Here is a 57,671-nt window from a genome sequence, read left to right on the forward strand (position 1 = left end):
GCTTATTTTATTTTTTTAGTCATAAAAGTTAAAAGTCTGTCAAGTATTAAAGTCTACAGTGCGTAAACTTTTAACTTTATTACTTTTTAAAACTTTGTAAACTAGTATTTACTTTTTTACTTTCGGAGCAAGAAACATAATCATACGTTTACCTTCTAATTTAGGCATTTGTTCTACTTTACCATATTCTTCTAACTCTTGAGCTAATTTTAATAATAAAATTTGCCCTTGGTCTTTAAATATAATAGAACGTCCTTTAAAGAATACGTACGCTTTTAATTTTGCACCATCTTGTAAAAACTTGATAGCGTGTTTCTTTTTAAACTCGTAATCGTGTTCATCTGTTTGAGGTCCAAAACGAATTTCTTTTACAGTTACTTTAGAAGCTTTCGCTTTGATAACTTTATCACGTTTCTTTTGCTCATACAAGAACTTCTTATAATCTATAATTTTACAAACAGGAGGAACTGCTTTTGGAGAAATTTCTACCAAATCTAATTCTTGTTCCTTTGCTATTTGCTTTGCTTTGGCAAGAGGGTAAACACCTACTTCAATGTTTTCTCCAACCAAACGTACCTCATCCACGTAACGAATGTGTTCGTTAATTCTGTGTGGATTTTCTTTAATAACTCTTGCAGGTCCTTTAGACCTTCTTCTCTTAATTGCTATGGCTTTATCTTTTTACTCTCATATTGCTATGAGAAATTAAACTCTTATTTATTAAATGCTACTAAGGTTTTGGCTACTTCATCAGACACATGTTTAATGAAATCTTGTATTGAAAAAGTTCCCAAATCTCCTTCTCCGTGTTTTCTTACGGATACGCTTTCTTCTCCTTCTTCTTTTTCCCCTACAATAATCATGTATGGAACCTTACTAACCTCTGCATCTCTAATCTTTCGACCTGTCTTCTCACTTCGGTCGTCAATTAGCGTGCGAATTTCGGAATTTTCTAGCAATCCTGAAACTTTTTCGGCATATTTCTGATATTTCTCACTGATTGGTAGGATGATAACTTGCTCAGGCATTAACCAAAGAGGGAAATTACCTCCTGTATGCTCTAATAACACTGCAATAAAACGTTCCATTGATCCAAAAGGAGCACGGTGAATCATTACTGGTCTGTGCTCTGCATTGTCAGAACCTTTGTAAGTTAAGTCAAATCTTTCAGGTAAATTGTAATCTACTTGAATAGTTCCCAATTGCCAACTTCTTCCTAAGGCATCTTTTACCATAAAGTCTAACTTAGGTCCGTAGAAAGCAGCTTCACCGGTTTCTATCACGTAGTTTAATCCTTTTTCTTTAGCTGCATTGATGATTGCATTTTCAGCTTTGTTCCAATTTTCATCAGAACCAATATATTTAGATGGATTTTCAGGATCTCTTAACGATACTTGTGCAGTAAAGTCTTCAAAACCTAAAGAACCAAATACATATAATACCAAATCAATTACATCTTTAAATTCTTGGTCTAATTGATCTGGAGTACAGAAAATATGTGCATCATCTTGTGTAAAACAACGTACACGAGTCATACCGTGTAATTCTCCACTTTGTTCGTATCTGTAAACTGTACCAAATTCTGCATAACGCTTTGGTAGTTCTTTATATGACCAAGGTTTATAATTATAAACTTCACAGTGATGTGGACAGTTCATTGGTTTTAACAAGAACTCTTCATCCATTTTTGGAGTTTTGATAGGCTGAAAACTATCTTCACCATATTTTTCATAGTGTCCAGAAGTTACATATAACTCTTTTTGACCAATATGAGGAGTCATCACCATTTCATAACCTGCTTTTTTCTGAGCTTTCTTTAAAAAGTCTTCTAATCTACTTCTTAAAGCAGCTCCTTTAGGTAACCACAAAGGCAATCCTTGTCCTACTTTTTGAGAAAAAGTAAACAATTCTAATTCTTTTCCTAATTTACGGTGGTCACGTTGTTTGGCTAATTCTAACAACTCTAAATATTCAGTTAACATTTTGGCTTTAGGGAATGAAATTCCATAAATACGAGTTAACTGAGGATTTTTCTCATCACCTCTCCAATAAGCACCTGCAGCACTCATTACTTTTACAGCTTTTAGAATTCCAGTGTTTGGAATATGACCTCCACGACATAAGTCAGTAAAATCATCATGATCACAGAAAGTAATTTCTCCATCATTTAAGTTTTCTATCAACTCAACTTTAAAAGGATTTCCTTCTTCTTTGTATTTAGCCAAAGCATCTGCTTTAGAAACTTCACGTAAAGTAAATTCGTGTTTTCCTCTAGCCAATTCTAAAAAACGTTGTTCAATTTTAGGAAAGTCGGTTTCAGAAACTTTGTGTTCCCCAAAATCAATGTCGTAGTAAAAACCATTTTCAATAGCAGGACCAATGGTTAGTTTTACTCCAGGATATAATTGTTGAATAGCTTGAGCTAAAACGTGAGCAGAAGAGTGCCAAAAAGCTTTTTTACCTTCTGGTTGCTCAAATGTATATAAGGTTAAGTTACCGTCTGTGGTTAATGGGGTTTTGGTTTCAACGGTGGTTCCGTTAAAGCTTGCAGAAATTACATTTCTTGCTAAACCATGGCTAATGCTCATAGCCACATCCATTGGAGTACTGTTTTTTTCGTACTCTCTTACACTTCCATCGGGTAAAGTAATATTAATCATTATAAATATTTTTTGCTGAGCAAAGATACATTTAAAGTATAAAGTACAAAAGTATATAGAACAAAGTATTGGGGCTAAGAAACTTGTTTTTTGGTAAAGAATTTATCTTAAAATTTTAACCTTATTTTTACAAGATCAGATTCTTTGAGATGTAAATTATACAATTTTTGAATAAAAAAAACTATTTTTGAAAAGCTACGAGAAGAGACTGGGCATATTAATTAAATATTTTTGATGAATGTAGTGACTAAAATTAACAAATGGTTTATAAAATATAAACCCTATTTTTTTTCTTATTCTAACGGTTTTTTTAAACTATTTTACCTAGCAAACTCTCCAGAATTAATAGTTGAAAGTAATATTAAATATCCTTTTGTTAAACACGATGCTGAAAGACAATTGACTTATTGTGATAACTCCTTTGTTAAATCTAGAATTGGTTATGTAGAACTTGAAAAGGGATTGTGGTGTATTAATTCTCATATTTATTTTAAGAACAATCTTTCATTTACTCCTATATATGATGAATCGGAAACATCAACCTATTATTGTTTAATTATTAATGAGGTTAAAAATGAATATCCTTCTAAGTATTATAAGATCAATAATATTGTAGTAAAAAATTATTCATTGAGTTTTCTAAGACCCAAAATAAAATTTGAAAATTTTCATTTCAAAGGAGCTACAGAGAATTTATATCAAATATATTTTGATAAGGCTTGGTATGAAAATAATATTAAAACATTACCAAATTTACCTGCATCAGTTATTGAGTTGTTTGAAAATAAAAATGTAGACTTTATTAACTATGCTATCAATATTGAAGAGTTTAGAACAGTTTATAATGAGTTTTACAATGCTTTTAATTCAGATACAAAACCAAATTATATCTCGCTAAAAAAAACGACTTATGCTTTTTTTGAATTGTTTTTAGAGAATTATGAACATGCTGTAGTTTCCAAAACATCAAAATTAAAAAGTAAGGATAGAATTCTTTTGAAAAATGTAGAAGACTATTTGTTGGATCACTTACTTGAAAAATTTATGGGAATTGAAGAAATTGCTGAGATGTTTAAAGTTTCTCCAACTAAATTAAAAAAAGATTTTAAAGCTTTATATGGCACTACCATTTATGGGTATTTTAAGGAAAAACAAATGAAACTAGCCTTACAAATACTTAACAAACAAGATTGTAAAATTAAAGAACTAGCTACTATGTTTCATTATGAAAATTATAGTAAATTCTCAAAAGCATTTTTAAATACCAATGGTTTTTTACCCTCAGAAACCCCTAAAAAACTTAAAAATGTCTTTTAGGGATACAAAAGTCTTTTTGGGGTATAGTTGATAAGTCTTAGTATAGCATCTTTGCATAGATAACTTAAGTGTTAAGATGAGTATAAAATTTTAAAACATTTTATACTTATATATAATATCCTCAATTTTCAAAACTTGCTATGAGATTGATTAAGAAGTAAAAGTCAAATTTATTTCGTTTAAAAAGCTGTTAAAATTCGTTTTAACAGCTTTTTTGTTAGAATAAACAAATTGAATTTAGATGTCAAGAATAACTAAAACAAGGTTTGAAATCAAATCAAAAAAAGTTACTTTTGTGTATGCAACAAAAAGTACTTATTTTAGATTTCGGATCTCAAGTTACGCAGCTGATAGCTCGTCGAGTGAGAGAATTGAACATTTATTGTGAAATTCACCCATACAACAGCGAAAAATACAATTTTGCTGATTATAAAGCAGTTATTTTATCGGGTTCTCCACACTCTGTTAGAGGTGAGAATGCTCCTAAAATTGACTTATCAGAAGTAAAAGGTAAAAAACCATTACTAGGGATTTGTTATGGAGCTCAATACTTAGCGCACTTTTTTGGTGGTGAAGTAGGAGCATCAAGCACAAGAGAATATGGTAGAGCCAACTTATCTTTCTTAGATCATACCAATCCTTTATTTGATGAAATTAAAGAAGGAAGTCAAGTTTGGATGAGTCACTCTGATACTATTTTAAGTTTACCTGATAACTATGAATGTATTGCAAGCACACCAGATGTAAGGAATGCAGCATATCATATAAAAGGAGAAGACACTTATGCAATCCAATTCCATCCAGAAGTATATCACTCTACAGATGGAACTAAATTACTAGAAAACTTTTTAGTGAAAATTGCAGGAGTTGCTCAAGAATGGACACCAGATAATTTTGTTGATACTACGGTTCAAGAAATTAAGGACAAAGTAGGAAACGATAAAGTAGTTTTAGGATTGTCTGGAGGAGTAGATTCTACGGTTGCAGCTGTTTTATTAAACAAAGCGATTGGTGATAACTTATACTGCATTTTTGTAAATAACGGTTTGTTACGTAAAAATGAGTTCGAGGGCGTATTAAAGCAATATGAAGGAATGGGCTTAAACGTAAAAGGAGTAGATGCTTCTGAAAGATTCTTAAAAGAATTGGCAGGTTTGTCTGATCCCGAATTAAAACGTAAAGCGATTGGAAAAGCATTTATTGATGTTTTTGATCAAGAAGCTCATTTAATAGAAGATGTAAAATGGTTGGCACAAGGAACGATTTATCCTGATGTGATTGAATCTGTTTCTGCAGATGGAGGGCCGTCAGCAACCATAAAATCTCATCACAATGTAGGAGGTTTACCAGACTTTATGAAATTAAAGATTGTAGAGCCTTTACGTATGATTTTTAAAGATGAAGTTCGTAGAGCAGGAAAATCTATGGGAATTGATCCTGAATTGTTAGGACGTCATCCTTTTCCAGGACCAGGATTAGCGATTAGAATTTTAGGAGATATTACAGCAGAAAAAGTAACGATGTTACAAGAGGTTGATGCGATTTTTATCAACGGATTAAAAGAACATGGATTGTATGACTCAGTTTGGCAGGCCGGAGCTATTTTGCTTCCTGTACAATCTGTAGGAGTTATGGGAGATGAACGTACATATGAAAAAGCAGTTGCTTTGCGTGCAGTAGAATCTACAGATGGTATGACAGCTGACTGGGTAGATTTACCATATAAATTTTTACAAGAAATCTCTAATAAAATTATCAATAATGTTAAAGGAGTAAACAGAGTTGTTTATGATATTAGCTCTAAACCACCAGCAACAATTGAGTGGGAATAATTTTAATAAATGATGATACAAAACGCCAAATAACTTATGTTGTTTGGCGTTTCTTTTTTAAGTAAACTGATTTGAGCAAATCATTACCTTATATGAATTACACATAATTGGTATAATATATGTAATATTGCCATTAGAAAAAGAACCTTATAAATTATGCGAATATTTAAAATTTTCAGCTTTTTTTTAATCATGATGAGTGCTTCTGTGTTTGCACAAACCATAAAAGAATACAAAACAGAAAAAGGGGAGTCTTTAAGAGATGTAGCTAAAAAATTTGATATCAGTTACAAAGATTTGATGAAAGCAAATCCTGAAATCTCTAGGTGGCCAAAATCTAACACTTTAATAAAAATTCCTACCCAAGCTCCAAAGCTTGATAAAAAAATAAAAAGACCTAAAGATCGTAGGCCAGATGATAAGAAAGACTTAGTAAATGCATCTTCTAAAGATTCTATGGTAATACACATTGTAGAGCCAAAAGAAACATTATATAGTCTTTCTAAGTTGTATGATGTAGAAATGATTACCCTAATTAAAGACAATCCGGTTTTGACTTTTGATGGTTTAAAAATTGGACAAGAATTAAAGGTTCCATACAAAGCACCAAAAATTTTAGAAGCATCAAAAAATCACATTGTAAAAGGACAGGAAACGTGGTATGGAATTTCTAAGTTATACCATGTAACTATTGAAGATTTAAAAGTTGCCAATCCAAAAATTGCTATTGATGGTTTAAAAGTAGGTTCTGTTTTGGAGATTCCTGAGTCTAACGATCCAGCTGCTCAAAAGCAGATAAGTGAAAATCTAGATAAAAACTCGCATGTAATTGCAAAAGGAGAGACTTTGTACAGTGTTTCTAAATCATATGGAATTAGCGTAAAAGAGCTTTTAGCGGTGAACGATACTGTTGTAGTAGATAGTTTGGTGATTGGAACCGTATTGAAATTACCAAAAAAAGTAATAGAAAGTGTGGCGGTAAGTACGGCTTCTCCATTCTATAAGCAAACACCTGTTTTTTATAAATACTACAACCAAAAAGATACTTTGTCAGTAGTTTTAGAGAAATATAAAATGTCTTTAGATTCTTTAAAATCTTTAAATCCAACATATAAAAATATAGTAGACAATGGAGGGAAATTGTTAATGGGGTTTAAAAAAACACATCAGCTGTTTGGGAATAAAGAATGGTTTAAAGATTCTATTGTAACAAACAAGCGAGTAAAAGCGATGGTAATGCTTCCTTTTGATTTTAAGAAAAATGATTCTTTATCGAAAGAAGAATTGTTTTCAAATCCAAATGGATTGCCAACTTATGTTTCTGATTTTTATTTAGGAGTAGAAATCGCCATTGATTCTTTAAAAAAACAAGGAGTTCAGGTTGAATTAAATGTTGTTGATACAGAAAAATCTGTGGATTCTATTTATAAAAATATAGCAAAGTTTAAAGCAATGGAACCAGATGTAATTATAGGGCCATTGTATAGTTCTAACGCAATGTATGTAGCAACTCAATTTACAAGCACTCCAGTATATTATCCTATTTATTCTAAAAAGCAATCTACTTTTATGAATAATAATTTGATTAAAACTTCTTCTGAAAAAAGTTTGTTTGAAAAAGAAATTTTAGCTTTTATCAAAGAAAATAGAAAAGGAGAACATTTGTTAATTGTAGGATTGAATGCAAAAAGAAACGATTTATTAAGATTGAAAAATCAATTATCAAAAAAAGATAGTGTAGGAAATGTTTTAACAGATGATGTTTCTATTTTAACCTTAGCTAATGGTTATATTTCTAAAGCAGAATTTTTAAGTAAAATTAAATTAGACAAACCTAACTGGATTTTAATTGCAGACACAGACAACGTAGTAACTTCAGATGTTTTTAACAATGTGATGAGTTTACCAAAGGAAAATAAAAGTAAAACTCCTGTGAGGATTTTGTCTTTTGAAAAATCAGATTACATCAACAAGTTAGCTTATGAATCTTTGTATAAGTATCATTATACATATGCTACAGACGAAGTTGAGTACAGAGAAATTGAAAATAAATCTTTTGAACAATCGTATGTAAGAAAAAACAATCAGTATCCAAGTTACCATGCAACTCGTGGTTTTGATGTAACGTATGATGCTATTCTACGTGTTTTAAAAACTAAAACAGGAGGGAAAAATTTATTTGCACCTTCTTATAGAACCAAAACGGCTTTTGTTTATAAAAAGGGAGGCGTTCCAACCAAAACAAATCAGGCTGTGTTTGTAAATGCCATAGAAAACACAAAGAAGGATGGATTAAAAATAGTAAGATTAAGATAGTTTAGAAGCTATTTTTTCAATCGTAATATCAAAAGGAGTGTAGGTAAAATCTACACTCTTTTTTATTTTACTACCCTCGTAAAATCTTTTTTTCTGTGAAGCTTTTACACTATACTTATTTAGCCCTATTTGTAAGTTTCCAAAACTAATTATTGAAAAGAAACTATTAATTCTCCAGATAATTTCGGATACGCTTTTTCCTATTTTGTATTTTGGAGGCTTTACACCAAGCTTGTTGGCAATTAAAGTAAAAAGATCTTTAAAGCTATAGTTGTCATTTACCAACACAAAACGTTCGTTTTTAATATTGCTATCCATCAAAGCAATCATAGCATTTGTAACATCATTTACATCAACCACTCCTGTAACTCCTGTAGTATAAAACGGGAATCCTTTTTTGATTTTATGAAATAGTTTTCCAGTGTTTACATTCCAAGCTCCAAAACCAAAAATCACTCCTGGATTTACAATCACCACTTCTAAATCTTCCTGAGAACCTCTCCATACTTCCATTTCACCTCCAAATTTAGATAAACTATAATCACTATGATCTCCTTCTGGGTTCCATTCAGAATCTTCATCCATTATAGTAAATCCAGGTTTTTTAGAAAGTGTCGCAATAGAACTAACGTAACATAATTTTTTAATGTTGTTAGCAATGCAAAAATTCACAATATTTGCTGTTCCTTCTATGTTTACTTTTCTTAGTTTTTCACTGTCTTTAGGAGAAAAAGAAACCATGGCTGCAGCATGATAAACATGTGTAATGTCTTTAAAAGCAATTGTTAAAGCAGGAATATCGGTAATATCGGCTTGTCTCCAAATAATTTTATTAAAATTGTTTGAATCTCCATACAAATCAAAAATTTCTTTGGTGGTTTCTTGTGTTTTTGCATTTCTATACAATGCAACTACTTGCGAGTTTACTTTACACAATTTATAAAGTAAGTGAGCACCTACCAAGCCTGTTCCTCCTGTTACTAAAATCATAGTTCGAAATTAATCAATTTTAGGAAATATTAATTGTTAATTTTGTTTTTCAAAGTTTAGAAGATGAATAAAAATGAATTAAGGAAAAAGTATAAATCCTTAAGGAGCGAATTGAGTAAAGAAGAGGTTGAGTTAAAAAGTATTGGAGTTGCCAATCAATTATTAAAAATTGACGTTTGGAATAAAACGTATTATCATCTTTTTTTATCTATTGAAGAACAAAAAGAAATTGATACAGAACAAATTTTACATATTCTGTTTGCTAGAAATAAAGAGGTTGTGGTATCAAAATCAAACTTTAAAAATAATACTTTATCTCATTTTTTATTGACAGAAAATACGAAGTTAGAAGTAAATAAATATGGAATTCCTGAACCGATGAATGGACTACCTGTTCCAGAAAACATGATTGAGGTCGTTTTTATTCCTTTGTTGGCTTTTGATAAGAAAGGGAATAGAGTAGGGTATGGAAAAGGGTTTTATGATGATTTCTTATCAAAATGTACCCCTGAAACCCTTAAAATAGGATTGTCTTTTTTTGAGGCTGAACAAGAAATAGAAGATGTTTACGAAGGAGATTTTCCATTAGATTATTGTGTCACTCCAAATAAAATTTATCATTTTAATGAATAGTTTAATAGATAATACTATTGCTTTTGTAAAAGAACAATTACATAATGCAGAAGGTGGACATGATTGGTTCCATATAGAAAGAGTCTATAAAAATTCATTGTTGATTGCCAAAACCGAGGATTGCAATTTGCAGATTGTTTCTTTAGGAGCTTTGTTGCATGATATTGCAGATGCTAAATTTAATGATGGAGATGAAACCATAGGGCCTAAAGTAGCAAGAGATTTTTTAAAATCACAACAAGTAGAGGAATTTGTTATTGAACATGTTATTAAAATTATTGAGAATATTTCTTTTAAAGGTGGTAAAGAAAGGCAAAATTTTTCATCTAAAGAGTTAGAGGTTGTTCAAGATGCTGATAGGTTAGATGCTATTGGAGCGATTGGAATTGCCAGAGCTTTTAATTATGGTGGTTTTAAAAATAGAGGAATGTATGATCCTGAAATAAAACCCAATTTAAATATGACGAAAGAGGAATATAAAAATAGTAAGGCTCCCACCATCAATCATTTCTATGAAAAATTACTATTGTTAAAAGATAGAATGAATACCGAAACCGGAAAATCTATTGCCAAAGAAAGGCATCAGTTTATGGAAATTTTTTTAAAACAATTTTATGATGAATTTAATGGAGTTTTGTAATTCGTTAATCATAAATACGACAGATATTAAGAGTTAAGTAAAATTAACTCTTTCTTTTTCATAGCAATTTCCTCGTTATATAATTTATTTATATAACGGGGTTTTTATTTTTCCGCTAACAATAGCTGAATGTCTTTGGTTAATTGTTCAATTTCTTTAAGATCGGTGCCATCGTAAAAACCTCTAATTCTTTTTTTTGTATCAATTAATACAAATTGTTCTGTATGTATAAAATCTTGAGTTCCACCATCTCCTTCATCTAACACAGCAAAATAACTTTTTCTAGCCAAGTTGTAAATCATTTTTTTACTTCCAGTGGTAATATGCCATTTTCCTGAAATCGCTCCATGCTCAGTTGCATAGGTTTTTAATACAGGAACGCTATCCATCACAGGGGTTACAGAATGTGATAAAAATTTAATTTTAGGATTGTTTTTAAAAGTTTCTTGTAATGTTGACATGTTGTCAGTCATGATAGGGCAAATGGTTCCGCAACGAGTAAAGAAAAAATCAGCCACATAAATTTTATCTTTAAAGTCTGCTTCCGTTATGGTTTTTCCGTCCTGATCTATCAATGTAAACGAAGCAATGGTATGATTTTTAGAAATGTTTAACATACTGTCATCAACCAATTTGGGATTTACATCTGTAGGGTTGTATATTGGCAAAGATTTTGACTTGTTGTTGAGGTGATAAAGAGATGCTATAATAATAATCGACAATACACTCATAGCAATGATGGTGTATTTAGATTTGGCAAAAAAATGTTGATTCATGATGAAATTTTTATCAAAGTTACAAAGCATTTAAGAAACTTTACACAAAAAATATGAACACATAATTAAAGTTGTACATTTGTTCGACTTAAAAAAGAATTACATTAATACATGGAGAATTTAATTATTGCAGGACAGTTTATTTTAAGCCTATCACTTTTAATAGTGTTACACGAATTGGGGCATTTTATTCCTGCAAAACTGTTTAAAACCAAAGTAGAAAAGTTTTATTTATTTTTTGATTACAAGTTTTCTCTGTTTAAGAAAAAGATAGGAGATACAGTTTATGGAATTGGTTGGATTCCTTTAGGAGGTTACGTAAAAATCTCAGGTATGATTGACGAAAGTATGGATACCGAGCAAATGAAACAACCAGCACAACCATGGGAATTTCGTTCTAAACCAGCATGGCAACGTTTAATTATTATGTTAGGTGGGGTGATTGTAAACTTTGTGTTAGGATTGCTTATTTACATTATGATTTTCTCTGTTTGGGGACAAGAAGTGGTAGGGCCAAAAGATATTAAAAATGGTTTTTCGGTAAGTCAAACCATGAAAAAATACGGATTTAAAGATGGAGATACTTTCTTGAAAGTAGATGGAAAACCTGTTGAAAACGTATTAGATGTAAACAAACAATTGTTTTTAAGAGATGTTAGAACCATTGAGGTTTTACATGCCGATGGAACTACAGAGAATTTAAGTATTCCAGAAAACATAGGAAAAGAAATGTGGCAGTTGAATGATTTAAAACCATTTACGCCTCGTTTTGCAGCAGTTATAGATTCAGTAATTGCTGGTCAACCGGCATCACAATCTGGATTTATGAAACATGATAGAATTGTATCTGTAAATGGAAAGAAATCTGTTTATTGGGGAGATTTTACTTCTAAAATTCAAGAATCAAAAGGAGAGCCTATTGTTGTTGAAGTAGATAGAAATGGAGCTTTGATTACTTTAACGGTAACTCCAGATGAGAATAAAAAAATAGGAGTGGCCCCAGCATTTAATCCAGGAGAAAACTTTACAGTACAGCATCAAACTTATGGTTTAAGTGAAAGTATCAATAAAGGAGCTTCAGCTGCTTATTGGACATTGAAAGATTATATGGCTCAGTTTAAATATGTGTTTACTAAAAAAGGAGCAACTAGCATGGGTGGGTTTATTTCTATCGCTAAAATATTTAAGCCTGTTTGGGATTGGCAAGTATTTTGGGCAAACACAGCATTTTTATCAATCATGTTGGGATTCATGAACTTGTTACCAATTCCCGCTTTAGATGGTGGACACGTGGTGTTTACTTTATATGAAATGATTACAGGAAGAAAGCCAGGTGATAAATTTTTAGAGTATGCTCAAATCACAGGTTTTGTATTATTACTTTCTTTATTGGCTTTTGCCAATGGAAATGATATCTATAAATTAGTATTAGGATTTCTATCTTAAAAAAATAATATTATTTAAAGTAAAGGTGTTCTTATTCTCTAAGAACACCTTTACTTTTATGTAAAAAAGTGTATTTTACAAGGGATTAAAATAAATTAAATATGATTGAATTAGCAGGGATTATTATTTTAGGAATTTTAGCACAATGGTTGGCATGGAAGCTTAAATTACCCGCTATTTTACCCTTAATATTGGTGGGATTGGTTGTAGGGCCTGTTTCTACATTAATAACCCCAGATGGTTCTAAATGGATTGAACCTGTTTGGAATGGTACCAAAGGACTTTTTGCAGGAGAGAGTTTGTTTTATTTCGTATCCTTAGCCATTAGTATTATTCTTTTTGAAGGTGGTTTAACGCTTAAAAAGAAAGAAGTCTTTAATGTTGGACCTGCCATTGTTAAGTTAATTACCATTGGTACAACCATCACTTTTTTTGGAGCAGGGGTAGCGGTGCATTATTTATTTGATTTAAGTTGGGCAATTTCTTTTTTGTTTTCATCATTAATCATTGTAACAGGACCTACCGTAATTACACCTATTCTTAGAAATATTAGATTAAAAAGAGATGTGGCTGCTATTTTAAAATGGGAAGGGATTTTAATAGATCCAGTCGGAGCTTTGGTAGCTGTTTTGGTGTTTGAGTTTATCAGTATTGAACAAACACATGAATTTACCAAAACTGCTATTATGGAGTTCGGAAAAATCATACTATTTGGAACCACTTTTGGATTTACTTTTGCTCATGGATTTAATTTCACTTTGAAAAGAAATTGGGTGCCTAAATATTTGTTAAATGTATTTACACTTGCTTATGTATTAGGTGTTTTTGTATTGTCAGATTCTTTTGCTCATGAATCAGGATTGTTATCAGTAGTGGTGATGGGAATGGTGTTGGGAAATATTGATTTGCCAAATTTGAAAGAAATTCTTCACTTTAAAGAATCATTAAGTGTTTTGTTAATTTCAATTCTTTTTATTTTGTTGTCAGCAAATATGAATATCAGTGATATTTATTTGGTGAATAATTGGCAAACATTGGCTCTTTTCGGAATTATTATTTTTATAGTTCGTCCTTTAGGAGTGTTTTTAAGCACCCGTAATTCTGGATTAAAATTCAGAGAAAAAGTATTTGTTAGTTGGGTGGGACCTAGAGGGATTGTAGCAGCTGGTATTGCCTCTTTATTTGGTTTAAAACTGGTTGCCCAAGGAGAACCAGGAGCAGAATATATTACACCATTGGTTTTTGTAATTGTGTTAGGTACAGTCTTGTTAAATGCCACTACAGCTAGAATGGTAGCCAGACTTTTAGGAGTTTTCTTACGTTCTTCAAAGGGAATTTTAATTGTAGGAGCTTCAGAAGTTTCTAGAGTGATTGCTAAATATTTAGAAGAAAAAAACAGGTATGTTGTGTTGATTGATAATAACGCTGAAAATATTGGTATTGCTCAAAAAATGGGATTAAATGCCGAAGTCTTTGATGTTTTTACAGATGAGGTAACTGATAATATTGAATTTTCTGACATAGGATATTTACTAGCTTTAACCGCTAGTAAAAAAGTAAATAAACATGCTATTAGTAGTTTTAAGAAAACCATTGATAAAGCTTCTTCATTCAGGTTTGTGTCTGAGATGGAACTAAATTCTGGTAAAATTGATTCAGGAAGTAATTTTTTATCTACCAAAGATGACTTTTTAAAGTTTAGTGAATTGATCAGAGAATACCCTCAAGTTAATGAGATTGATATTAAATCTCAAGAAGATTTTATAGAGAAAAATCAGCAGTTAACAGAAAAAAACAATACCATTCCGTTGTTTGTAGCAGATGAAAATGGAGAATTATATGTCATTGCATCAGCTAATAAATCTTTTAAAATAGGTAAAGATTTTAAATTAGTGTATGTTGGGGAGCCATTGTCTGATGCAGAGGAAGTTATAAAAGAATAGATTTTTAAAATAAGTTTATTTAGAGAAGATAATAATTGTATATTTGCACTCTCAAAAATTAATAACGTAGGTCGTGAACCTGCACAATTTTAAATTATGTCAGTAAAAATTAGATTACAAAGACACGGTAAAAAAGGAAAACCTTTTTACTACGTAGTAGCAGCAGATGCTCGTGCAAAAAGAGATGGTAAATTCTTAGAAAAATTAGGAACTTACAATCCAAATGCCAATCCAGCAATCATTGAATTAGATGTTGATGCATCTGTAAAATGGTTAAACAATGGAGCGCAACCAACTGATACTGCAAGAACAATTTTATCTACCAAAGGAGTTCTATTAAAAAAACATTTACAAGGTGGAGTTACTAAAGGAGCTTTAACTGAAGCGCAAGCTGAAGCTAAATTTCAAGCATGGGTAGAGGCTAAAGAAGCGGCTATTCAAGCTAAAAAAGATGGTTTAACTCAGGCACAAGCTGAGGAAAGAGCTAAAGCTTTAGAGGCAGAAAAAGCTGTAAATGCTGCTCGTATTGCTGCTGTAAAAGAAGCTGAAGCTGCATTAATCGCTGAAGCACAAGCTGCTGAAGCTACTGCAACTGAAGGTGAGGCTGCAACAGAAGAAGCTACAGAAGAAACTGCTGAGTAATTTCTATTAAACGATTGATATGCGTAAAGAAGATTGTTTTTATTTAGGCAAAATCGTTAGAAAACATAGCTTTAAAGGGGAGGTGGTTATTAAGTTAGACACTGATGAACCTGAACTGTATGAAAATTTGGAATCTGTCTTTGTCGAACACGGCAAAGACTTGATTCCTTTTTTTATTGAAGAAAGATTGCTTCAAAAAGGAAATCAATTACGTGTGCGTTTTGAAACAGTAGATACTGAACAAGATGCAGATGCTATTATGAATTCGGGGATTTATTTACCTCTTTCATTTTTACCTAAATTAACAGGTAATAAATTTTATTTTCATGAAATTATCAACTTTACAGCTGTGGATGTAGAGTATGGTGAGTTTGGAGTTATTAATGGTGTCAATGATACGACTGCTCAACCACTATTTGAAATCATGAATAATGGAATAGAGATTTTGATCCCAATGATTGATGAATTCATCAAAGAAATTGATCGTAAAGGTAAGCGTGTTGTTTTACAAACACCTCCTGGATTGATAGACATGTATTTGTCATAATTCTACTTATTTATTAGAAACATTTGTACTTTTAGGCTTTCTAAAGTTTACAATGTTTCAATTCAAACAATTTTCTATTTCTCAAGACAAATCAGCCATGAAAGTGGGGACTGATGGTGTTTTGTTAGGAGCTTGGGCACCAATTACAAAAGCAAATCATATTTTGGATATTGGAACCGGAACAGGTTTAATTGCTTTAATGTTGGCACAAAGAAATGAAATAGCAAAGATTGATGCAGTAGAAATTGCAGAAAATGCTTTTACAGAGGCTCAATTAAATTTTAGCAATGCTCCTTGGTCAAATAGATTAAAGGTGTTTAACAGTAGTCTACAAAGCTTTAAAAGCGATGTTCAGTACGACTTAATTGTCTCGAATCCACCTTATTTTACGGATACTTATCAAAATGAAGATGCTGAAAGAACTTTGGCAAGACATGTTGATAATTTGTCTTTTCAGGATTTGTTGTTTTATACCGCATCATTGTTAACAGAAAAAGGTACTTGTGCGTTTATTATTCCTTTTAGTGAAGAAAGTAATTTTATCAATTTAGCTAAAGATCAAAATTTGTATATACACAAAATAACAAGAGTAAAAGGTAGGGCAGACGTACCCGTAAAAAGGAGTTTGCTTTATTTTGCCAAAGAGCATAAAGATTGTACAAAAAATGAACTTGTGATAGAATTAGACAGACATGTTTATACCTCAGACTATATTAATTTAACCCAGTCTTTTTATTTAAAAATGTAATTTATGAAAAAATACATAGCCATCGCTAGTTTTAGTGGTGCATTAGCGGTCATGTTAGGTGCTTTTGGAGCACATGCTTTAAAAAAGATATTATCAGTAAGTGAATTGAATAGTTTTGAAACTGGTGTTAGGTATCAAATGATTCATAGTTTATTATTGTTGATAGTGATGTTGATTCCGATGATTACAGAGCATCAAAAGAAAAGAATAGCCAAATTTTTGATATTTGGAGTTGTATGTTTTTCAGGTTCTATTTATTTACTAACCTTGGGAGTAGTGCCTTCAAAATACATATGGTTTGTAACTCCTTTGGGAGGTTTACTCTTGCTAGCTTCTTGGATAATGATTGGAATAGATGTCTTAAAACAAAAAACTACTTTATAATTAAATAAAGTAGTTTTTTGTTTTTACAGATATTTCTGTTGTTCGTATTCTCTGGTTTTTTTAATTGTAAAATCTTCTTGCTTCTTTTTAATGTCTTCTATCTTTTTCTCGAGAATTTCTTGTTGTAGCTTTTTTATTTTTTCGATGCTTTTGTCAATAGAATCGTTTTTGACTTTTGTGGTTAAATCAATTTTTTGATTGATTTCTTTTATGAATTTCTCTTTATCAACTAATGATTTTATACCAATACTATCTTTTAATTTTTTCTCTAATTTTATTAAAGCATAACTAAATAAAAAATTGTTAGTTTTTTTGATAGAATCTATTTTAGTGTTTAATTCTTTTTTCTGAGTTTCTTTAAAAAGGGCAATATTCTTCTCGATTACTTTTTCTTGAGCCTTTTTTAAAGAATCTACTTTTTTCTCATAAATATCATCTCTTACTTTTTTTAACGCTTCTAGTTTTTCATCTATAGATTTTTTAACCAATTTTAAAATTTCTTCATTTTGACTGATATCAGCTGTGTAATATCTTAAACTTTCGTTAAAAGTAACAGAGTCTGTTCCTTGGTCTTTGTAAACAAAACTAAGGTAGTTTATATTCCTTTCATTGTTAATGTTTTTAACACTTTGAGCGTTTCTAGCAATATAACTTTCTGTAAGTATTTTAACCATTTTATCTTTAGGGATAAGATTTTCTGGTTTTTTAAGAATGGTATTACTATTGCAAGCTGTTAAAATGCAAACAGTCAATGTGTAAAAAAATAATTTCATCATTATCTATTAAATGTAATTCTTTTTCCTTTGATGTCGTCGTTAAAAACTCCGTTGTCATAAATAAGGTTTCCGTTTACAAAAGTGTGGGTAATGGTGTTGTTAAATGTTTTTCCTTCAAAAGGACTCCATCCGCATTTGTAAAGAATATTGTCTTTGTTTACCGTCCATCTTTTTTCAGGATCAACCAAAACCAAATCTGCGTAATAACCCTCTTTTACAAAACCTCTTTTTTCAATTTCGAAAAGAATAGCTGGATTATGACACATTTTTTCTACCACTTTTTCTAAAGTAATTTTACCTTCATCAACATAGTTTAACATGGCTGGTAATGCGTGTTGTACTAATGGTCCACCACTTGGTGCCTTGGTGTAAACTTGTTGTTTTTCTTCTAAAGTATGTGGAGCATGGTCTGTAGCAATCACATCAATTCTATCATCTAACAAAGCTCTCCATAAAGCTCCTTGGTCGTTTTTGGTTTTTACAGCAGGATTCCATTTAATAAAAGTTCCTTTTTTAGCGTAATCATCACTATTAAAGCTTAGGTGATGTACACAAACTTCAGCAGTAATTTTCTTTTCTTTTAAAGGAATATCATTTCTAAATAATTCTGTTTCTATCGCAGTTGATAAGTGAAAGATATGTAATCTAGCTCCTGTTTTTTCGGCTAATTTTATGGCTTTTGAAGAAGATAAGTAACAAGCCTCTGCACTTCTGATAATAGGATGTTGAGCCATAGGAATATCTTCTCCAAACTCCTCTAAAGCTTTTTGAAAATTATCTTTAATGGTTTGTTCATCTTCACAATGAACAGAAATCAACATTTTGGTTGATGAAAATATTTTCTCTAAAACCTCAGGATTATCTACCAACATATTTCCTGTAGAAGAACCTAAGAATAATTTAATTCCTGCAACTTTTTTAGGATCTGTTTTTAACAATTCCTCTAAATTATCGTTGGTTCCACCAAACATAAAAGAATAGTTAGCATAAGATGTTTTTGAAGCAGTTTCAAATTTATCTTCTAATAATTCTTGAGTAGTTGCTTGTGGAACAGTATTTGGCATTTCTATAAAAGTGGTAATTCCACCTGCTACTGCAGCTCTACTTTCGGTAGCAATATTTGCTTTATGAGTAAGTCCTGGTTCTCTAAAATGAACTTGATCATCTATAGCTCCTGGCAGTAAATATTTTCCTTTGGCTTTAATTACCAAAGCACTTTTAGGCACTTTAATTTCTTTAGCGATGGTTTTAATGATGTCGTTTTCAATCAACACATCACGTTTAAATATTTTCCCTTCGTTAATAATTTTTGCCCCCTTAATTACTGTACAACCCATAATTTATTTTTTTGTCAATCCTTTAAATTTCATTCTAATCACTCCAAAAATAGCTTCACTAATAATAGAGCCGTCTAATTTTGAAGTTCCTTTTGTCCTATCTGTAAAAATAATAGGAACTTCTTTTATTTTAAATTTATGCAGCCATGCTTTAAATTTCATTTCTATTTGAAAAGCATATCCTGTAAACCTTATTTTACTAAAATCAATGGTTTCTAGCACTTTTCTTCTATAACAAATAAAACCAGCAGTGGTGTCAAATACTGGAATTCCTGTTACAAACTTTACATATTTAGAGGCAAAGTAAGATAACATCAATCTTTTAAAATCCCAATTGATGACATTAATTTTATTATTTATATATCTAGAACCAATGGCAATATCGTTTTCTCCTTCTTCACAAGCATTAATTAGTCTTTGTAAATCTTTAGGATTGTGAGAAAAATCAGCATCCATTTCTAAAACATATTCATAATCTCTTTGAATGGCCCATTTAAATCCGTGAATGTAAGCTTTCCCTAATCCACGGTTGTTTGTTCTAATTTCTAGGTGTAAATTAGCATGTGTTTTTTGTAGATTTTTAATGATGTTAATGGTTCCATCGGTAGAATTATCATCTACTACTAAAATATGGTAATTAGGATCAATATCAAATACTGCTTTTATAATGGCGTTGATGTTTTCAACTTCATTAAGAGTAGGAATGATAATTAATGCCTGATTCATGCTTAAAATTTGTTTTGCCAAATTTACGTTTTTTTATTCCTAATTTTGTAGCAACATTCATTCCATATTTTAAGTAAATTACATGCTGTTAGAACTCGTAGATAATTCATATTATAACAAGCTAAGTTTGGTGTTGTTTACACCTTTATTTATGGTGTTTTTAATGTGCATGGTAGATTTAACCAGAACAAAACTTCTTTTTAAGAGTCTGTTTTCTAATCCATATTTTTATAAATATCCACATGATTCTGTAAGTACACTTTCGTTATATCAGGTATTGGTGTTTTTGTACCTATCTGTTGTTTTTGCCCTTTTTTTGATGGTCTTGTTGTATGATAATGAATTTATTTATCAACATTTTTTTGAGGCCTTTATACATTGTATGTATTTAAGTACAGGTTATTTTTTTGTAAAGTATTTAGTGTCAGAGTTTTTATACAATTTATCTAACAAAAAAACATACTTTAAACAAACTTTTATGCTGGAAACCAGCTACTTAGTGGTTTGGTTATTGATGGTTTTTTTGCTTTTATGTTACGTTTTTTTACATTTAAACAGCTTTGATATTTCTCGAAATTACCTCTTAATAATCGCTCTAATAGCTTACTTTATTAGGTTTATAATCATTATTTCAAATAATAAAAACTTGCTCTCAGGCAAGATTTTGTATATTATTTTGTATCTTTGCACGCTAGAAATAGTGCCGTTTATTTATTTATTCAAAAGCTATACAGAGTAAGAAAAAGATGAAAGTAAAAACAATATTAGTATCTCAGCCAGAGCCTAAAACAGACCAACAATCACCCTTTTCGATTTTATCAGAAAAGCAAAAAGTGAAAATAGATTTTAGATCTTTTATTCACGTTGAAGGATTAACCGTAAGAGAGGTTCGTAACCAAAAAATTGATTTAGGAAAATATTCTGCCATTATACTAACCAGTAGAAATGCAGTAGATCATTTTTTCAGAATTGCTGAGGAGATGAGATTCAAAGTGCCAAATGAATTAAAGTATTTTTGTCAATCAGAAGCAGTCGCATATTATTTACAAAAATATGTGGTTTACAGAAAACGTAAAATTTATGTTGGAAAAAGAACGTTTCCTGAATTGTGTGAGTTAATTAAAAAGCATAAAACAGAAAAATTCTTATTACCTTCATCAGATAAATTAAAAGATTTAATTCCTGAATCTTTAAACGCCATGGGAATTGATTGGACCAGAGCTGATTTATATAGAACTGTAACTAGTGACTTGTCAGATTTAGAAAAAGTAACCTACGATGTTTTGGTGTTTTTCAGCCCATCTGGAATTCAATCATTATTTAAAAATTTTCCAGAGTTTAAACAAAACGATACAAGAATCGCTGTTTATGGAAATTCAACAGTTAAAGCAGCAACAGAAGCTGGTTTAAAAGTTGACATTGCTGCACCATCACCAGAAACTCCTTCTATGACGATGGCTTTAGAAAAATATATTAAAGAAGTAAATAAAAAATAATTTTTTACTTTTGAAAAAAAATACAAAAGAGCCTATTTTAATAGGCTCTTTTTTTATATCAAATCACGTATGTTTCAAATAGGGAAAACACTAGTATCAGAAGAAGTCATAGAAAATGATTTTGTGTGTAATATTTCGGCCTGTAAAGGAGAGTGTTGTGTAGCGGGAGAAGCAGGAGCTCCTGTGTTAGATGAGGAAATTAAAAAATTAAACGAGGTATATCCAAAAATCAAGCATTTATTACGTTCAGAGGGAATAAAAGCTATTGAAGAACAAGGGACTTACACAACTTCTAAGTTTGGAGAGCATGAAACAACGCTAGTAAACAACAAAGAATGTGCTTTTGTTACTTTTGATGAAAAAGGAGTTACTTCTTGTGGAATTGAACAAGCTTATAATCTTGGATTGGTAGATTGGAAAAAACCAATTTCATGTCATTTATATCCAGTTCGTGTACAAGAGTACGAAGAATTTTCGGCTGTAAATTATCATCATTGGGAAATTTGTGATGATGCCTGTTCTTTGGGAAAAGAACTACAGGTTCCTGTATATAAATTTTTAAAAAATGCATTGATTCTAAAGTTTGGAGAAAATTGGTATATGGAGTTAGAGAAAGTTGCTGAAGAATGGAAAAAACAGAAGAAGAGTTAACAAGTTTTTTCTTAAAAAAGTTAAAAAAAGCCTTTACAAATTCTTTGTTTGTTGGGCTTTTTTTTATTATCTGAAATTACTTATTTAAAACTATTTTAAATATAAACACTTGTTTTTTAGTGTTTTGTACAAAGTCAGTGTTTATGCTGCATTTTGACAGATTGTTAAGAACTTTCAAGATTTGTGGATAAGTAGTTCTTTCATTCAAGACTATTTTTTGCAATCTTTGTTAGCACGATAAAATAATAATCACACTAGAAATTAAATAATAGATATGTCTCAAATTGAACCAATTTTACAAGACGACCCAAATAGATTCGTAATTTTTCCTATCCAACACCAAGATATTTGGGAATGGTACAAAAAACAAGAAGCAAGTATTTGGACAGCTGAAGAAATTGACTTACATCAAGATGTTGTTGATTGGGAAAATAAATTAAATGATGATGAGCGTTATTTCATCAAACATATTTTAGCTTTTTTTGCTGCTTCCGATGGAATTGTAAACGAAAATTTAGCTGAAAACTTTGTAAGTGAAGTTCAATATGCAGAGGCAAAATTCTTCTATGGTTTCCAAATCATGATGGAAAACATTCACTCAGAAGTATATTCTTTGTTAATTGATACTTATGTGAAAAATGAAGAAGAAAAAAACAAACTTTTTAAAGCTATTGAATATTTCCCAGCGATTAAGTTAAAAGCAGATTGGGCTTTAAAATGGATAGAGTCAGAATCTTTTGCCGAACGCTTGATTGCTTTTGCAGCAGTTGAAGGGATTTTCTTTTCAGGTAGTTTCTGTGCAATCTTCTGGATGAAAAAACGTGGATTGTTACCAGGATTAACCTTTTCTAACGAGTTGATTTCTCGTGATGAAGGATTACACTGTGATTTTGCAGTACACTTACACAACAACCATATTGTAAATAAAGTACCTAAAGATCGTATCAAAGAAATTATTATTGATGCTTTAGATATTGAGAAAGTATTTATTACAGAATCCTTACCAGTAAGTTTAATTGGAATGAATGCTAAATTGATGAGTCAATACTTAGAATTTGTAACAGACAGACTTTTAGTTGAATTTGGATGTGAAAGAGTGTATAATTCTAGCAATCCTTTCGACTTTATGGATATGATATCATTAGAAGGGAAAACAAACTTTTTTGAAAAAAGAGTTTCAGAATACCAAAAAGCAGGAGTAAAATCTGGTGGAACAGGAGAAATTAGCTTTGATGCTGATTTTTAAGAATAAATAAATTAATCACTTTTTTTAATATGCTACAATGCTATGAAAATAGTGTTGATAGGATGTTATTCTCTAAAAACTAACTAATTTAAAAGATAAAGGCATATGTACGTAATTAAAAGAGATGGACACAAAGAGTCTGTGATGTTTGATAAAATCACGGCTAGAATTAGAAAAATTTGTTACGGATTAAACCCATTGGTAGATCCAGTAAAAGTAGCAATGCGTGTGATTGAAGGGTTGTATGATGGAGTCACCACTTCTGAATTAGATAACTTAGCAGCAGAAATTGCCGCAACCTTAACTACAGCACATCCTGACTATGCAAAGTTAGCGGCAAGAATTTCAGTATCTAACTTACACAAGAATACAGAAAAATCTTTTTCTGCAACCATGAAAGAATTGTATGAGTATGTAAACCCGCGTACAGGTTTGGCATCTCCATTGCTTTCAGATGAAGTGTATAAAGTAATTGAGGAAAATTCAGCTTTATTAGATTCCTCAATTGTATATGATAGAGATTTTAACTACGATTATTTCGGTTTTAAAACTTTAGAGCGCTCTTATCTTTTAAAAATTAACGGACAAATTACAGAACGTCCACAACACATGTTAATGCGTGTAGCAATAGGTATTCACTTAAATGATATTGAAGAAGCTATTGAGACTTATAACTTAATGAGTAAAAAGTTTTTTACACATGCAACCCCAACTTTGTTCAATTCTGGTACCCCAAAACCACAAATGTCTTCTTGTTTTTTATTACAAATGCAAGATGATAGTATTGATGGTATTTACGATACTTTAAAACAAACGGCAAAAATTTCTCAGTCAGCTGGGGGTATCGGTTTGTCTATTCATAATATTAGAGCTACAGGTTCTTACATTCGCGGAACCAACGGAACTTCTAACGGAATTATTCCAATGTTAAAAGTTTATAATGATACGGCTCGTTATGTAGATCAAGGAGGAGGTAAACGTAAAGGTTCTTTTGCTATTTATATAGAACCTTGGCATGCTGATATTTTTGAATTTTTAGATTTAAGAAAAAATACTGGAGCAGAGGAAAAACGTGCAAGAGACCTATTCTTGGCATTGTGGATTTCTGACTTATTTATGAAGCGTGTTGAAGAAAACGGGGAATGGACGTTGATGTGTCCTAATGAATGTCCAGGTTTATATGATACTTATGGAGAAGAGTTTGAAGCATTATACACCAAATACGAAGCGGAAGGAAAAGGACGTAAAACCATTAAAGCTCGTGAATTATGGGAAAAAGTTTTAGAATCTCAAATAGAAACTGGTAATCCATACATGTTGTACAAAGATGCAGCGAACCGCAAGTCTAATCAAAAGAATTTAGGGGTTATTCGTTCTTCTAACTTGTGCACAGAAATTATGGAATACACAGCAAAAGACGAAGTTGCGGTTTGTAACTTGGCATCTATTGCAATTCCAATGTTTGTAGAAACAAATGACAAAGGCGAAAAGTTCTTTAACCACGATAAATTATACAAAGTAGTTAAAAAAGTAACTCGTAATTTAGATACGGTTATTGACAGAAACTACTATCCTGTAAAAGAAGCAGAAAATTCTAACATGAGACACCGTCCTGTAGGATTGGGAATTCAAGGATTGGCTGATGCTTTTATTATGTTAAGAATGCCATTTACTTCTGATGAAGCAAAGCAATTAAACAAAGATATTTTTGAAACCTTATATTTTGCAGCAGTAGAATCGTCTATGGAAATTGCTACAAAAAAAGGAGCTTATTCTACATTTGAAGGCTCTCCAATGTCACAAGGAGAATTTCAATATAATATGTGGGGAGTTAAGGATGAAGAATTAAGTGGTCGTTGGAATTGGGCTGAATTAAGAGAAAAAGTAATGAAGAATGGTGTTCGTAACTCTTTATTAGTGGCTCCAATGCCAACAGCATCTACTTCTCAAATTTTAGGAAACAACGAAGCTTTTGAACCTTATACCTCAAATATTTATACTCGTAGAGTATTGTCAGGAGAGTTTATTGTTGTTAATAAACACTTATTAGAAGATTTAGTTGAGTTAGGTTTATGGGATAATGCTTTAAAAGAAGAGTTGATGAGAGCCAATGGTTCTATTCAGCATATTGAAGGAATTCCACAAGACTTAAAAGATTTGTATAAAACAGTTTGGGAATTAAGTATGAAAGATATTATTGATATGTCTCGTCAAAGAGGATATTTTATCGATCAATCTCAATCATTAAACTTGTTTATGGAAGATGCTAATTATTCTAAATTAACCTCAATGCACTTCTATGCTTGGAAATCAGGATTAAAAACAGGAATGTATTATCTAAGAACAAAATCTGCAGTAAATGCAATTAAGTTTACCTTAAATAATGATAAAAAAGTAGAAGATAAGCCTTTAACTCCAGAAGAATTTAAAGCCATGGTTTTACAATCTAGAGAAAATCCAGATGATTGTGAAATGTGTGGATCTTAAAGAATAAAGTAAATATATACTCCTAAGAGATTTTTTAGTGTGGTAATATTAACACATACTAAATACTCTTAGGAGTTTTTATATAATTTGTTTAACCTTTTTTAATCTAAAATAGAGGGAGAAAAATAATGCACAAAAAAAGGGATACTGGAAATACCCCTTAATTTTTAATTTGAAAGTTTTTAGCTTTGGACGGCAAAAAAAATATTTTCAAAAAATAGAAGAAACAGACAGAGATTACCTCATCTTTCCTTATTTACTTCAAAAGTAACTAATTCTAGTTTCTCCTACAAAATAATTATTTCCGCTTTTATTAATAAATATTCAAACAGGTCTATATTTCAAAGGGAATAATAGCTGTTTAGAGTGTTAATAACTTATTAAGTTATGATTAGATTTAACAAAAAAATAGTAAAAAAAGGAAATGTTTTAAAAGAGGACACAGGAATAAAGGTTTCTGATTTAGTCAAATTATTAGGAGAAGACTCTATGTCAATAGAGTTTTTGGAATTATTAAATTTTAAATCCATAGAAGATGAATTTATCAATATTAAAGGAGCTACCACAATAGTTGAAACTCAGAAGTTAATAAACTCAAAGTTTAATAAAATAGATTTATTAAGTTCGCTAAATAATATATCACTGTATGATGATATGGAGTTTACTATTAATTTTCATAATATATGTAGTAGTGATTATTTTGAGAAATTAGGAGTGAAAAATATTTCCGTAAGTCCTATTTATTCTGCAAAGAGAGATTTCTTCACTTGCTTATACCAAATGGATAAATATGCAAACAAAATAATTCAATGCGGATATAGTGATCTTGTAAAATTAAATTTTGATTATCTTAAAAAAGTATGTGCGATAGATAAGAAGTATAGAATTTTACATGAAATAGATGAAGATAAGTACTACTTAAGAGCTATTATTTCTCAAAAAAAATATCACAATTATGATAATAATTTGACAATAGTTATAGGTTTATTAACACTTCACGAAGAAATGAAAAGAAATAATGTTTTTTATAGCTTAAATATGTTTGAGTATAATGAATCATTTGTTAAAATGTATTTTGAAAGTTCAGATCGAAGAGAGTTAAAAGATATTGGTTATGTGAAAAATATTATTATTGTATCAAATGATGAGATTAAAAGAGAAGCTTTAAGATTTTCAGCTGTCTGTTCTATTGTTTTTGATGAAACAAAATTTGAAGAATTAATTATGCTGCCAAGAAATATAAAGTCAGATATCTTATCTATAAAACATAATCAAGTTCCTAAAACAGCAATATCCGAATTAAGGAGTATCTCAGATGCTAAAAAGATTCATGATGAGTTGTTTGAAGATATTTCTAAAATTCATACTATAAGAAATCCTGAGCAAATAAAATTTTTGGTTAGAGAAAAAATAGAAAAAGCAAAGAGAGACGAAGTTAAAAAAATCAAAGGCTCATTAATTAATGAGTTAGATAAAAAAAGAATAAGGAATGTAGTTGATCTATTATCAGTATTTAAGAAAATAGAATTATTAGCTGAAGAGGATATTGATGCTCTTTCTTATTTAAGATTTATTATATATCAAGCATTAATTCTTCGAAAGTAATTTTTAATGTTCAAGTATCATTAAAGCCGCTTTGAAATTTCAAAGTGGCTTTTTTGTTTTATGAAATAGCTTCTGATTTCATGACAGATTAGCTTTTAGTTTATTTATATTTGTGCTTTCAAAAAAACAAGGCATTTGTATGGCACAAAAACCAAGTATTCCTAAAGGAACTAGAGATTTTTCTCCTGTTGAAGTAGCAAAAAGAGATTATATTTTTACTACCATTAAGTCTGTTTTCCAAACTTTTGGATTTCAATCTATAGAAACACCTTCTTTTGAAAACTCAGAAACCTTAATGGGGAAGTATGGAGAGGAAGGAGATCGATTGATTTTTAAAATCTTAAATTCTGGAGATTACTTAAGTAAAGCTGATGAAAATTTATTGGCAAGTAAGGATAGTCAAAAATTAACAAGTGTCATTAGTGAAAAAGCCTTGCGTTACGATTTAACTGTGCCTTTTGCACGTTACGTGGTACAACATCAAAATGAAATTGAATTTCCGTTTAAGAGATATCAAATTCAGCCAGTTTGGAGAGCCGATCGTCCTCAAAAAGGTCGTTTTAGAGAATTCTATCAATGTGATGCCGATGTAGTAGGAAGTGATTCTCTTTGGCAAGAAGTAGATTTTGTTCAGTTATATGATACCGTTTTTACCAAGTTGGGACTAAATGGTGTAACTGTTAAAATGAACAACCGAAAAATATTATCAGGTATTGCAGAAATTATTGATGCTAGTGATAAGTTAATCGATTTTACGGTGGCTTTAGATAAGTTAGATAAAATTGGGAAAGAAGGAGTAACCAAAGAAATGCTAGAAAAAGGTATTTCTGAAGAAGCCATAGAAAAAGTAGCTCCCTTATTTGATTTTACAGGAACCAATCAAGAGAAATTAAATCAGTTAGCTAATATGCTGGCTAGTTCAGTAGAAGGAACCAAAGGAGTAGAAGAATTAAGATTCATTATAGATACCATAGAAACGATTGGATTACAATCGGCAAATTTAACTTTAGATGTAACTTTAGCTCGTGGATTAAATTATTACACAGGTGCTATTTTTGAAGTAGCGGCTCCAGAAGGTGTAAAAATGGGATCTATTGGAGGTGGAGGTCGTTACGACGATTTAACAGGAATCTTTGGTTTAAAGGATATGAGTGGTGTTGGAATTTCTTTTGGGTTGGATAGGATTTATTTGGTTTTAGAGGAGTTAGGGTTGTTTGAAGAAGTAGCTCAGCCAAGACCAGATATTTTATTTATCAACTTTGGTAATGAAGAAGCACTTTATGCGACCAAAGCCATTGCCAAGCTAAGGGCAGAAGGAATTAAATCAGAATTGTATCCTAGTGATGCAAAAATGAAAAAGCAAATGATGTATGCCAACAAAAGAAACATTCCGTTTGTGGTGTTGGTAGGATCAAAAGAAATAGAAGAGGGTACTTATACGTTAAAAAATATGAGTACAGGTGAACAATTGGTGTATAAGTTAAATGAATTGCTACAAGTCGTAATTAATTCGTAAATTTGCACCCTATAATTTTATAAATATGTCCCAAGAAATTGACATAATGAACTACGAAGAGATTGATGATATAGGAGATAACCACATTGGTGATGTGACTAAAACTCCAATGCGAGCAGATGCTTTTGAATTATCTGATGCTGAAAAGATAGAGAAAATTCAAAAAAATGTTAAAGAAATCATGGAAACGTTAGGGTTAGACTTAACGGATGATAGCTTGCAAGGAACTCCAAGACGTGTGGCAAAAGCCTATGTTAAAGAATTGTTTGGAGGTTTAAATCCAGAAACCAAGCCTAAGTTATCTACCTTTAACAATAGCTACCAATATGGTGAAATGTTGGTAGAAAAAAATATAGTGGTTTATTCTACTTGTGAACATCACTTATTACCTATTATTGGTAGAGCACATGTTGCTTATATTTCTAAAGGTACTGTGGTAGGTTTGTCTAAAATGAATCGTATTGTAGATCATTTTGCAAAAAGACCTCAAGTACAAGAGCGATTAACTCGTCAGGTTGTAAAAGCTTTACAAGAGGCTTTAGGAACAGAGGATGTAGCTTGTATAATAGATGCTAAACACTTGTGTGTAAATTCTAGAGGAGTAAAAGACATTGAAAGTTCAACAGTAACGGCTGAGTTTGGAGGTGCTTTTAAAAATGTTGATAAACAAAAAGAATTTAGAGATTATATCAAATTAGAAACTAAGTTTTAATAGAGTTTGATGTTATATAAAAATAAAAAAGCCGAGCAATTTTAAATTGCTCGGCTTTTTTATAACTAATCTTCGTCGTCATCTGAATCTTCATCTTTTAGTAAATCTTCATCTACATCAAGATCATCAGCAGGTTCGTTATCGCTGTCTTCATCATTTTCTTCAACAAAGTTATCAATGGCTTTGTCTAATTTAGTTCCAACTTTTACCAAATAAATATCATCGCCTAATTTAATTTCAAGAGCTTCAATAAGTTCTCCTTTGTGGTTTTTAAATTTTAAAACATCTCTATCAGTGTATCCATCAGGATAATCTTCCATAATGATGTTTAAGATTTCGTCTGTTACTTTTGAGTGGTCAATTATGATTCTTTTCATAAGAACTAAGGTTTGTCGTTAGTTGTCTATTTCAAAGACTATATAAGGTTGTTTGTTTTGTTGTTTTAATTGTTCTTATTCTTCATCATCTGAGAACTTTCCAATTTTATTTTTCTTGGTGCTAAAATCATTTTCATCAATTCCTAGGCTATCATCTTTTTCTAATTCAAATTTATAGCTTAACATTTTGTAGTATAATTTTGCAGCTAAAGCATCAGAAGTTTTATCATGTTCGTTAGGACATAATTCAACCAAGTCGAACCCTACTACATTTTTTTCTTCAAACACTTTTCTTAAAAAGTCTAAAGTTTCATACCAAAATAAACCTCCTGGTTCTGGATTTCCTACAGACGGCATAATAGAAGGATCAAATCCATCTAAGTCAAAAGAAATATATACATTATCTGTCATGGCTTCAATAGCATTTTCCATCCAATAGTCATCAGTAGCCAAATCATGAGCAAAGAAAACTTTGTCATAATCAATTACAGTTTTTTCAATATGCCCCATGCTACGAACTCCAACTTGTACTAAATTGGTTACTTGGCTTGCGTGGTACATAGAACAGTTATGGTTAATTTTAGATCCTAAATGTTCTTTTCTAATTCCCGCATGTGCATCAATTTGTAATACTGTTAAATTATCAAAATGCTCGTTAAAAGCTTTTATAGTTCCTATTGAAACAGAGTGCTCTCCACCAACAATAGTTACAAATTTATTTGTGTTTAAATACGTTTTTACGTTTTCGTAAACAGCAGCAGACATAGCTTCTGGCGTTTTGTTTTCAGAAACAGCATCTGCCAAAAAGATTCCTTGTTTGTATACTTCAGAATCTGTTTCAATATCATAAAGTTCAAGGCTTTCAGATGCTTTTAAAAAAGCTTGAGGAGCTTTGTCACTTCCTTTTTGCCAAGAATCGGTTCCATTATAAGGAACAGGGATTAATACGACTTTAGCAGTTTCTTTTTTAGCGTATTCGCTAGCGATGTTTGCGTAGTTATTTTTCATAACCCAAAATGTTTAAAAATTCTTGATAAGATTGTTTTTCTCTAAAAACGGTGGTTGTTAATTTTCCGTCTTTACTTTTTTGTATAATTAATTGTTTTGGTTGTGGAATTAAGCAGTGTTGTAAACCTCCAAATCCACCTATTGATTCCTGATATGCACCTGTATTAAAAAAGCCTATGTATAAAGGTTTGTCTGGGTGATATGTTGGTAAATAAATAGCGTTACTATGTTGTTCTGAGTTGTAATAATCATCACTATCACATGTTAATCCTCCTAATAATACTCTTTCATAACTTTCGTTCCATCTGTTAATAGGCAACATAATAAAACGTTTGTTTATGGCCCAAGAATCTGGTAAAGTGGTAATAAAAGAAGAGTCAATCATGTTCCATAACTCTCTATCGTTTTGTTGTTTTTGATATAAAACTTTATAAAAATTTGCTCCACTTTCCCCTACGGTAAAACTTCCAAATTCTGTAAAAATATTGGGTACTTCTACCTTAGCATCTTCACATACAGTATTGATTTGATATACAATTTCATCAACCATGTATTCATAATCATATTCAAATCCTAAAGAAGATTTGATTGGAAACCCACCACCGATGTTTAAAGAATCTAGGGTTGGACAGATCTTTTTTAAGGCTACATATACTTTTAAACATTTGTGTAATTCGTTCCAATAATAGGCGTTGTCTTTAATACCTGTATTGATAAAAAAGTGCAACATTTTTAAGTTTACCTTAGGATTTTCCTCAATTTGTTTTTTGTAAAAAGGCACTATATTTTTGTATCCAATACCTAGTCTAGAAGTATAGAACTCAAACTTTGGTTCTTCTTCTGATGCAATACGGATTCCTACATTAAAACTGCTATTTATTTCTTCTTCTAATAAAGATAATTCTTCATAATTATCAATAATAGGAATGCAGTTTTTATGTTTGTTGTTAATTAAATCTGCAATATTACTTACATATTGCTCCCTTTTAAAACCATTACAAATCACAAAAGTGTCTTTGTTAATTTTACCGGTTTCTAATAGGGCATTTACAATGTTAATATCAAACGCTGATGAGGTTTCTATGTGAATATTATTCTCTAAAGCCTCATCTAACACGTGTTTAAAGTGTGAACTTTTAGTACAGTAAGAATAAAAATATTTACCTTGATAATTGTGTTTTTCAAAAGCACTAGCAAACCAATTTTTAGCTTTCTGAATGTTTTCTGAAATTTTGGGTAAATAAGTTATTTTTAATGGAGTTCCATGCTCTTCTATTAGTGCCGAAACGTCAATGTCGTGAAACATTAGCTCGTCGTCGTCTGTAAGTTTAAATTCTTCTTGTGGAAAATAAAAAGTTTGGTTGATTAAATCTTTGTATTTGTTACGCATTTTTTGTTTTTGAAATTTGATAAATAACTCCTAAATGTTAATATCTTATTAGATACTAATTTGGACATTTTTTTATGAAATACAAAATACTACACTCTAATTACTAAATACACGTGTCTTAACCTTAAAACTTTAAAAGGGTTGTTTACAAAAAGAAAAAATTTTGAAGAATACTTTTTTATTCCGTTATGACTACTTGCCATATTATGTGTGCTTAATATCTTCATGCAGACATAACCGAAAAATAAAAACAATAACATTTTTACAATTGTATATATGAGCAAAAGTAATTTTTTTTTTGAACTGAAAAAGCAATTTTAAAAAAAAGTAAAAAAAAAAACAATCACAGCCCGTAATTGTTTAATTATATTGATATTCAATAGGTTATATTGTTTGTTTCCTTTTGGTAAAATTGCAATATCTTAATAAATATTTAAAGAAAATAATTTTATTTGTATTTTTTGTTTCTATAAAAGGTAGGTTTTTTAGAAACCAAAATTTATTCCTTTTTTTGCAGCGATGGCCATTTCTTGTTCCTGAATTTTGTCTGCTTTTGTAATGGCATCATTTAATGCTAAAATTAAATAATCCTCTAAGGCTTCTTTATCACTTAGTAAATTTTCGTTTATGTCTATTTTTTTAACCTGTTTGCTTGCAGAAATGGTGACGTTTACCAAACCATTCCCACTGTTACTTTCTATTAAAATATCATTTAATTTTAATTTAGCTTCCTCTACATTTTTTTTAGCGTCTTGTAATTGACTCATCATTTTAGACATATCTCCAAACATAAACTTCTAATTTTAATTTTTAAACAATATAAAAAGATAATTAATATCTTCAGTAAAATATTCATCAAGACTATGAAAAACATTCTGCAAAGAAATGTCTTTATCCTATTGGGAATTGCTATTTTTGCTCTCTTAATAAAATGCCACAAAATGAAGGTGATAACAGCTCCAATAGCCGATAAAATTCCAACAAAATTAGTAAAACATGAAGATGTTCGCATCGATAATTATTATTGGATGCGTTTGTCTGATGCTGAAAAAGAAGCGGAAAATCCATCGGATAAAACACAAAAAGTATTAACGTATTTAAGTGAGGAAAATTCTTTTTATGAAGAAGAAACCAAGCATACACTTAAGTTTCAGGAAGATTTATTTCAGGAAATGAAGAGCAGAATTAAAGAAGATGATAGTTCTGTTCCTTATTTTAAGAATGGTTATTTCTATATTACTCGTTATGATTTTGGTAGTCAATATCCAATTTATACACGTAAAAAAGGTTCCTTAGATGCTGAGGAAGAAATTTTATTAGACGTGAATGTGCTGGCAGAAGGGTATGAATATTTTGATGTTGGCGGACTATCCGTAAGTACCAATAATAATTTATTGGTATATAGTGTAGATAATACTGGTAGAAGACAATATACCCTGTTTTTTATGGATTTAACTACAGGGAAAATGTTAAAAGATACTATTGAATTTACCACAGGTTCTGCTACTTGGGCAAATGACAATCAAACGTTGTTTTACACCAAAAAAGATCACATTACATTAAGAAGTGATAAAATTTATAGACATACCTTAGGAACTACTTCTGGAGAAGATGTGTTGGTGTTTCACGAAAAGGATGATACCTATGGAGTTTATGTGGGAAAAACAAAATCTAAAAAATATCTTTTAATAGGTTCATACAGTACCTTACAAACGGAATATCAATATTTAGAAACCGATAATCCTACGGGAGATTTTAAAGTTTTTCAAGCCAGAGAAGATGGTTTAGAGTATAGCATTACGCATTTTAATGACTCTTTTTATATTCAAACCAACAAAGATGGAGCGACCAACTTTAAGTTGATGAAAACATCTGAAACTGCTACAAGCAAAGAAAATTGGATAGATGTCATTCCACATCGTGAAGATGTTTTGTTAGAAGACATGACTATTTTTAAAGATTTCTTAGTATTAGAAGAGCGTAAAGACGGATTGGGTAAAATAAGAATTATTAAATGGGATGGAAGTAATGATTACTATTTACCATTTGCAGAAGAAACTTATTCAGCCTACGTATATGGAAATCCTGAGTTTGATACCCCATGGTTAAGGTTTGGTTATAATTCTATGACTACTCCAAGTTCTGTAATAGATTTTAATATGAATACTCAAGAAGAAATCATTAAAAAAGAACAAGAAGTACTAGGAGGGAAGTTTGATAAAAAGAACTACATAAGTAAACGTATTTGGGTAACTGCCAGAGATGGAAAAAAAGTAGCGCTTTCTATTGTGCATAGAAAAGATACCAAGATTAACGAAAATACACCTGTATTTATGTATGCTTATGGTTCATACGGACATACTGTAGATGATAGCTTTAGTACTACCCGTTTAAGTTTGTTAGACAGAGGTTTTGTGTTTGCTTTGGCTCATATTCGTGGATCGGAATATTTAGGAAGACCTTGGTACGAAGATGGAAAACTATTAAACAAGAAAAATACTTTTAATGATTTTGTAGATTGTGCAAAGTATTTAATTGATAACAAAATGACTTCTCCAGCGCATTTGTATGCTATGGGAGGATCTGCAGGAGGTTTACTGATGGGAGCAGTATGTAACATGAATCCTGAATTATTCAATGGAATAATTTCAGCAGTTCCTTTTGTAGATGTTGTAACAACAATGTTAGATGAAAGTATTCCTTTAACTACAGGAGAATATGATGAGTGGGGAAATCCTAATGATAAAGTTTATTATGATTACATCAAATCTTATTCTCCATATGATAATATAGAAGCAAAAGCGTATCCAAATATTTTTGTTACTACAGGTTTACACGATTCTCAAGTGCAATATTGGGAGCCTGCAAAATATGTTGCCAAATTAAGAGAGTTAAAAACAGACAATAATAAGTTGTACTTGTACACCAATATGGAAGCGGGACACGGAGGTGCCTCTGGTCGTTTTGATTCTTTAAAAGAAACTGCCATGGAATATGCTTTCATTTTAGACTTAGAAGGTTTAGTAGAATAATTCAAAAGAATATATAAACAAAAAACCGAGCAATTTGCTCGGTTTTTTTGTTTAAGTATCTTAATGGGATTTAATTAAACAAGATTTTTTAATCTTAGGCAACTATTTTCAGACACATGTAGTCTATATATTTGTAAGGCATCAAAACTATAAAAACGATTGAAAACAATACCATTGCATCATCAAACAAATCAGTTAATAGCTGATGCTGTTCTTCAAAAAAGAGAGGCACAACAACGTTTGTTTGAGCAATATTCTCCTAAAATGTTAGGGGTTTGTAGGCAATATGTAAAAGATTTACATCATGCAGAAGATTTAATGCTTCAAGGGTTTTTAAAAGTTTTTACTAGTATTTCTCAATTTAAAAATGAAGGAAATTTTGAAGGTTGGATACGAAGAATTATGGTAAATACTTGTATTACGTATTTACGTAAAAAACATCCGATACAATTTTCAGATGATGAATTCGTCTTTGATGTACAGGCAGTGGTTAGTATGGAAGGTACGGAATTAGAAGATATTCAGAAATTAATTGATGAATTGCCTACAGGGTATAAAATGGTTTTTAATTTATATGCTATAGAAGGTTATAAACACTCAGAAATAGCAAAAGAATTAAATATTACAGAAAACACCTCTAAATCACAATTATTTAAAGCAAGAAAATGGTTGCAAGAGAATTATATAATCATGAATAGAACAGTAAATGGAGACAAATAATATTGATGAGATTGTTAGAGGTTTACTAAAATCTAGAACAATACAACCTTCAAATTCTGCATGGGAACGTTTGAGTAATCAGTTAGATACCGTTCCTCAAAAGAAGAAACGTAACTGGTTTTTATATATAGGTTATGCTGCTGGTATATTGCTATTAATTTCAGTAGCCTTTGTGCTGAGTTTTAATGAAGATTATTTTAGTTCATCAAATAAACTAGCCAATAATGTGATAACCGATAGTACAAAGTTGATAAAACCAATAGTAGAAAAATCAACCAAAAAACCGAGTGAATCAGAAAATGTTCTTGTTGCTTCAAATCAAGATTCTTTTAAGGAGGTTCCTATTATAAAAATGAATTATATAAAAATTAAAACAAGTGCCAAAATACCATTAGATGTTGCTGACTTAGGTTTAAAGATTGAAAAAAAAGAAGTTCCTGTTGTGAAGAAAGAATCAAATTCTAGGATAAAAATCAATAGCGAAGATTTGTTGGCTTCTGTGACAGATGATCAAGAAATATATCAAAAGTACTATGCTCAATATCATGTTAATAGAGATGAACTTTTAAGAACAATTCAACAAGAATTGGATGAACAAAGTCTTGATGTAGATGCCAATACGTTATTGGCCGAAGTGGAAAAAAGTGTTGATGAAGAAACTTTTAAGAAGAGTTTTATAAAATTAATAAAGGGAGAGTTTAGAACCTTAGCGACCAGCTTAGCAAATAGAAATGACTAAAAAGAAAATAAAAATGGAAAGAAATTTATTAATGTTACTGTTGTTCTGTACAACTTTTGTTTTTTCTCAAGAAAAATATTTTGAGAACGAAGTAAAAAAAATATCAAAAAATATTGAATCAATTACAAAAACACAAAAAGATTCTTTAAGAGTAAAAGTCGGAGAAATTAATAAAAAATTAGCATCTAGAATAATTACACTAGAGGAGTCAAACCAATTAAAAAAATCTGCAGCAGCATATCATGCCAAAAGAATAGAAGACTTGGTAGGAGTACAAGAACATAAATTACAACAGTTGGTACAAGATAAAACCAATGATAAGATTAAGAGTAGAGATGAAATTGATACAGAGGAAGATGTTGATGTTTCTTTTAGTATAGATAATAAAAGGTTTAGCATTGCAGTTGAGGATGATAAAGACAAAAAGAAAAAAAAGGAATTAAAAAAAGAGCCAAAAAATAAAAAAACAACTTCTCAGCTTGTTTTAGCAATGGGGATAAATAATGTTTTAGTTGATAATCAATTATCTTCCTTGGAGAATTCAAATTATAAATTTTGGCAATCACATTTTTATGAAATAGGATGGACGTGGAAAACACTTATGGCTAAAGAGTCAGGAAAAATGTATTTTAAATATGGTGTTTCATTTTTATGGAATAATTTAAGAGCAACAAACAATCAATATCATAAGGTTAATGTAGATAAAACTGATTTAGTGGTTAGCACAGTAAACTTGTCTGAAAGTAGACTTAGAAACGTGCAAATGATATTTCCTTTATATTTAGAATTAGATTTATCTAAAAACGGAAAATATTCTAATGGAAGAAAACGAGATAAAACCAATGAATCTATTAGGTTAGGAGTCGGAGGTTTTGCGGGTTTTAAATTAGGAACAAGGCAATATTTAGAATATAAAGATGCTGATGGATTAAAAATTGAAGAATTACAAAAAGGAGATTTTAATACCAGTATTCTTAATTATGGAGTCAGTGGATATATAGCTTACAAAAGTTTTGGAATTTATGCAAAGTATGACTTAAATCCTTTATTTAAAAATACGGAAATTAGGAATGTTTCTTTAGGGATTAGATGTGATATTCTTTAGTTATGATATAAAAAAAACCGAGCAAATTGCTCGGTTTTTTTGTTCAATAAAATAAAATTTATTCATTATCGTTTAGGTTGATGTCCTCATAAGCATTCATTCCATGCTCATGAATATCTAACCCTTGTTTTTCTTCTTTTTCAGAAACTCTTAATCCTATTGTTTTTTTAAGAGTAAATAAAATAATAAAAGAGGTAACCAAACAAGTAATTCCTACGACCATTACTCCATATGCCTGAGTCCCTAATTGAGAAAAAGATCCAGTATTAAAAAGTCCTTTATCTCCCCAGATTCCCACAGCTAAAGTACCAAAGGTTCCACAAATTAAGTGTACACCAATAGCTCCAACAGGATCATCCATTTTAAATCTATCAATAATACCAACAGCAAAAACAATAATGACTCCTGAAATGAATCCGATGATAATAGCATCTAAAGGAGACATTAAATCTGCTCCTGCAGTAATACCAACCAATCCAGCTAAGGCACCGTTAAATGCCATGGTAATATCATAAGTTTTAAATTTTAAGTATGAAGTTACAAAAGCAGCTATAATACCAGCACTTGCAGCCAATGAGGTAGTTACTAAAACTAGTGAAACTGTTCCTGCATCTGCAGATAAAACAGAACCTCCGTTAAATCCAAACCATCCGAACCATAACAAGAAAACTCCTAAAGCAGCTAAAGGAATGTTATGCCCAACGATAGGTTTGATAGAACCATCAGACAAATATTTTCCTAAACGAGGTCCTAATAAAATAACAGCAACTACTGCAGCCCAACCACCAACAGAGTGAACAAAAGTAGATCCTGCAAAATCATAAAATCCCATTTGACTTAGGAATCCACCTCCCCAACCCCAAGAACCTATAATTGGGTAAACAACACCTACATAGAATAATGAGAAAATTAAGAAAGATCCTAGCTTTATTCTTTCAGCTACGGCACCAGATACAATAGTTGCAGCAGTAGCGGCAAACATTCCTTGAAATAAAAAGTCTGTCCAATAGGTAAAACTTCCATTATAGTCAACTGTTAGTCCATTTTCAGGAAGAGAAATTCCAAATCCAGAGAAATTAAAAACAGAAAAATCTCCACCAGGATACATTAGGTTAAAACCGCAAATAGCAAAGGTTAGCAGTCCTATTGCAACAATCATAAAGTTTTTAAATAATATATTGATGGCATTTTTAGATCTAGCCAAACCAACTTCTAAAGTTGAAAATCCTAAATGCATAATGAATACCAATGCAATTGATACCATCATCCACAAGTTATTAATTGTAAAATTTAAAGTAGTTTCCATAGTAGTGTTTTATCTTAAAGTTTCTCCTCCTTTTTCTCCAGTTCGTATTCTATAAGTTTCTTTGACATCGTAAACAAATATTTTACCATCTCCAACTTCACCTGTTCCCGCAGTTTTGATAATAGTGTCAATGGTTACTTTTTCAAAATCATCATTAACCACTATAGATAAGTATCTTCTTTGGATATCAGCAGTACTAAAAGAGATTCCACGGTACACTTTTCCAATTCTTTCGTTTCCTAATGCGGTAACATCCCAATAAGAAAAGAAGTTGACACCTACCTCATGTAGGGCTGTTTTTACTTCAGAAAATTTTGATTTTCTGATGATTGCTTCGATTTTTTTCATTCAGTTTCGTTTTATATTCGGGAGCAAATATAAGAGATATGAAATTAATAGCCATTTTAGAATAAAAAAAATACGTAGAATTTAAAAATCCTACGTATTTTTTATGTTATTAGTATTTGAGAAATAATTCTAAGTAGTCTAAGTATTTTATCTTAAAGTTCCTCCACCTTTTTCTCCAGTACGAATTCTATATGTTTCTTGTACGTCGTAAACAAAAATTTTACCATCACCAACTTCACCAGTAGCCCCAGATTTTAAAATAGCATCAATAGTTACTTGTTCAAAATCGTCATTAACAATGATAGATAAGAATCTTCTTTGAATATCTCCCGTACTAAAAGAAATACCACGATAAACCTTACCAATTCTTTCGTTTCCTAAAGCTGTAACGTCCCAGTAAGAAAAAAAGTTAACTCCTACCTCGTGTAATGCACTTTTTACTTCTGAGAATTTAGATCTTCTTATAATTGCTTCAATTTTTTTCATTTTAAATAATATTTTCTAATTTAATAAATATACAACTTTACTTCTATAAAAAACAGCCTAATTCTGTAAAAAGATTTAGGCTGTTTTTATATAAACTTAAAACAAAAGATTATTCGTTGTAAACTCCAATTCCGTGTTCAGCCTTATCTAATCCTTCAATTTCTTCTTTTTCAGAAACTCTCAATCCGATAGTTACTTTTAAGATTTTGAAAACAATATAAGAACAAACTATTGCCCATGCACCATAAGCCAATACACCAGTAGCTTGAACTCCTAATAAAGCAAATCCACCACCATTGATTAATCCACCATCAATAGCAAATACACCAATTAATAAAGTACCTAAAGCACCACATACACCGTGTACAGAAACTGCTCCAACAGGATCATCAACTTTTAATTTTTCATCAATAAATGTAATAGACATTACAACAACAACTCCAGCAATTAATCCCATAATAGTTGCAGAACCAGGAGTTACAGCAGCACATCCAGCAGTAATACATACCAATCCAGCTAATGCTCCGTTTAATGTCATAGAAATATCTGGTTGTCCATAACGTAACCAAGTGTACATTAAGGCAGCAAACGCACCAGCAGCAGCAGCTAAGTTTGTAGTAATTAATACAGATCCAACAGCAATTACATCTTCTTCAGATCCAAAAGCTAATTGAGAACCTCCGTTAAATCCAAACCATCCTAACCATAAAATCATTACCCCTAAAGCACCTAATAATAAGTTGTGTCCTGGAATTGCTTGAGAAACTCCATCTTTATATTTTCCAATTCTAGGCCCAACCATGATTGCACCAATTAAAGCAGCCCATCCACCAACAGAGTGTACAATAGAAGATCCTGCAAAATCAACAAATCCTAAATCAGTTAACCATCCTTCACCTTGCCAAGTCCAGTGACCAGCAATTGGATAAATAATAACAGTCATGATAAAAGAGAAAATCACGTAAGTAGAGAACTTTGTTCTTTCTGCTACGGCTCCAGAAACGATAGTTGCAGCTGTTGCAGCAAACACAGTTTGGAAGAATAAGTTGTACATGTCAGCTCCTTCATTGTAAAATAAGCTAGGAGTTCCAATAAATCCTCCAATGGTTTCACCATACATAACGGTGTATCCAATTGCCCAGAATCCTAAAGAACCTACAATTAAGTCCATTAAGTTTTTCATAATAATGTTTCCTGCGTTCTTAGAACGAGAAAAACCAGTTTCTACTAGGGTAAATCCAGCTTGCATAAAGAATACTAAGATTCCTGATATAATTATCCACAAAGCTCCCATAATTGCACTTGTATCCATAATATAAATTTTTTAAAAGTTTTTGTTTAGTTTTATTTTAAAGTTTCACCACCTTTTTCTCCAGTACGGATACGGTAAGTTTCTAGTACGTCTGATACGAAAACTTTTCCATCTCCAACTTCACCAGTTGAAGCTGTTTTTAATAAAGTTTCTACTGTAATTTGTTCAAAATCATCATTTACAATGATTGATAGCTGACGTCTTTGGATGTCGTTAGTGCTAAAAGATACTCCACGGTATACTTTACCCACTTTTTCATTTCCCAATCCAGTCACATCCCAGTAAGAAAAGAAGTTAACACCTACGTCGTGTAAAGCTTCTTTCACTTCAGAAAACTTTGATTTTCTGATGATTGCTTCGATTTTTTTCATAATTGAAAGTTTAATTTAGGTTGAATATATTTTTGTTATCTGGCAAGACTCACATCTTGCCAGATGATTTTTTAAACTTTTCTAAGAATTAGAAAGAGTATACTGCAGCTACAGTGAAAGCTGTTACACTATCTTCAGTAGGGAAAGCACCAGCTGTAGTGTTTTCGATAATCATGTCATCAGAAGAGTCATATCTACCTTCAGCAATTAATTTTAAATTTTCTGTTAAAGTAAAATTAGCAGATAAAGTGATTGCTGTTACCGATTCATCAGCATTAGCATCTCCATTATATTGGAAGAATTCTGGACGTAATCCTAAAGAAAATGAATCAGAGAACGCATTCTGTAAGTATAAAGCAGCACCTTGATATCCAGACTTAGCATCTGAAGAAGAAGAATATGCAGCATTAATTCCTAAGTATAAAGTTTCAGAGATATCAAACCCTCCTGTATAATCTAAATATAATTGATCTGTTGCTCCAAATCCATCGGCACCGTAAGCAAGGTTGAAGTATTGTCCTTTGTATCCTACTTGTGCACCTAATTGAGCATTACCACTACCATATCCTGTTACAAACTCTCCGTGAGGATTAGTTACCGCTAACATGAAAGATAAATCATCAGAAACAGCATAGTCTAATTTAGCTCCAATATGAGTAAAAGGACCTGCGTTAAATAAATAAGATACTGTGTAGTTAAAGTTAGCAGCAGGAGAAATTACCTCATAACCTAAGAAAGTGTTAAACTGACCAGCAGTAATTGTTAATTTGTCATTTACACTGTAATAAGCATATAATTGGTTGATTCCATTTACACCAGCAGCATCTGCAGCTCTTGGTCCATAAGCTAAATCAACAACAGCTCCAGCTTTTCCAGTTTCGTATGCAAAAATAGTATTAGCCATTCCTAATCCAAACATAGTTGCATTTTGTGGGCTATCTACTAACAAACCAGGAGTACCAGGTCCATCAATAGTGTTTACTGTTCCGTAAACATCAACAGTTCCAGATACAGTCAATTTTCCTTCTTGTGCAAAAGTTAACATTCCTGTTAACATCATTGCTGATAAAATAATTTTTTTCATGATAAAGTTTTTTATGTTTTTAAGTTTTATCTGAGACAAAGCTACGTATTAATACGTATGTTGCAAGAAAAAAGCACCTGTTTTTTCGCAGTTTTATACGTAGGTATTGTGTTTGCTGAGTAAGTAGCTGAAAAAATAAGTAAAATAAAGCTTGTTTTATATGATAGTTGTCTATACATTTGTTGTATAAACAATTGATAAAACTGTCAAAAATATGGAAAACATACATAATAAAGCTGTCATAAACTTAATGTTAACAGGTAATTATGTTGTGGAACATCTTAACAGTTTCTTAAAAGTGTATGATTTAACAGTACAGCAGTATAATATATTGCGAATTTTAAGGGGTCAGGATGGATTACCTATTAACTTATATGAGTTGCAAGACCATATGATACATAAAATGAGTAATACTACTAGACTTGTAGACAAACTTAGAACAAAAGAGTTATTAGAACGTAAGGTTTGTGAAACTAACAGACGAAAGATTGAAATATCAATTACAGATAAAGGTCTGGGGTTATTAGCAGGAATAGATCAATCTTTAATAAATTATGAAAAGAGCTTGGTTCATAAATTAAGTCAAGAGGAACTTATAAAATTATTAGAATTATTAAAAAAAATAGAAATTAAATAAATAAAAACAATTAAAAAAGATGAAAACAACAAGTATTAAATCAACAGTATTAGCAGGATTTGCATTTTTAGCGTTAACAGTTTCTGCATTTGCAGGAGGAAAAGATCCTATTAAAGTAGAAAAAAGTACCATTGCATGGGTAGGTAAAAAAGTAACTGGTCAACACTCTGGAACGATTTCTTTTAAGGAAGGAGAAGTAAAATTAAAGAAAGGTGCGTTAGTAGGAGGAACTTTTGTTGTAGATATGAACTCTATTAATGTAACTGATTTAGAAGGTGAGTACAAAGAAAAGTTAGAAGGACATTTAAAGTCTGATGATTTTTTTGGTGTAGAAAAGTTTCCAGAAGCAACTTTTGTTATTACTTCAGTTGAAGGTTCTGTAGTTAAAGGTGATTTAACGATTAAAGGTCACACTGAAAAAGAATCTTTTAAATTAACTACAAAAGGAAATACTATTAGTGGTAATGTTGTGATTGATAGAACTAAGTTTGGAATCCGTTACGGATCTAACTCTTTCTTTGACAACTTAAAAGACAAAGCTATTAATGATGAGTTTGAATTAACGTTAAACATTGTATTCTAAATAAAGAATCACTTTTATAAAATTTTAAAACCCGGTAGTGAAAGCTATCGGGTTTTATTTTTAAATCGTATTTTAATATTCTTATATATAAGACCGCTATATTTCTTAAATTCGCAGAACAAACAAAAGTACACATGTCTAAATTTGAATTAAAATTACCCAAAATGGGTGAAAGTGTAGCAGAGGCTACCATTACTTCTTGGTTAAAAGAAGTAGGAGATTTTATTGAGTTAGATGATTCTATTGTAGAAATAGCTACAGATAAGGTAGATTCTGATGTGCCGTGTGATGTGTCAGGTGTTTTAGTAGAAAAAAGATATCAAGAAGGAGATATTGTTAAGGTAGGTCAGGTGTTGGCTGTAATTGAAACCAATGCCAATGAAGTAGATAGTTTTCCTACAAGTGAAAGAGAACAAGAGGTTGAAGTAGATATTGAAGAAGCTATTTCAGTGGTTGAAGCTGATGTAAATGATGTCATCACCCAAGTATCAAACACTACCAAAACAAATATTGCCAATACAGAAGGAAATTTTTACTCTCCTTTGGTTAAGAAAATTGCAAGCACTGAAGGAATTTCTCAAAAAGAATTAGATGGCATTCAAGGTACAGGTCTAGATGGAAGGGTAACCAAAGATGATATTTTGGCTTATGTTGATAAAAGGCCTAAAACTGCAGCTATTGCTGTTACTTCTCCAAAATCAACAAATGTAAAAGAAAATAAAACTTCTACAGAAAAAGTAGATAATGCTCCTATTAATTTAGAAGTTAACTCAGGAGATGAGTTGATTACTTTGTCAAGAATGGGTAAAATGATTTCAGATCATATGGTGCATTCTAAACGAAAAGCATCACATGTACAATCATTTATAGAGGTAGATGTTACCAATGTGGTAAAATGGAGAGATAAGGTTAAAGATGTTTTTTTAAAAAGAGAAGGAGAAAAACTGACTTACACACCAATTTTTATGATGGCGGTTGCACAAGCCATTAAAAAGTATCCTTTGGTTAATATTACTTTTGATGGAGTAGATAAAGTAGTGGTTAAAAAATCTATCAATTTAGGGATGGCATCTGCTTTGCCTGATGGGAATTTAATTGTTCCTGTGATTAAACATGCAGAAAATTTAAATTTAGTTGGTATGACCAAAGCAGTAAATGATTTGGCCTTACGATCTAAAAACAATGCTTTAAAACCAGAAGATGTAAAAGGGGGAACTTATACCGTAACCAATATTGGTGGTTTTGGTTCTATTTTTGGAACTCCAATCATCAATCAACCAGAGAGTGCTATTTTAGCGTTAGGAGCTATTAGAAAAACGCCTGCTGTAATAGAAACTCCAGAAGGAGATTTTATTGGGATTCGTCAAAAAATGTATATCTCACATTCTTATGATCATAGAGTGATTAACGGAGCTTTGGGAGGAATGTTTATCAAAGAAATAAAAGATATTTTAGAAGCTTGGAATGTAAATCAAGAATTTTAATACGATTCTTTTAATCATAAAAAAGCCTGCTATCAAATTGATAGCAGGCTTTTTTAGTTGTATAATTTTTTACTTGCTTATTTCTTTTTCAAAAACTTCTGTTAAAATATCATGAGAACTCATATTAGGTTCTTGAATTTGTAAGATACTAGAAATTGTTGGGGCTATTTGAGTAATGTTTACAGGTTTTTTAACATTTGTTCCTTTACTAATATTAGCACCATAAAATAAGATAGGAATATGGGTGTCGTAATTATATCCGCTTCCGTGAGTGGTTCCTGTTTTAATATAATGATCACTAATAACAGCGGGTTCAAGAGAAATTAAAATATCTCCAGATCTTTTTTGGTTATACCCCTCTTGTAACAAACTAATTGGTGCCTGCGTAAATTCACTTCTTTGCATGGTATGTGCAGATACAGCTCTGTATATATAACTATAAGTTACAATTTCATCAATAATTGTATTTTCAACTTCTTCTATGTTTAATCCTAATTTTGTTATTTCATCATGGTTTAAGAAAATTTGTTCATTAGAATAGTTTTCAATCAAATTTGTAGATTGATATTTTTGTTTAGTAAACTCATTTAATTTAGCTAAGAAGTCATCAGCAGAGAAATAACCTCCAGGTATTTTGTTGTCCATTAAATAATTAGGAATTTGTACTACAGCATGGTCGGCTGTAACAAACAATACATAATTGTTTTTACCAACTTTTTTATTTAGGTAGCTGATAAAATCATCTATATCATTATTTAAACGGATGTATGCATCTTCCGTTTCTTTAGAAGCAGCTCCATATTTATGACCAATATAATCTGTACAAGAAATACTAATGGCTAAAAAGTCTGAGTAATCTTTATTTTTACCTAAGTTTTCATTTTTTACAATTTCTTTGGCAAAATCTAAAGTCATAGTGTTTCCAAAAGGAGTGGTTTTTAGCAAGCTATATCCTCCATTTTTTTCTTTAAGCGTTGCTAAATCATGAGGGAAAATAGGTTTTTCTTCTCCGTTAAATACACCTTCGTAATGGTTGTGATCTTTAATGCTTTCAGAATATTCGTTGATGTTTTTTTGAGTCATCCATGGAGATGCTAAATATTCATCAAGTTGAAGTTTATTTGTAGTGTTATATAAGGTTACCCAGTTAGGTAATTCTTTAGTGTAATAAGTACTGGTTACCCAATTCCCTATTTTTCCACCATCAAACCAATAAGCAATGTCTGCAGCATGTCCTACAGGTAAAATAGAAGATCTATCTTTAACGGCCACTCCAATCACTTTTCCGTTAAAATTTTGAGCTAATTTTAATTGATCAGCTACTGTAGAAGCAATTAATCTTTTAGGAGATTTTTTACCTTCATCAGTAGAGCTACCAACCGTTTCATAATTTTCATCATCTACTACATAAATAGATTTTTTAGCATATTTATCATACCAATTATTTCCAATAATACCATGGTTTTTTGGAGTTGTACCTGTGTAAATAGAGGTGTGTCCAACGGCAGTATAGGTAGGGATGTAGTTAAAGTGAGCGTTTTCAAAAGTAGTTCCGTTTTTAATAATTTCATTAAATCCTTTAGAACCAAATTTGTCCTTAAATCTTTGTAGGTAGTCATATCTCATTTGATCTACAACAATTCCAATTACAAGTTTAGGTTTTTTAGTTGTTTGTGCGTTTCCGATAAAAATACTACTCAATACAAGTAGGGTGGTTAGTTTTCTCATTTTAAGATTATCTTTTATTATATACGGCATTAAAAGTAGTTATATTAGAGTAGTTGTTTGTTAAGGATTTGATATTTTAGCTTAAAATTTAGTCGATGAATTATATAAAGAGTATAGGAGCCTATACAATTATGTTAAAAAGCGTTTTTAAAAAACCTCAAAAGAGGAAAATTTTTTGGGAAGCTGTTTTTAGAGAGATAGATGATTTGGGAGTAAAGTCTATAGGAATAGTAGCTTTTATCTCTTTTTTTATAGGTGGAGTAGTGGCTATTCAAACCGCATTAAATTTAGAAGATCCAATTATTCCAAAAGATTTGATTGGGTTTGCAACCAAACGATCTATGATTTTAGAGTTTTCATCAACTTTTGTCATGGTAATTTTGGCAGGTAAGGTAGGTTCTTATATTACATCAAGTATAGGTACCATGCGTGTAACTGAACAAATTGATGCTTTAGAAGTAATGGGGATTAATTCCTTAAACTATTTAGTCTTACCTAAAATTTTAGCCACCGTATTTTTTTATCCTTTTTTAGTCTTATTGGCTATGTTTTTAGGAATTTTTGGTGGATGGGTAGCAGGTATTGCTACAGATTTATTTAAACCAGGAGATTATATTGCAGGAATTCAATTAGATTTTGAGCCTTACTTAGTTGCTTATAGTTTGATAAAATCAGTTGTATTTGCTTTTTTAATTGCGACCATTCCTTCTTATTTTGGATACTATGTTAAAGGAGGTTCTTTAGAAGTAGGTAGAGCGAGTACCAAGGCAGTAGTTTGGACGATTGTAGTGATTATTTTCTCCAATTATTTTTTAACCCAAATGTTGTTAAGCTAAAGTTATGTTAGAAGTAAAAGGTATATATAAAAGTTTTGGAGAAGCATCGGTTTTAAAAGGAATTGATGCTACGTTTGAGCCTGGTAAAACAAGTTTAATTATTGGGCAAAGTGGATCTGGAAAAACAGTTTTTTTAAAAACGTTGCTAGGGTTGCATATTCCAGATAAGGGAACTATTTCTTATGACGGACAAACTACAGAGTCAATGACTATTGAAGAAAAAAGACAGTTAAAGCAAGATTTGGGAATGGTATTTCAAGGATCTGCTTTGTTTGATTCTTTAACAGTAGAGGAAAATGTGATGTTTCCTTTAAAAATGTTTACAAATCAATCTAAATCAGAAATGTTAGATCGAGTAGATTTTGTTTTAAAAAGAGTAAACTTAAAAGATTCTAATCATAAATTTCCTGCAGAGCTTTCTGGAGGAATGCAAAAACGTGTTGCTATTGCTCGTGCCATTGTCACCAATCCTAAATATTTATTTTGTGATGAGCCAAACTCAGGTTTAGATCCAAGAACCTCTATCGTAATAGATAATTTAATTCAAGAAATTACAGATGAATATCAAATAACAACGGTTATAAACACCCATGATATGAACTCTGTAATGGAAATTGGAGAAAAAATTATTTTTTTAAAAGATGGATTAAAAGAGTGGGAAGGGACTAGTAATGATATATTCAAAACTGATAATGAAGCAGTTGTGAGTTTTGTTTATAGTTCTAATTTATTCAAGAAAGTACGCAAGGTATATTTAGAAGAATAAAATTTTATTTTTCTTTTGTGTAACTATATAAAAGTCCTATATTTGCACCCGCAATAACGAGTGGTATTAATGACCTGGTAGCTCAGTTGGTAGAGCATCTCCCTTTTAAGGAGAGGGTCCTGGGTTCGAGCCCCAGCCCGGTCACAAATTTTAAAACATAACGCGAGTTATTGCATGGTGAGATACTCAAGTGGCCAACGAGGGCGGACTGTAAATCCGCTGACTATGTCTTCGAAGGTTCGAATCCTTCTCTCACCACGGACGACCTGGTAGCTCAGTTGGTAGAGCATCTCCCTTTTAAGGAGAGGGTCCTGGGTTCGAGCCCCAGCCCGGTCACAAAAGCCTCCCTTTTAGGGAGGCTTTTTTTATTTCAGATTTGGATTTAAAACGAATAAAGGGGATCATGCCTAATTGTTGTGTTTAGGCAAAAATATTGGTTAGCCTGAAAAGAAAGAATTCTAGTTTTTTTACTCCCCCTGAACTGTGCTCTAAAAGCTTTGATTTCTGTGATAAAAGGTTTCCAAAACATTTGCACATCTTTATTGAAGTGATTTAAGTTTAATTCTAAATAGAAGCAAAAAGTCCTAACATAAATTTATGTTAGGACTTTTTGTTATACAATGAGCGGTTTTTTAATAATTAATCAACTCAATTTTTGTTTTATTAAGTCTTGCTTGCAACCACTGTTTTAATTGTGTTTCTTTTTGAATGTTTTTAAGCTTCCAGGTGGCTTCAAAAACAACAATGGTATCAACTGTTTTGAAATTTGTTTCTAGCTTGTTAGCAAAGCTTATTTTTTCTAAATCGCTATATATAATTTTAGCTTCTTGACTAATTTGTATAAAAGGAATTTGCTGTTTTAAAATGTGTTGTAGTTGCGTTTCTTTTTCAATTAATAAAGCTTCTTTTTGCTGAATGATTTCATCTTTGTTAGCAATAAGATTTTGATTTTTAAGATAAGAGTTTTTAATCATGTTGATTTCATCTTCCAATAAAGAACTTTTATCATCTTGTTGAATTTGTAAAGTAGAATTAGGCAGACCGTATTCCTCCATTTTATTAGACCACATTGTTTTTTGAGTCTTGTCTATATTGGTTCCCAATACTACAATTTTAATGTTTTTTTTGTCATAATCAATAAAAGTATTGATGATTCCTGCATTGGTTTTTTCTTGAAGTTTATTTATAAAATGTTCAGCATTTAATTTATATTGATTTTCTTTAAATAATAAGTAGAATTGATAAATACTAAAACTAATAATGAGGGTTGCAATAAAACCTGCTAATTGAGCAATTCTTTTTCGTTTTGTTTGGTTGATGTATCGAACCATTGGAAAACGTAAAAATTTTACCACAGCAAAAGTAGCAAGGGCAATGAATATTGCATTGATTATAAACAAAAACATGGCTCCAAAAAAGAATTCTAAGTTCCAAGTAGCCAAACCAAAACCTGCTGTACATAATGGGGGCATTAAGGCAGTAGCAATGGCGATACCAGCAATAGTATTGGTCATTTCAGTTCTTCTACTTAAAGCAATAATTAAAGCCAATCCCCCAGCGAGTGCAATTAATACATCTCTTACATCTGGAGCCGTACGGGCAATAATTTCTGGAGTTGCTTCTTGAAACAGAGGAATGCTAAAAAATAGAAAAGAGGTGGTAATACTCAGTCCTACCATCACCCCTAAATTTACCAGAGATCTTCTTAAAGTGTCAATGTCATTAATACCAATAGAAAGCCCTAAACCTAAAATAGGTCCCATTAAGGGGGATACTAGCATGGCTCCAATTACCACAGCAGTAGAACTCACATTTAATCCAATAGAGGCAATAAAAATAGAAAAAATTAAGACCCATGCATTGTGACTTTTTACAGGAATTCCTGCTTTTATTTTTTCAATGGTTACTTCTTTATTTGTCTCTTCTCGTATGTCTAAAAGATTGATGAGAAAATCTATAAAAGCAGTAAAAAAACCTTTAAATTCTTTTTGAACTTCTTTCTTTTTATTCTCAAGATGGTCTTCGTTATTTTCAGGCGTTGTATTTTTCTCCATAAATACTTAAAATTAGTGAATCACAATTTTTACAGGAGCACTACCTCTAACTAAGAATTTTTTATTGGTACTAATTTCTAAACATTCGTACCTAGTTCTTCTTTTGTTAAGTATTTTAAAAGTTCTGTTGTTTAGCTTAAACAAAACCCCTGGCTCTAAATCAAATATAAAATATTTATCATTATCAACATCAGAATTTATAGAATCTAGTTGGGTAGATAAAATAGGGTCACTGTCCGTTGTTGCTTTTGGGTTGATGAGGTGTTTTGCTAATGGATTTAGTATTTCATCGCTAAAAATATGGTTGTTTAAAAAAGGTAACATCAAACGTTGAAAACTTTGTTTCCATTCTATACCATGTGCTTTCGCTTTAGGATGTTTGATATGTGCATCTAAATGAGCAATTTCATGTACCAGCGTGATCAAAAATTGTTCTTTTGATAAGTTATTGTTTATGGAGATGCTGGCTATGGGTTTTGTAGCTCTAAAATCACCTCTTTTGGTTTTTCTGCCATTTACAATTTTTAAATGAAAAGTGTAGTTACTCAACAGTTTTATTAAAGAATCTTTAGCAGCGATAGGAATGTAGGGCAGTAGCTTGTCAATCATAAAATTATGGTGTTGTACTAGATACCTCTAAAACCTTTCCATTGTAAAATTTATGTCCTGTAGTAGCAAAATCATAAATATAATTAGCCATTTCATTTGGGGTAATAGGGGCTTGATAACCTGGAAAAGCTTCTTGTAACATTTCTGTTTGTACGGCTCCTAAAGCCAACACGTTAAATGCAATTTTTTGTTCTTTGTATTCTTCTGCTAATAATTCAGACAAAGTGATGACAGCTCCTTTTGATGAGCTATAAGCTGCTAAACCAGGGAATTTTAAACTTCCTTGAATTCCACCCATACTACTGATGGTGACTACATGACTATTTTCTTGTAAAAAAGGAATGATTTTTTGCGTGAGCAAGGCAACAGAAAATACATTTACTTGATAAACTTCCTGAAAATCTTTTTGAGATATTTCTGTGAATGGTTTGTTTACTAATTTTCCAGCATTGTGAATTAAGGCGGTTAGTTTGATGTTATTTTTAGTTAAATAATCAACTACAGTATCAATTTCATTTTCTTTACTTAAATCTACTCCAAAAGTTTTGATGTTTGGGTGATTCACCGCTTCTAAAGTATTAGTATTTCTTGATAAAGCTAAAACGTTAAAATTATTATTCGCAAATAATTGTGCCAATTCAAATCCAATTCCTCTGCTCGTTCCTGTTATGATTACAGTTTTATTTGTCTTCTTCATCTTCCGTTTCTAAAGTTTTAAAATCTATGTGTTGATAAGCTCCAATATCAGGAGTTGTAGTTCTATTTGTTCCAATAATATCCAAAGGAACTTCGGTTGCCGTAGTTATATCAGCTTGATTAATTCCTTCATTATTCAATCCAATTCTTAAATCGTTGATGGTAGTATTTCTGAAGTCAAGATTTTTGTTTAGCAACACATTTGTGTAATAGGTATTATTGTCGGTATTATATAAATCATCTCCTTTTTCTAAATCCAATAAACAATTTTTTATGTTGAAATTAAAAATAGGTTCATTGTCAATTTTATCTAAAAATAATTCAGAATTTCTAGTTCCAGAAATAATACAATTGATAAAATTAGCACTTTTTAATGGAGTATTTATTTCTGAATCTATATCATCAATATAATAATTAGTGAGAGAAACTGTGCTTTCGGATTTAATTCCTTTGCTCCAATAATTGGCAAATGTACAGTGTTTAAAAGTGTAATCACCTCCTTGTAAAAATAACCCTGCTTTTCCTGCTTGACCAATCACCATATTTTCTCCTACTATATTGGTGTTTTTAGTGTAGATACCATTTTCGGCAGCATTGTATATTTCGGTGTTTTTAATGGTGATAAGATTGTTGTTATTAGTGATGTTTAATCCTGTGGTTGGATTTAAAACTTTTAAATAATTAATATTTACTGTATTTGCGTTGTTGATGTTAATTCCTTGCCATTGTCCAGGAACTTGATCGTACTCGTGGTTTAAATTATCACTTTTAAAAACAATGGAATCATTTTGAGTTCCATTGATGTTTAAAGTAGCTCCTTGAGAAATGGTTAAACTTGAGTTTTTACTAAAATGAACGATTGCTCCTGCATCAATAGTTAAACTTCCATTTTTGGGGACAATGGCGTTTCCATAAATTACATAAGGTTTGGTATTGGTAAAATTGGTTTCCGATATTTCAAAGTCAGAATTGTTGCTATTATATAAAAAAGTAGCCTCTTTTACCAAAGTCACCAAATTTACATGTTGTTGTGTTCCGTTAGGATCAAACAAAATTTTATCCTCGTACACCATTTCAGCATTGGTTTCGTTGGCAGCAATGGTCCCTTCAACAAAAACGTAAATACTATCTTTTTGTAAAATTAAAACATCATTAAATTCAGTTCCAGAAATACCATCAACATTAATTCTGTATTTAGAATCTGATTTTTCTAGTTGAATTTTAGGAATTAGAATATCGTTTTTACTATTGTTATAAACCTTTAGAATTTTGGTGGTTGTACTAAGATTGTTAAAAACGGTGTCTAGAAATAAAGTATCTTTAGAAAAACTTAAGTTCCCATTACTTTTTATGGTGTTAAAATCTTTACGACATGAAAATTGACATGCCATAAGAATGATAAAACCTATTTTAAAAAGAGAAGTAAACTTCATTTATTTTACGATTTCAATTTCAAATAATTTGTCCCAGTTTTTACCAGTAACATATAACTTATTTGTATTTGGGTTGTAGGCAATTCCGTTTAATACTTTGTCTTGAGATTGCGCAATGGTTTTGTTGTCTAAGTGATCGGTTAAGCCGTTTAAATTAATAATAGCTTTTACCGTTCCGTTTTTGGGGTTGATGATGGTAATGGCGTTTTTCATCCAAATATTGGCATAAATTTCACCATTTACATATTCTAACTCATTTAATTCTTCAACACGTCTTTTGTTGGTGTATACTTCAATATAACTTTCTTCTTGACCATTTTCAGGATTTAAGAACCAAATTTTTTCAGTTCCATCAGATTTTATCAAATGAGTATCATTGTGAGTTAATCCCCAACCTTCTTTACTTTTATTGTAATTAAACGTTTTAAGTGTTTTAAAAGTGTCAACATCATAAATAAAACCAATACCTCCTTGCCAAGTAAGTTGATAAACTTTGTTGTTAAAAATGGTAATTCCTTCTCCAAAGTATTTATTGGTTAAAGGTTGTTCTTTTAAAACTTTTCCTGTTTCTAAATCTACTTTTCTCAATACAGATTTTCCTCTTTGTCCAGTTCCTTCATACAATTCGTTGTTGTGAAACTCTAATCCTTGTGTAAAAGCTTCTCTGTCGTGAGGGTAAGTGTTAATGACTTTGTATCCGTATACTTTGGGTTTTGTACTTGCTAAAAATATTACCTCTTTTTCTTTGTTGATAACATCATTGTTCTCTCCAATACTGGCTTTTAGAATGTGCTTTCCTAGGCGATAATTTGTAATATCAACAGTGGTTTTAGAACCCGATCCAATTTCTTTCCCATCTAAAAAATAAGTGATTTTTGTGTTTTCTTCTAAAGGAGTTGAAATAGAAACGTTTAATGGTTGATTAATTTGTATTTTTGTAGGCGTTTCTAGGTTAAAATCTGCTTGAGATTTACAGGCAGAAAAGCATAGAATAATTGAAAGTGATAAGATAATTCGGTTAAAAGACATCTGATTTATAAAAATAAGGTTGATTATGTAAAAATATTTCTTTTTATTTTTTTATTAATCAAAAATATAGTTAAATTTGCAGTCTCAAAAATAAAACACAGTTAAAACATATATATAATTATGAGAAAAGGAATACATCCAGAAAATTATAGAATGGTAGCTTTTAAAGATATGTCTAACGATGATGTATTTTTAACTCGTTCAACAGCAAATACAAAAGAAACTATTGAAGTTGATGGTGTAGAATATCCAGTTGTAAAAATGGAAATTTCTAGAACTTCTCATCCTTTCTATACAGGTAAGTCTAAATTGGTTGATACTGCAGGACGTATTGACAAATTCAAAACTAAATACGCTAAGTTTAAAAAGTAATTTTTTAACTTTTCAGAAATATAAAAAAGCTGTTGAAATTTTCAACAGCTTTTTTGTGTTTCCTATAATGAGGAAAGCTTATAATAAATCGTTTGCAAGGTTTGCCAATTCTGAACGTTCTCCTTTTTCTAATTTGATATGAGCAAATAGTTTGTGACCTTTTAATTTGTCAATCAAATAAGTCAATCCGTTACTATGTTCATCCATATAAGGGGTGTCTATTTGATTGATGTCTCCTGTAAAAATAATTTTAGTTCCCTCACCAGCTCTAGTAATAATGGTTTTTACTTCGTGAGGTGTTAAGTTTTGAGATTCATCAATAATCATAATCACTCCGGCCAAACTTCTACCTCTAATAAAAGCCAAAGCTGTTAATACCAAATCTTCATTTTCTTCCATTTCATCTAAAGCTTTTCTTTTTCTAGAATCTGCTTTGTACTGAGACTTGATGAATTTTAAATTATCAAACAAAGGTTGCATATAAGGAGATATTTTTTCCTCAGCACCTCCAGGTAAAAAACCAATATCTCTGTTACTTAACGGAATAATAGGTCTTGCTAAAATAATTTGGTTGTATAAAGCTTTTTGTTCCAAAGCGGTAGCCAAAGCCAAAAGTGTTTTTCCAGTACCTGCAACTCCTTGTAAAGCCACTAATTTAATGTCAGGATTTAGTAAAGCATCAATAGCAAATGTTTGTTCTGCATTTTTAGGTTTTATTCCATAAGCATAACTTTTTTCTACACGTTCTATTTGATCGGTTTCAGGGTTATATCTCGCCAATACAGAGTCTTGGTTGTTATTAATGATATAATAGCCATTGGCCATTTTTTGCTCTCCTAAAATTCCGTTTTCAGCAATGTGATTGTTTTGATACAATTCTCTAATCACATCCGATTCTAAATCATTAAGGTTGATAGATCCTTTAGAAACTTTCTTGATGTCTTCTACCTTTCCTGTTTTGTAATCTTCGGCTTTTAATTCTAATGCTTTAGCTTTAATTCTTAAGTTGATGTCTTTGGTAACCAAAGTAACTTTAAAGTCCGGATAAGATTCTTTAATTAACAAAGCAGTATCAATAATTCTATGATCATTTTTTTTAGAACCATAAGCATCTTTGGCATTGGTTCCCGATGCATTATCGTGCATAGAAATAAACAAATCGCCTTTGTTTTCACCTAAACTAATCCATTCGTTTAAATTCTGATCTTCTGATATTTTATCTAAAAAACGGATGACAGATCTAGCTTCAAAGTTTTTAGTATCGTTACCAATTTTAAAATTATCTAGTTCTTCTAGAACGGTGATGGGGATTACAACATTGTTGTCTTGAAAGTTTTTAATAGAATTATGATCAAAAAGTAGTACAGAAGTATCTAGTACAAATATTTTTTTCGCCTGTGTTTTTGTCATGTTGTAATGTTTAGTGTTTTCTAAAAGTAGCAATCTTTTTTTTGTAAAGCAATGTTCAAACCCCATAAAATAAAAGAAAAAGCTTAGATAATGCATGAACATTACCTAAGCCATTTTGATTTAAATACTTACCCCTAAGCATTATTTATTAAAGTTAATAAAAAACTTATTTGTAAACAAATGTTAGTCAGTGTTTTAAATTATTTCTATAAAACTTCTTTTCGTCTTACGTTAACTTTCATGGCTCCTTCAATAGGAGTTTCAGAGACTAAAATTAAATAACCACCACCACCAGCTCCAGCTAATTTCCACGCCAAGGCTTTGTCTTTGTATTTTTCAATTTCAGCATTAATTTTATCATTTATCATTGCAGGAAACATTTTTGTTTGTGCATTAAATGATTTTTTAAATCCTTCTGAAAACCTTTTTAAATCTTTGTTTTTAATAGCTTCCCATACTTCATCGGCAGCGCTTGTAAGTGATTTTACATTTTCTTTGTTGATGTAGGTTTCTTTTAATAAATCTAAACCAGGTTCTCTAGGCCATAATAAAGTCATATAAATATGATCTTCTAACCATGATATTGTTTCTTCATCATGGATAGATTCAAATTTAGTAGGCCAATATTGATTGTCGTAATGATGACGAACCAATCCAGGCATGCAAATACCAATAGCGTCTTGCGCTCCTGAAATTAATGTTGAACCAGGAGTGTTTTCAAACTTAAAAAGAATTTCAGCAAGTTTTTCGGGTTTTTCTAAGGGTAAATAATAAGGCCATATTTTTTTTGCAGCATTCCTTGTTGAGGTTGACATTCCACAACGTTCATTGTATTCAATAATAGGTTCAAGCGATAAAGTAATTGCCCATCCCGGGTGGTATTTAGAAACATAAGGCTGGTCTATCCAAGTTCCTGCAAGGTCTATTCTATAGGGTAAAACACAATTTCCACCAGACCTTATAGCTGTTGTAGAACGTTCAGGAAGTCCTTCTTCAGGAATTCTTCTTAGATTGATTAATTCAATGTTTAATTCATCACATAATTCTTGTTTAGAAGGAGAAAAACCATCTTCGTTTACCACAAAATAATCAGGTTTTAAATTTTTAAGATCTTCTCTAAAATCTAGAATTCCAGATCCAGAATTCACAAACGCTTTTGTAACATGCTTAATTGCATTGATCATGTAAAGTCGTTCTTGTTCTGAATTTATAGTCTTACGGCCTTTTAATTCTTCAATAGTAGTGTCTGAACCTATACCTACGTATAAATCTCCATAAGAGGAAGCTTCTTTAAAAAATGCGATATGTCCGCTATGTAACATATCAAAAC

At 31.0% G+C, this 57,671-nt stretch carries 54 protein-coding genes and 3 tRNA genes (1 of these 57 cut by a window edge); 32 read left to right on the forward strand and 25 right to left on the reverse strand.

Annotation, left to right across the window (positions count from 1 at the left end; all coding sequences use genetic code 11):
• Positions 1–108 precede the first annotated feature (108 nt).
• On the reverse strand, positions 109–627 hold the full coding sequence (infC, locus tag QVZ41_RS06330) for a translation initiation factor IF-3 (protein WP_073121368.1): 519 nt from the start codon (positions 625–627) through the stop codon (positions 109–111).
• Between the two features lie 86 nt (positions 628–713).
• The gene (gene thrS, locus QVZ41_RS06335) at positions 714–2,660 is read right to left on the reverse strand and encodes a threonine--tRNA ligase (protein ID WP_302883707.1); all 1,947 of its coding nucleotides are present in this window, start codon (positions 2,658–2,660) and stop codon (positions 714–716) included.
• 234 nt (positions 2,661–2,894) lie between these two features.
• Between thrS and QVZ41_RS06340 the strand changes: the two genes are divergently transcribed.
• The 3 genes from QVZ41_RS06340 (at position 2,895) to QVZ41_RS06350 (ending at position 8,125) form a co-directional block, all read left to right on the forward strand.
• Positions 2,895–3,977 (forward strand): helix-turn-helix domain-containing protein, encoded by a 1,083-nt coding sequence (locus tag QVZ41_RS06340; RefSeq protein ID WP_302883708.1) that lies wholly within the window; start codon positions 2,895–2,897, stop codon positions 3,975–3,977.
• Between the two features lie 299 nt (positions 3,978–4,276).
• Positions 4,277–5,809 carry a glutamine-hydrolyzing GMP synthase gene (guaA, locus tag QVZ41_RS06345; RefSeq protein ID WP_302883709.1) on the forward strand — a complete coding sequence of 511 codons (1,533 nt, stop codon included), beginning with the start codon at positions 4,277–4,279 and terminating at the stop codon, positions 5,807–5,809.
• 156 nt (positions 5,810–5,965) lie between these two features.
• Entirely contained in the window at positions 5,966–8,125 is a 2,160-nt protein-coding gene (locus QVZ41_RS06350; RefSeq protein WP_302883710.1) for a LysM peptidoglycan-binding domain-containing protein, read from the forward strand.
• On the opposite strand, the gene QVZ41_RS06355 is transcribed toward QVZ41_RS06350, so the two are convergent.
• Entirely contained in the window at positions 8,117–9,115 is a 999-nt protein-coding gene (locus tag QVZ41_RS06355; protein ID WP_302883711.1) for an NAD-dependent epimerase/dehydratase family protein, read from the reverse strand. The two genes, QVZ41_RS06350 and QVZ41_RS06355, sit on opposite strands and share 9 nt — an antisense overlap.
• Before the next feature lie 63 nt (positions 9,116–9,178).
• Here QVZ41_RS06355 and QVZ41_RS06360 point away from each other — a divergent pair, with 63 nt between their 5' ends.
• Both QVZ41_RS06360 and QVZ41_RS06365 read left to right on the forward strand, forming a co-directional pair.
• Positions 9,179–9,748, forward strand: coding sequence for a 5-formyltetrahydrofolate cyclo-ligase (locus QVZ41_RS06360; RefSeq protein WP_302883712.1), 570 nt, complete (start codon positions 9,179–9,181; stop codon positions 9,746–9,748).
• Positions 9,741–10,388, forward strand: a complete 648-nt coding sequence (locus QVZ41_RS06365; RefSeq protein ID WP_302883713.1) for an HD domain-containing protein — start codon at positions 9,741–9,743, stop codon at positions 10,386–10,388. The genes QVZ41_RS06360 and QVZ41_RS06365 overlap by 8 nt, the downstream gene beginning before the upstream one ends.
• A gap of 104 nt (positions 10,389–10,492) precedes the next feature.
• Here QVZ41_RS06365 and QVZ41_RS06370 read toward each other — a convergent pair whose 3' ends face one another.
• Positions 10,493–11,164 carry an SCO family protein gene (locus tag QVZ41_RS06370; protein WP_302883714.1) on the reverse strand — a complete coding sequence of 224 codons (672 nt, stop codon included), beginning with the start codon at positions 11,162–11,164 and terminating at the stop codon, positions 10,493–10,495.
• A gap of 111 nt (positions 11,165–11,275) precedes the next feature.
• Between QVZ41_RS06370 and rseP the strand changes: the two genes are divergently transcribed.
• The 6 genes from rseP (at position 11,276) to QVZ41_RS06400 (ending at position 16,874) form a co-directional block, all read left to right on the forward strand.
• Complete coding sequence (gene rseP / locus QVZ41_RS06375) at positions 11,276–12,610, forward strand: RIP metalloprotease RseP (RefSeq protein WP_302883715.1); 1,335 nt, start codon at positions 11,276–11,278, stop codon at positions 12,608–12,610.
• A 101-nt stretch (positions 12,611–12,711) separates the two neighbouring features.
• A complete protein-coding gene (locus QVZ41_RS06380) occupies positions 12,712–14,553 on the forward strand; it encodes a cation:proton antiporter (protein WP_302883716.1) in 1,842 nt (613 codons plus the stop codon).
• Between the two features lie 96 nt (positions 14,554–14,649).
• Entirely contained in the window at positions 14,650–15,195 is a 546-nt protein-coding gene (locus tag QVZ41_RS06385) for a 30S ribosomal protein S16 (RefSeq protein ID WP_302883717.1), read from the forward strand.
• 19 nt (positions 15,196–15,214) lie between these two features.
• A complete protein-coding gene (gene rimM / locus QVZ41_RS06390; RefSeq protein ID WP_302883718.1) occupies positions 15,215–15,742 on the forward strand; it encodes a ribosome maturation factor RimM in 528 nt (175 codons plus the stop codon).
• 52 nt (positions 15,743–15,794) lie between these two features.
• Positions 15,795–16,490 (forward strand): tRNA1(Val) (adenine(37)-N6)-methyltransferase, encoded by a 696-nt coding sequence (locus QVZ41_RS06395; protein WP_302883719.1) that lies wholly within the window; start codon positions 15,795–15,797, stop codon positions 16,488–16,490.
• 3 nt (positions 16,491–16,493) lie between these two features.
• Entirely contained in the window at positions 16,494–16,874 is a 381-nt protein-coding gene (locus tag QVZ41_RS06400; protein ID WP_302883720.1) for a DUF423 domain-containing protein, read from the forward strand.
• A 23-nt stretch (positions 16,875–16,897) separates the two neighbouring features.
• Here the strand turns inward: QVZ41_RS06400 and QVZ41_RS06405 are convergent, their stop codons facing one another.
• From QVZ41_RS06405 to QVZ41_RS06415, 3 genes are read right to left on the reverse strand one after another with little or no spacing between them, the layout of a single operon-like run.
• On the reverse strand, positions 16,898–17,647 hold the full coding sequence (locus QVZ41_RS06405) for a DUF4296 domain-containing protein (RefSeq protein WP_302883721.1): 750 nt from the start codon (positions 17,645–17,647) through the stop codon (positions 16,898–16,900).
• A gap of 2 nt (positions 17,648–17,649) precedes the next feature.
• Positions 17,650–18,987: a dihydroorotase gene (locus tag QVZ41_RS06410; RefSeq protein WP_302883722.1), complete on the reverse strand. Its 1,338-nt coding sequence runs from the start codon at positions 18,985–18,987 to the stop codon at positions 17,650–17,652.
• A gap of 3 nt (positions 18,988–18,990) precedes the next feature.
• Positions 18,991–19,713 (reverse strand): polyprenol monophosphomannose synthase, encoded by a 723-nt coding sequence (locus tag QVZ41_RS06415; protein WP_302883855.1) that lies wholly within the window; start codon positions 19,711–19,713, stop codon positions 18,991–18,993.
• A 151-nt stretch (positions 19,714–19,864) separates the two neighbouring features.
• Between QVZ41_RS06415 and QVZ41_RS14590 the strand changes: the two genes are divergently transcribed.
• The 8 genes from QVZ41_RS14590 to folE all read left to right on the forward strand — a co-directional run bounded on the left by QVZ41_RS14590 (position 19,865) and on the right by folE (position 29,426).
• On the forward strand, positions 19,865–20,452 hold the full coding sequence (locus QVZ41_RS14590) for a DUF4271 domain-containing protein (RefSeq protein ID WP_478221191.1): 588 nt from the start codon (positions 19,865–19,867) through the stop codon (positions 20,450–20,452).
• Between the two features lie 7 nt (positions 20,453–20,459).
• The gene (locus tag QVZ41_RS06420; RefSeq protein ID WP_302883723.1) at positions 20,460–21,209 is read left to right on the forward strand and encodes a uroporphyrinogen-III synthase; all 750 of its coding nucleotides are present in this window, start codon (positions 20,460–20,462) and stop codon (positions 21,207–21,209) included.
• A 69-nt stretch (positions 21,210–21,278) separates the two neighbouring features.
• Positions 21,279–21,860 carry a DUF3109 family protein gene (locus tag QVZ41_RS06425; RefSeq protein WP_302883724.1) on the forward strand — a complete coding sequence of 194 codons (582 nt, stop codon included), beginning with the start codon at positions 21,279–21,281 and terminating at the stop codon, positions 21,858–21,860.
• A 274-nt stretch (positions 21,861–22,134) separates the two neighbouring features.
• Positions 22,135–23,106 (forward strand): ribonucleotide-diphosphate reductase subunit beta, encoded by a 972-nt coding sequence (locus QVZ41_RS06430; RefSeq protein WP_302883725.1) that lies wholly within the window; start codon positions 22,135–22,137, stop codon positions 23,104–23,106.
• 105 nt (positions 23,107–23,211) lie between these two features.
• Positions 23,212–25,593 (forward strand): ribonucleoside-diphosphate reductase subunit alpha, encoded by a 2,382-nt coding sequence (locus QVZ41_RS06435; RefSeq protein WP_302883726.1) that lies wholly within the window; start codon positions 23,212–23,214, stop codon positions 25,591–25,593.
• Between the two features lie 387 nt (positions 25,594–25,980).
• A complete protein-coding gene (locus tag QVZ41_RS06440; RefSeq protein ID WP_302883727.1) occupies positions 25,981–27,198 on the forward strand; it encodes a hypothetical protein in 1,218 nt (405 codons plus the stop codon).
• Between the two features lie 139 nt (positions 27,199–27,337).
• Positions 27,338–28,714 carry a histidine--tRNA ligase gene (gene hisS / locus QVZ41_RS06445; protein WP_302883728.1) on the forward strand — a complete coding sequence of 459 codons (1,377 nt, stop codon included), beginning with the start codon at positions 27,338–27,340 and terminating at the stop codon, positions 28,712–28,714.
• 46 nt (positions 28,715–28,760) lie between these two features.
• Complete coding sequence (gene folE, locus QVZ41_RS06450; protein ID WP_420896125.1) at positions 28,761–29,426, forward strand: GTP cyclohydrolase I FolE; 666 nt, start codon at positions 28,761–28,763, stop codon at positions 29,424–29,426.
• A gap of 65 nt (positions 29,427–29,491) precedes the next feature.
• On the opposite strand, the gene QVZ41_RS06455 is transcribed toward folE, so the two are convergent.
• The 4 genes from QVZ41_RS06455 to QVZ41_RS06470 all read right to left on the reverse strand — a co-directional run bounded on the left by QVZ41_RS06455 (position 29,492) and on the right by QVZ41_RS06470 (position 32,992).
• Positions 29,492–29,803 (reverse strand): hypothetical protein, encoded by a 312-nt coding sequence (locus QVZ41_RS06455; RefSeq protein ID WP_302883730.1) that lies wholly within the window; start codon positions 29,801–29,803, stop codon positions 29,492–29,494.
• Positions 29,804–29,878: 75 nt separating this feature from the next.
• Positions 29,879–30,811: an agmatinase gene (speB, locus tag QVZ41_RS06460; RefSeq protein WP_302883731.1), complete on the reverse strand. Its 933-nt coding sequence runs from the start codon at positions 30,809–30,811 to the stop codon at positions 29,879–29,881.
• Complete coding sequence (locus QVZ41_RS06465; RefSeq protein WP_302883732.1) at positions 30,801–32,201, reverse strand: type III PLP-dependent enzyme domain-containing protein; 1,401 nt, start codon at positions 32,199–32,201, stop codon at positions 30,801–30,803. Before QVZ41_RS06465 ends, speB begins: the two co-directional genes overlap by 11 nt.
• Positions 32,202–32,686: 485 nt before the next feature.
• Positions 32,687–32,992 (reverse strand): YbaB/EbfC family nucleoid-associated protein, encoded by a 306-nt coding sequence (locus QVZ41_RS06470; protein ID WP_302883733.1) that lies wholly within the window; start codon positions 32,990–32,992, stop codon positions 32,687–32,689.
• Between the two features lie 150 nt (positions 32,993–33,142).
• Between QVZ41_RS06470 and QVZ41_RS06475 the strand changes: the two genes are divergently transcribed.
• From QVZ41_RS06475 to QVZ41_RS06490, 4 genes are all read left to right on the forward strand, one after another.
• Positions 33,143–35,233: a S9 family peptidase gene (locus tag QVZ41_RS06475; RefSeq protein ID WP_302883734.1), complete on the forward strand. Its 2,091-nt coding sequence runs from the start codon at positions 33,143–33,145 to the stop codon at positions 35,231–35,233.
• A gap of 159 nt (positions 35,234–35,392) precedes the next feature.
• Positions 35,393–35,953, forward strand: coding sequence for an RNA polymerase sigma factor (locus QVZ41_RS06480; RefSeq protein ID WP_302883735.1), 561 nt, complete (start codon positions 35,393–35,395; stop codon positions 35,951–35,953).
• The gene (locus tag QVZ41_RS06485; protein ID WP_302883736.1) at positions 35,940–36,692 is read left to right on the forward strand and encodes a hypothetical protein; all 753 of its coding nucleotides are present in this window, start codon (positions 35,940–35,942) and stop codon (positions 36,690–36,692) included. The genes QVZ41_RS06480 and QVZ41_RS06485 overlap by 14 nt, the downstream gene beginning before the upstream one ends.
• A 13-nt stretch (positions 36,693–36,705) precedes the next feature.
• Positions 36,706–37,797: a hypothetical protein gene (locus tag QVZ41_RS06490; protein WP_302883737.1), complete on the forward strand. Its 1,092-nt coding sequence runs from the start codon at positions 36,706–36,708 to the stop codon at positions 37,795–37,797.
• 58 nt (positions 37,798–37,855) lie between these two features.
• Here QVZ41_RS06490 and QVZ41_RS06495 read toward each other — a convergent pair whose 3' ends face one another.
• From QVZ41_RS06495 to QVZ41_RS06520, 6 genes are all read right to left on the reverse strand, one after another.
• Positions 37,856–39,103 (reverse strand): ammonium transporter, encoded by a 1,248-nt coding sequence (locus QVZ41_RS06495; RefSeq protein WP_302883738.1) that lies wholly within the window; start codon positions 39,101–39,103, stop codon positions 37,856–37,858.
• Between the two features lie 9 nt (positions 39,104–39,112).
• Entirely contained in the window at positions 39,113–39,451 is a 339-nt protein-coding gene (locus QVZ41_RS06500; protein ID WP_073121434.1) for a P-II family nitrogen regulator, read from the reverse strand.
• Positions 39,452–39,598: 147 nt separating this feature from the next.
• Positions 39,599–39,937, reverse strand: coding sequence for a P-II family nitrogen regulator (locus QVZ41_RS06505; RefSeq protein WP_302883739.1), 339 nt, complete (start codon positions 39,935–39,937; stop codon positions 39,599–39,601).
• Between the two features lie 109 nt (positions 39,938–40,046).
• The gene (locus tag QVZ41_RS06510) at positions 40,047–41,249 is read right to left on the reverse strand and encodes an ammonium transporter (RefSeq protein WP_302883740.1); all 1,203 of its coding nucleotides are present in this window, start codon (positions 41,247–41,249) and stop codon (positions 40,047–40,049) included.
• A 32-nt stretch (positions 41,250–41,281) separates the two neighbouring features.
• Entirely contained in the window at positions 41,282–41,620 is a 339-nt protein-coding gene (locus tag QVZ41_RS06515; protein ID WP_302883741.1) for a P-II family nitrogen regulator, read from the reverse strand.
• An 88-nt stretch (positions 41,621–41,708) separates the two neighbouring features.
• Positions 41,709–42,704, reverse strand: coding sequence for an outer membrane beta-barrel protein (locus QVZ41_RS06520; protein WP_302883742.1), 996 nt, complete (start codon positions 42,702–42,704; stop codon positions 41,709–41,711).
• 214 nt (positions 42,705–42,918) lie between these two features.
• Between QVZ41_RS06520 and QVZ41_RS06525 the strand changes: the two genes are divergently transcribed.
• From QVZ41_RS06525 to QVZ41_RS06535, 3 genes are all read left to right on the forward strand, one after another.
• Complete coding sequence (locus tag QVZ41_RS06525; protein WP_302883743.1) at positions 42,919–43,341, forward strand: MarR family winged helix-turn-helix transcriptional regulator; 423 nt, start codon at positions 42,919–42,921, stop codon at positions 43,339–43,341.
• A gap of 19 nt (positions 43,342–43,360) precedes the next feature.
• Positions 43,361–43,924: a YceI family protein gene (locus QVZ41_RS06530; RefSeq protein WP_302883744.1), complete on the forward strand. Its 564-nt coding sequence runs from the start codon at positions 43,361–43,363 to the stop codon at positions 43,922–43,924.
• A gap of 134 nt (positions 43,925–44,058) precedes the next feature.
• Positions 44,059–45,408, forward strand: a complete 1,350-nt coding sequence (locus tag QVZ41_RS06535; RefSeq protein ID WP_302883745.1) for a dihydrolipoamide acetyltransferase family protein — start codon at positions 44,059–44,061, stop codon at positions 45,406–45,408.
• 69 nt (positions 45,409–45,477) lie between these two features.
• On the opposite strand, the gene pafA is transcribed toward QVZ41_RS06535, so the two are convergent.
• Positions 45,478–47,166 carry an alkaline phosphatase PafA gene (gene pafA / locus QVZ41_RS06540; protein WP_302883746.1) on the reverse strand — a complete coding sequence of 563 codons (1,689 nt, stop codon included), beginning with the start codon at positions 47,164–47,166 and terminating at the stop codon, positions 45,478–45,480.
• A gap of 65 nt (positions 47,167–47,231) precedes the next feature.
• Between pafA and QVZ41_RS06545 the strand changes: the two genes are divergently transcribed.
• The 5 genes from QVZ41_RS06545 (at position 47,232) to QVZ41_RS06565 (ending at position 49,074) form a co-directional block, all read left to right on the forward strand.
• Positions 47,232–47,972 (forward strand): MlaE family ABC transporter permease, encoded by a 741-nt coding sequence (locus QVZ41_RS06545; RefSeq protein WP_302883747.1) that lies wholly within the window; start codon positions 47,232–47,234, stop codon positions 47,970–47,972.
• 4 nt (positions 47,973–47,976) lie between these two features.
• Positions 47,977–48,738 (forward strand): ABC transporter ATP-binding protein, encoded by a 762-nt coding sequence (locus QVZ41_RS06550; RefSeq protein ID WP_302883748.1) that lies wholly within the window; start codon positions 47,977–47,979, stop codon positions 48,736–48,738.
• A 71-nt stretch (positions 48,739–48,809) separates the two neighbouring features.
• A tRNA-Lys gene (locus QVZ41_RS06555) sits at positions 48,810–48,882 on the forward strand.
• 32 nt (positions 48,883–48,914) lie between these two features.
• Positions 48,915–48,996, forward strand: a tRNA-Tyr gene (locus QVZ41_RS06560).
• Positions 48,997–49,001: 5 nt separating this feature from the next.
• Positions 49,002–49,074, forward strand: a tRNA-Lys gene (locus QVZ41_RS06565).
• A 296-nt stretch (positions 49,075–49,370) separates the two neighbouring features.
• On the opposite strand, the gene QVZ41_RS06570 is transcribed toward QVZ41_RS06565, so the two are convergent.
• Genes QVZ41_RS06570 through QVZ41_RS06590 form a run of 5 tightly spaced genes read right to left on the reverse strand, consistent with a single transcriptional unit; the run spans position 49,371 to position 54,559 of the window.
• On the reverse strand, positions 49,371–50,792 hold the full coding sequence (locus QVZ41_RS06570) for a DUF389 domain-containing protein (RefSeq protein WP_302883749.1): 1,422 nt from the start codon (positions 50,790–50,792) through the stop codon (positions 49,371–49,373).
• 12 nt (positions 50,793–50,804) lie between these two features.
• The gene (locus tag QVZ41_RS06575; protein ID WP_302883750.1) at positions 50,805–51,401 is read right to left on the reverse strand and encodes a SprT-like domain-containing protein; all 597 of its coding nucleotides are present in this window, start codon (positions 51,399–51,401) and stop codon (positions 50,805–50,807) included.
• 4 nt (positions 51,402–51,405) lie between these two features.
• The gene (locus QVZ41_RS06580) at positions 51,406–52,098 is read right to left on the reverse strand and encodes an SDR family NAD(P)-dependent oxidoreductase (protein ID WP_302883751.1); all 693 of its coding nucleotides are present in this window, start codon (positions 52,096–52,098) and stop codon (positions 51,406–51,408) included.
• On the reverse strand, positions 52,082–53,530 hold the full coding sequence (locus tag QVZ41_RS06585) for a hypothetical protein (protein ID WP_302883752.1): 1,449 nt from the start codon (positions 53,528–53,530) through the stop codon (positions 52,082–52,084). Before QVZ41_RS06585 ends, QVZ41_RS06580 begins: the two co-directional genes overlap by 17 nt.
• On the reverse strand, positions 53,531–54,559 hold the full coding sequence (locus QVZ41_RS06590) for a glutaminyl-peptide cyclotransferase (RefSeq protein WP_302883753.1): 1,029 nt from the start codon (positions 54,557–54,559) through the stop codon (positions 53,531–53,533).
• 120 nt (positions 54,560–54,679) lie between these two features.
• On the opposite strand from QVZ41_RS06590, the gene QVZ41_RS06595 reads away from it, so the two are divergent.
• A complete protein-coding gene (locus tag QVZ41_RS06595) occupies positions 54,680–54,931 on the forward strand; it encodes a type B 50S ribosomal protein L31 (protein ID WP_073121469.1) in 252 nt (83 codons plus the stop codon).
• A gap of 78 nt (positions 54,932–55,009) precedes the next feature.
• Here QVZ41_RS06595 and QVZ41_RS06600 read toward each other — a convergent pair whose 3' ends face one another.
• Together QVZ41_RS06600 and QVZ41_RS06605 are read right to left on the reverse strand one after the other, a co-directional pair.
• A complete protein-coding gene (locus QVZ41_RS06600; RefSeq protein WP_302883754.1) occupies positions 55,010–56,341 on the reverse strand; it encodes a PhoH family protein in 1,332 nt (443 codons plus the stop codon).
• A 206-nt stretch (positions 56,342–56,547) separates the two neighbouring features.
• Positions 56,548–57,671: the 3' portion of an FAD synthase family protein gene (locus QVZ41_RS06605; protein ID WP_302883755.1), read on the reverse strand. The gene runs 28 nt beyond the window's last position; only the last 1,124 of its 1,152 coding nucleotides appear in the window; the start codon falls outside the window, past its right edge — the gene reads right to left on this strand; its stop codon occupies positions 56,548–56,550.

This window comes from Wenyingzhuangia gilva (assembly GCF_030519655.1).
GTDB lineage: Bacteria > Bacteroidota > Bacteroidia > Flavobacteriales > Flavobacteriaceae > Wenyingzhuangia > Wenyingzhuangia gilva.

What these genes read in the sequence shown, in the direction of transcription:
- rimM (WP_302883718.1), top strand. Translation starts at nt 15,215, where the DNA reads ATGCGTAAAGAAGATTGTTTTTATTTAGGCAAAATCGTTAGAAAACAT.
- QVZ41_RS06410 (WP_302883722.1), bottom strand. Translation starts at nt 18,987, where the DNA reads ATGGGTTGTACAGTAATTAAGGGGGCAAAAATTATTAACGAAGGGAAA.
- QVZ41_RS06580 (WP_302883751.1), bottom strand. Translation starts at nt 52,098, where the DNA reads ATGAAGAAGACAAATAAAACTGTAATCATAACAGGAACGAGCAGAGGA.
- QVZ41_RS06430 (WP_302883725.1), top strand. Translation starts at nt 22,135, where the DNA reads ATGTCTCAAATTGAACCAATTTTACAAGACGACCCAAATAGATTCGTA.
- QVZ41_RS06485 (WP_302883736.1), top strand. Translation starts at nt 35,940, where the DNA reads ATGGAGACAAATAATATTGATGAGATTGTTAGAGGTTTACTAAAATCT.
- QVZ41_RS06420 (WP_302883723.1), top strand. Translation starts at nt 20,460, where the DNA reads ATGAAAGTAAAAACAATATTAGTATCTCAGCCAGAGCCTAAAACAGAC.
- QVZ41_RS06510 (WP_302883740.1), bottom strand. Translation starts at nt 41,249, where the DNA reads ATGGATACAAGTGCAATTATGGGAGCTTTGTGGATAATTATATCAGGA.
- QVZ41_RS06500 (WP_073121434.1), bottom strand. Translation starts at nt 39,451, where the DNA reads ATGAAAAAAATCGAAGCAATCATCAGAAAATCAAAATTTTCTGAAGTA.
- QVZ41_RS06505 (WP_302883739.1), bottom strand. Translation starts at nt 39,937, where the DNA reads ATGAAAAAAATTGAAGCAATTATAAGAAGATCTAAATTCTCAGAAGTA.
- rseP (WP_302883715.1), top strand. Translation starts at nt 11,276, where the DNA reads ATGGAGAATTTAATTATTGCAGGACAGTTTATTTTAAGCCTATCACTT.
- QVZ41_RS06465 (WP_302883732.1), bottom strand. Translation starts at nt 32,201, where the DNA reads ATGCGTAACAAATACAAAGATTTAATCAACCAAACTTTTTATTTTCCA.
- QVZ41_RS06525 (WP_302883743.1), top strand. Translation starts at nt 42,919, where the DNA reads ATGGAAAACATACATAATAAAGCTGTCATAAACTTAATGTTAACAGGT.
- guaA (WP_302883709.1), top strand. Translation starts at nt 4,277, where the DNA reads ATGCAACAAAAAGTACTTATTTTAGATTTCGGATCTCAAGTTACGCAG.
- QVZ41_RS06515 (WP_302883741.1), bottom strand. Translation starts at nt 41,620, where the DNA reads ATGAAAAAAATCGAAGCAATCATCAGAAAATCAAAGTTTTCTGAAGTG.
- QVZ41_RS06400 (WP_302883720.1), top strand. Translation starts at nt 16,494, where the DNA reads ATGAAAAAATACATAGCCATCGCTAGTTTTAGTGGTGCATTAGCGGTC.
- QVZ41_RS06595 (WP_073121469.1), top strand. Translation starts at nt 54,680, where the DNA reads ATGAGAAAAGGAATACATCCAGAAAATTATAGAATGGTAGCTTTTAAA.
- QVZ41_RS14590 (WP_478221191.1), top strand. Translation starts at nt 19,865, where the DNA reads ATGGTGTTTTTAATGTGCATGGTAGATTTAACCAGAACAAAACTTCTT.
- QVZ41_RS06520 (WP_302883742.1), bottom strand. Translation starts at nt 42,704, where the DNA reads ATGAAAAAAATTATTTTATCAGCAATGATGTTAACAGGAATGTTAACT.
- QVZ41_RS06435 (WP_302883726.1), top strand. Translation starts at nt 23,212, where the DNA reads ATGTACGTAATTAAAAGAGATGGACACAAAGAGTCTGTGATGTTTGAT.
- QVZ41_RS06600 (WP_302883754.1), bottom strand. Translation starts at nt 56,341, where the DNA reads ATGACAAAAACACAGGCGAAAAAAATATTTGTACTAGATACTTCTGTA.
- QVZ41_RS06440 (WP_302883727.1), top strand. Translation starts at nt 25,981, where the DNA reads ATGATTAGATTTAACAAAAAAATAGTAAAAAAAGGAAATGTTTTAAAA.
- QVZ41_RS06415 (WP_302883855.1), bottom strand. Translation starts at nt 19,713, where the DNA reads ATGAATCAGGCATTAATTATCATTCCTACTCTTAATGAAGTTGAAAAC.
- QVZ41_RS06470 (WP_302883733.1), bottom strand. Translation starts at nt 32,992, where the DNA reads ATGTTTGGAGATATGTCTAAAATGATGAGTCAATTACAAGACGCTAAA.
- QVZ41_RS06570 (WP_302883749.1), bottom strand. Translation starts at nt 50,792, where the DNA reads ATGGAGAAAAATACAACGCCTGAAAATAACGAAGACCATCTTGAGAAT.
- QVZ41_RS06340 (WP_302883708.1), top strand. Translation starts at nt 2,895, where the DNA reads ATGAATGTAGTGACTAAAATTAACAAATGGTTTATAAAATATAAACCC.
- QVZ41_RS06535 (WP_302883745.1), top strand. Translation starts at nt 44,059, where the DNA reads ATGTCTAAATTTGAATTAAAATTACCCAAAATGGGTGAAAGTGTAGCA.
- QVZ41_RS06395 (WP_302883719.1), top strand. Translation starts at nt 15,795, where the DNA reads ATGTTTCAATTCAAACAATTTTCTATTTCTCAAGACAAATCAGCCATG.
- QVZ41_RS06530 (WP_302883744.1), top strand. Translation starts at nt 43,361, where the DNA reads ATGAAAACAACAAGTATTAAATCAACAGTATTAGCAGGATTTGCATTT.
- QVZ41_RS06350 (WP_302883710.1), top strand. Translation starts at nt 5,966, where the DNA reads ATGCGAATATTTAAAATTTTCAGCTTTTTTTTAATCATGATGAGTGCT.
- QVZ41_RS06545 (WP_302883747.1), top strand. Translation starts at nt 47,232, where the DNA reads ATGAATTATATAAAGAGTATAGGAGCCTATACAATTATGTTAAAAAGC.
- QVZ41_RS06405 (WP_302883721.1), bottom strand. Translation starts at nt 17,647, where the DNA reads ATGAAATTATTTTTTTACACATTGACTGTTTGCATTTTAACAGCTTGC.
- thrS (WP_302883707.1), bottom strand. Translation starts at nt 2,660, where the DNA reads ATGATTAATATTACTTTACCCGATGGAAGTGTAAGAGAGTACGAAAAA.
- QVZ41_RS06490 (WP_302883737.1), top strand. Translation starts at nt 36,706, where the DNA reads ATGGAAAGAAATTTATTAATGTTACTGTTGTTCTGTACAACTTTTGTT.
- QVZ41_RS06360 (WP_302883712.1), top strand. Translation starts at nt 9,179, where the DNA reads ATGAATAAAAATGAATTAAGGAAAAAGTATAAATCCTTAAGGAGCGAA.
- QVZ41_RS06455 (WP_302883730.1), bottom strand. Translation starts at nt 29,803, where the DNA reads ATGAAAAGAATCATAATTGACCACTCAAAAGTAACAGACGAAATCTTA.
- QVZ41_RS06550 (WP_302883748.1), top strand. Translation starts at nt 47,977, where the DNA reads ATGTTAGAAGTAAAAGGTATATATAAAAGTTTTGGAGAAGCATCGGTT.
- QVZ41_RS06425 (WP_302883724.1), top strand. Translation starts at nt 21,279, where the DNA reads ATGTTTCAAATAGGGAAAACACTAGTATCAGAAGAAGTCATAGAAAAT.
- folE (WP_420896125.1), top strand. Translation starts at nt 28,761, where the DNA reads ATGAACTACGAAGAGATTGATGATATAGGAGATAACCACATTGGTGAT.
- QVZ41_RS06370 (WP_302883714.1), bottom strand. Translation starts at nt 11,164, where the DNA reads ATGAATCAACATTTTTTTGCCAAATCTAAATACACCATCATTGCTATG.
- QVZ41_RS06385 (WP_302883717.1), top strand. Translation starts at nt 14,650, where the DNA reads ATGTCAGTAAAAATTAGATTACAAAGACACGGTAAAAAAGGAAAACCT.
- QVZ41_RS06585 (WP_302883752.1), bottom strand. Translation starts at nt 53,530, where the DNA reads ATGAAGTTTACTTCTCTTTTTAAAATAGGTTTTATCATTCTTATGGCA.
- QVZ41_RS06475 (WP_302883734.1), top strand. Translation starts at nt 33,143, where the DNA reads ATGAAGGTGATAACAGCTCCAATAGCCGATAAAATTCCAACAAAATTA.
- speB (WP_302883731.1), bottom strand. Translation starts at nt 30,811, where the DNA reads ATGAAAAATAACTACGCAAACATCGCTAGCGAATACGCTAAAAAAGAA.
- QVZ41_RS06590 (WP_302883753.1), bottom strand. Translation starts at nt 54,559, where the DNA reads ATGTCTTTTAACCGAATTATCTTATCACTTTCAATTATTCTATGCTTT.
- pafA (WP_302883746.1), bottom strand. Translation starts at nt 47,166, where the DNA reads ATGCCGTATATAATAAAAGATAATCTTAAAATGAGAAAACTAACCACC.
- QVZ41_RS06380 (WP_302883716.1), top strand. Translation starts at nt 12,712, where the DNA reads ATGATTGAATTAGCAGGGATTATTATTTTAGGAATTTTAGCACAATGG.
- hisS (WP_302883728.1), top strand. Translation starts at nt 27,338, where the DNA reads ATGGCACAAAAACCAAGTATTCCTAAAGGAACTAGAGATTTTTCTCCT.
- QVZ41_RS06495 (WP_302883738.1), bottom strand. Translation starts at nt 39,103, where the DNA reads ATGGAAACTACTTTAAATTTTACAATTAATAACTTGTGGATGATGGTA.
- QVZ41_RS06365 (WP_302883713.1), top strand. Translation starts at nt 9,741, where the DNA reads ATGAATAGTTTAATAGATAATACTATTGCTTTTGTAAAAGAACAATTA.
- QVZ41_RS06355 (WP_302883711.1), bottom strand. Translation starts at nt 9,115, where the DNA reads ATGATTTTAGTAACAGGAGGAACAGGCTTGGTAGGTGCTCACTTACTT.
- QVZ41_RS06575 (WP_302883750.1), bottom strand. Translation starts at nt 51,401, where the DNA reads ATGATTGACAAGCTACTGCCCTACATTCCTATCGCTGCTAAAGATTCT.